Consider the following 57450-nt stretch of genomic DNA (forward strand, 5'->3'; position numbering starts at 1 on the left):
GATCGAAGCGTGGCGCAACGACTACAACCATCACCGCCCCCACACGAGCCTCGACGGGCTTACCCCGTGGGAGTATCACCAACGGTCAATAGAGGACCAAATCCTGAACAGAGCGAACTCATAAACCCGGACACTACGGGGAGCAGGTCAGACTCCCTTCAGCGGCACCACTCTTCCACCCCCTCCCGATTATCGTCCTGCACCACCGCTGGCGCTGATCCGCCCTCGGGCGCGGCGCGCCCTGTGCACCACATCACCGGCCTACGCGCAGCCGAGGCGCCTGTCGCGGCCCCGGCTGCGCAGTAACTACGGCTGCAACGGCCAAAACACGGGTGCCAGCAGAACGGTCACGGCCCCGGCGAGGATGTTCATCGGCAGCCCCAGTCGCAGGAAGTCGGTGAAGCGATAGCCGCCCGCGTTGTAGACCATCGTGTTGGTCTGGTAGCCGATCGGCGTGGCAAAGCTGGCGCTGGCGCCGAACATCACGACCACGACGAAGGCCCTTGGATCGAGGCCCAGGGCCGTGGCCACCCCGACGGCAATCGGGGTCATGATCACGGCGACCGCGTTGTTGGTCACGATCTCGGTCAGGACGGAGGTCACCGCATAGATCAGCGCCAGGGCGAGGATCGGGCTCAGCCGCGACAGCGGGCCAGAGATCGCCTCCACGATCAGGGCCATCGCCCCGCTGCGCTCCATCGCCGTGCCGAGGACCAGCATGCAGACGATCAGCAGCAGCAGGCGGCCGTCGATGGCGCCAAGGCCCTCGTCAGGCTCGACACAGCGGGCCAGCAGGACGATGGCCGCGCCGACGAGGGCGAGGGGCAGGATCGGCGCAAGGTTCAGCGCCGCGCCCAGAACCACGGCCAGCAGCACGCCAATCGCAATCGGGGCCTTGGCGCGCCGGAAGGCGCGGGCCTCCAGCGGCGCGAGGAGGATCAGGTCCTCGTCCCGGGCGAGCCGCGCGATGTCCTCTGCCGGGCCGTCCAGCAGGACGGTATCGCCCGGCATCAGGTGCAGCGTCGCATCCGTCATGTCGCGCGCGCTGCCCTTGCGGTGCACCGCGATCGGATAGACCCCGTGGCTCCGCCGCCAGCCGAGGCCGGAGAACGGGCCCTTGCGATCCTTCACCAGCGCCTCGATCACCTGGTGCCGCCGCGCGGTCCCCGGTTCGAGCCCGGGCAGGGCCAGCCCGCGCGAGCCCTCACCCCGGTAGCCCACGAGTTCCGCATCGGAGGTATGCAGCACGACCCGGTCACCGGCCTGCAACTCCTGCGCCTGAAGCGCGCGCCGCAGGGAGACGTCGCCGCGGATCAGGTCCACCAGACGGGTGGCGCTGCGGCGGAAATCGGGGATGTCGCTGACCTTGCGGCCGACCAATGGAGAGGTCGCGGGCACGAAAAGTTCGACCTGCCACGACCGTCCGCTGCGCGGGGCACGCACCTCTGCCAGCGCTGTCCGTTCGGGCAGCAGGCGGGGCGCGGCGACGGCGAGGAAAAGGCTGCCGACAAGCGCGAGGGCGAGGCCGAGCGGCGCGATCTCGAAGAGCGAGAAGGGCGCGAGGTTGAGGTCCCGGGCGACCCCGTCCACGAGGATGTTGGTCGAGGTCCCGATAAGCGTGCAGGTCCCGCCCATGATCACCACGAAGCTGAGCGGCATCAGGAAGCGCGACGCGCTGGAGCCGATCTGCCGGGCAAGGCCGAAGACGACGGGGATCAGGATCATCACCACCGGCGTGTTGTTCATGAAGGCCGAGGCGATCGCGGCGAGGGCAAAGAACAGAACGATGGTCAGTCCGGGGCGCAGCGCCATGCCACGGCTCAGCCCTTCGGCCACGGCTTCCAGAACACCGGTCCGCACGAGGGCGGCGCTGAGCACGAACATCGCCCCGATGGTGGCCGGCGCCGAGTTGCTGAGTGCCTTGAGCACATCATCCGTGGTGACGAGCCCGAGCAGCAGCGCCACCGCCACGCCGCCAAACGCGGTGACCTCGGCCGTGAACCGCTCGCTCAGGAAAAAGGCAAAGACGACAGCCACCAGAAGAAGGGCGCCCTGAGGCGCATAGGGGCCGAGATCGAGAAACATGGGGGACACCCGATGATAGGCCGCGCTGTACAGGCGCCGACGGCAGGGCGCAGGCCGCGCGCGCGGGTCATCCCTCCCGCCGCCTCTCAGTCGCGTGCACCATGGCACCGATCTGATCGCACGAGAACAGGAATCCTCGCAGGCTGGCGGCATCCCGCTGCAAGCCATGCCTTGCAGCAATGCGCGCGCCTTCCCGGGCCATTCGGGTGGCTCGGCAGGGTACAGGGGCCGCCCCGCAATGGCGGCGGGGCGGTCCCGGTCGTCAGGCCTTGCCGCGCAGCATTTCCTCGACAAGACGTTGCACGTTCAGCGCCTCCTGCGGGGTGGCGAGCCGGTGCGGCTTGCCCGCGATGGCCAGCAGCAGGTCGTCAAGTTGGGCCCGCAGGGCCACTGCGCGGCGCTCGCCGGGCTTGGCGGGGACCGGCACGAACGGCCCCCCGTCCGAAACCGCGGCCTCGGAGAAGTTCGAGACCCTGTGGCTCGCCTTCGTGCCTTTCACGGTGAATTCCTGCCGGTCCGGCTGTGCGCCGCCGACCGAGGCGAGGATCGAGACCGGCACGCCCTCGGCCGTCTCCAGCCGCGCCAGCAGGGCGGTTTCGCACATGGCCGGATCGGCGGGGTAGCTGGGATGCGCCACGACCACGGACAGCGGGCCAAGGATACGCTGGGTGAAGAAGAGGAAGTGCGAGAGCACCTCGCGGGTCATGCCGCCTTCGTCGCGGAACCGCAGCCAGTCTGCCGCGACCTGCCAGTCGCGCGGCCATGCGGCATAGGTGACGACGATGTCGACCCCGGCAAGCGCGCCCATGGCGCCGGACTGCGCCGCCGCGGAGACATCCGCCAGCGCCTCGCCCGCGGCCTGCGTGAAGTTCACCGCCGCCGGGACGCCCGCGGCGGTCAGACTGGCCACCAGCGCCTCGCTCTCGGCCAGGTCCACCCCCAGCGGCTTCTCGAGGAAGACGGCCTTACCGGCCTCCGCGGCCGCGAGGGCATAGGCCTTGCGCGGGACCGGCGGGCAGGCGAGGTAGACGAGGTCCGCCTCGGCGATGGCCTCTTCGGCCGATGCGGTGATCCGGGCGCCGGGCGCCATCTCGGCCGCGGCCGCGCAGGCCTCGGCGGAGGGGTCCCACATGGCCACGGGCGCATAGCCTTCGTGGCGCAGCATGTGTTCCAGCATCCGCCGTCCCATGATCCCGAGGCCGATAATCGCTGTCCTGACCGCCATAGTCGCTCCTGTCGCTGTCCTGTTCTGCCGCGTATGGGCACCTGCCCTCTGCATCCGCGATTTTCTCGCGGGGGCCAAGGCCTGTCGCTGCGGCGCAGGCGCCTTTGCGGACCGCAGGGGCGGGAACCCGACGGCAGCTGCCCCACACGCGGCGCTTGCCGCCTGACCGGCGCGGATTGCGCGGCGCGACGACGCTTGGAGGGCGGTCACATCGGGTCAGGCAGGTCGCATTGCGGGTTGGGCCCGGCGGTGCGGGCACAGCAGAGCGCGGCGGCCCGCGGGCCCCAGTTCGCCCCGAAGCAGGCCAGCCCGGTCGGCTGGTTCGCAAGCGGCGACGGGGTGAAGGCCACCGCATCCGCCCCGACTGACAGGGCCGAGAGCCGGTTCAGGTGGTCGATCGTACGTCGCAGCCGGTCGCCCGTCACCGGCTCGGGGGCGAGGTGGACGCTGCGCATCGGTGCGGCCTCCAGCGCGGTGATGCGCCAGCCCTCGGCTCCGGTGCGCTGGAAATAGGCCCGTCCCAGCAGGCCATAGTCCTGTCCCAGCGGGGCGCTGTCCTTCTCGGCCCCGCCGATGAAGAGGAGGTTCCCCATGGAATAGAAGATCGCCTGTCCCTTCTCGGGGGCGGCCTCCACCGCGCGGACCACGTGGGGATGATGCCCGATGACGAGGTTCACGCCCGCCTCCTCGATGCCGCGCCGGAAGAGCGCCCTCTGCCCGGCGTTCAGCTGGATCATGTTCTCGGTCCCGTAGTGGAGCGAGAGAATGCGGATATCGGCCCGCGCATCGCGCAGCCCGCGCAGGACGGCGGCGAAATCCGAAGGCACGGTGAGATATGTCATCCCAACGTCGTCCCCGGACGGGCGGAAGGCGCCGGAGCCGAAGGAGGCCGAGGCAAAGGCGACGCGGACACCGTTGAAGGTGCCGATGGCGGGGGTGAAGGCCTCCGCCCCGCGCCCGATCCCGGCAAAGAGCAGGGGCCGCAGGCGGCTGGCCTGTTCATGGCGGAAGAAAGACAGCGTGTCGCGCAGCCCCTGACGGCCGTGGTCGAAAGCATGGTTGTTGGCCAGCGAGAAGCCGTTCACCCCCAGATCCATCAGGTGGCGGAAGCTTTCGGGATGGCTGCGGAAGACGAAGGCCTTGGTCGGGCTGCTGGCCCCGTCACGATCCGACACCACCGTCTCGACGTTGATCAGGTTCAGGTCCGAGGTCCAGTACCGGCTGAGCGCCTCGGTCGCCATCTCGATCGGCAGGGCGCCGAACTTGTGGATCTGGTCGGGCAGGGGCCGCTGCCGGGACCGGGCGAAGTTCACGTCTCCGCCGAAGGAGACCACCAGTTCCTGCGCCGGGGCTGGCACGGCGGTCAGGAGGGTGAGGACGAGGGGCGCGAGGGCCCTACTGAAGACCGACATCGACCAGCATCGCCTCCGCGCTCTCGCCTATGGCATAGACATAGCCATTGCGGTTACCCACGTAGATCACGCCGTCCCAGACGGCGGGGGTGCTTTCCCAGCAGCCCGCGCCCGGCGGATGGAAGCGCCAGACCTCCTTCGGGCGGGCCGGATCGGCGAGGCTGTAGGCCACCATGTCACCCGAGCAGGTTCCCAGCAGCAGCTGCCCGCCGACCACCACGGCAGAGGACCAGCCATGCGCCGGGGCCGGGCGCCGGTCGGTCACGAGGCCGGTGGCGGCCTCGACCGTATAGAGCCCCCCGGCATGGGTCGGCACGTAGAGATGGCCCGCATGAAGCGCGGGGGTCGCCCAGACACCGCCGTCGCCGCCGAAGCTGCCCTCGAAGGTCAGGGACCAGACGAGGGGCGCGTCGGGCCGCGACGGGTCGAGCCGCGCCAGATGGCCGGAAAGGGCCTTGTCCGGGCTCGGCCGGCGTTCGTCCTCGACGGCGATGTAGACCTCCCCCTCGGGGCCGCCCACCAGCGTGGCATCGATATCGTCGCCCGCGCGCCATTCCATCACCAACGTCTCGTCGCGCGGCCTGCCCTGCGTCAGGGCGGCGATGTCATGGCCCTGCACGAGGCCCGCCGAATTCGCGAACCAGACGGTGCCGTTCAACGCCATGGTGGAATTCTCGATGCTCGCCGCGCGGTCGCCGACAGCGGCGAAGAGCGCGGGCGTGAACCCGGCGATCCGGTTCACCAGCTCCGGTGTCACGGCGATCCGGCCCTGCGCGTCTCGGTGCCGGTTCAGCCGGATCACGTGGAACCAGCCGTTTTCGCCACCCTGAAACATCCAGTCGCCGAGGATCAGCGGGCTGGCATCCCAGTCATTGTTCCAGATCCCGTCGGGGGCGTTCCCGTTCAGCCGCCACAGCTCCTCGGCCCGCTCGGGCCCGAGGCGCAGCACGCGCAGGTAATCGTCCCGCGATCCGGTGTAGAGCAGCGGCAGCCCCTCCGGGTCGAGCGAGACGGACCCCTTGACGATATCGCCGGTGCGGAAGGCCGCCCGCACCGGCATCCCCGTCGCCCCGTCTAGGAAATGCACCGCGTGGTCATAGGCGCCAAAGATCACCTCGACCCGGCCGTCGGGGCGAGGCCGGATCGCGGGCTGGCCGGTCCAGCCGGTGCCGCACCACGTCCGGGTGCCGTGCTGATCGGTCGAGGGGCCGCAGTAGGGCCCCGCCCGCCAGAGCACCCGGGGCGCGCGCGGCAGGCTGCCGGTGGCATGGCCCGCCCGGTCCGGCCGCCCGCGAAACGTCAGGATGCCCGGCGCCGGCGGGTGGCCTATGGCAAGCGACAGGGGCAGGGCGGGCCGGAACAGCGCCAGCGTCACGTCCTGCGCCTGTGCGGCGCGGCCCGAAAGCCCCACCGTCAGCCCCGCCACCAGCAGGCAGGCGAGGAGGACACCCCGCCGGACAATCGCCCAAGCCCTCACGCGGCATCCCAGAAGAAGACGAAGACCATCCGGTATCCCTCCCGCGTGAGCAGGGCGCCCGAGGCGTCGCGCAGCAACGATCCGTCGCGCACGTACCCCCGGCGGGGCGTCATCCCGGTGCCCACGGCAGAGGTGAAATAACGCGGGATCTCGCCCCAGAGCGGCGAGGCCGCCCCGCGCACCCCGTCGGGGTGGATCAGGTTCCAGATCAGGTCGGCGTTGCTCTGCCGCATCCGCACGCAGCCATGGCTGTCGACGCGGCCGAGCTTGCGGTACTGCCCGCTGGTCGTACCGTGGATCGCCACGCCCGAGGCGCGCCCGCTGGAATAATGCAGGTCGATGTAGAGCGCGTTGTACATCCCCGGCGAGCCCCAGCCGGGCCGGTGCCTGCGGTCATCCACGTTGAAGATCCCCAGCGGCGTCGGGCCGGAGCGGCTGTCGCCCGGGTACTTGCGCCCGGTGGAGACGGGCCAGCTGTAGCCCGGCCCGCCATCGGGCATCTCGCGTCCGCTCCAGTGGCTGTCATCGCTGGCCAGCAGGCTCCAGCCGTCGCCCGCCCGCGCGATCACCCACATCTTCTGGGCATGAGGCCCCGAGGTGGCGGCGTTGACATAGACGGCGTGGCTGTAGGCCGGGTGCAGCGCGGAGGGGGCGAGATAGGGCGTGCCCGTTGCGGGCGTCACCGCCTCGAGGTAGCGCAGGGCCGGGTCCGTGCCCGTTCCCGTGCCCGTCGCGGAGGCAGAGGCGTGCAGTCGCCCGGCGACGTGGGCAAGGGCGAGGGCGGCCGTGGCGCCGCGCAGGAAATTCCGTCGTGAATTGGGTCTGTCCAAAGTCATGAGCGTTCTCCCTATGTGGTCTGCTGAAATGTCCTTGATCGAAATGGTCAGTGCCCGGCCTAGCCGAGGCCGGTGGTTGCGTGCAGCCAGCTCCTCAACCGGCCGAAGACATCGCCAAGGCCAAGCGCCGCGCGCCGGTCATCGAGCCACGTCAGCAGGTCGAGCAGGCGGTCGTCCAGCGGGCCGAGGTCCGGCATCTGGTAGGCCCAGTCGAGGAACCGGTCGCCCGAGAGGACCCAGGCCGCAAGCAGCAAGAGCCAGGTCGTCACGGTGAAGTTTGTCATCTGGCGGCGCATCTCCTCCTCCCCTCAGAACTGGAAATAGATGAAGGGGGATGTCCCTTCCTGTGCGATGGCAAAGGCGAGGAACACGCCGGTGCCCAGGGTGAGGGCCTGCGCCGGGGCGGGCAGGCGGCCCAGCACCGCGATGGCGCGCCCCCGCAGGGTCAGCGGGGCCCAGTTCAGCGCAAGCCCGAGCGCCAGCAGGCCCCAGAGCGCGGGCAGGATCGGCGGGGCCTCTGCCGCCGCCTGACCGAAGAGGGCGCCGAGGTAGTCCCGTACGATGATCAGGTCCGGCGCGCGGAACGGCAGCCAGAGCAGCAGAACGATGAGACAGGTCAGGCCCCAGCCGGGCAGGGCGGGCAGGCGCAGGCCCCGCGCCTGGCACAGCCGTTCGCCCGCGAGGGCGAGGCCATGCAGCAATCCCCAGAGCAGGAAGGACCACGCGGCCCCGTGCCAGAAGCCCGAGAGCGTGAAACAGGCGATCAGCACCAGCGCCTGCTGCAACAGGCCGCCCCGGTTTCCGCCAAGCGGGATGTAGAGATAATCGCGGATGTAGGTCGACAGCGAGATGTGCCAGCGGCGCCAGAAGTCCCGCAGCGAGGTCGCCCGGTAAGGCTGATTGAAGTTGCGCCGGAAGCGGTAGCCCAGCAGAAGCGCCACGCCGATGGCAATGTCCGAATAGCCCGAGAAATCGCAGTATATCTGGATCGCATATCCCAGCAGCGCGGCCCATGCGGTCAGCGTGTCGAGCTGCAGCGGCGTGGCAAAGGCCGGATCGACCAGCAGCACGCCAAGGTAGTTGGCGATCACCAGCTTCTTCAGCAGCCCCGTCAGGATCAGCAGCACCGCCTCGCCGCGCTCGCCTGCGCTGGGCGGGTGGGGGGCGTCGATCTGGGGCAGGAAATCCCGCGCCCGCACGATCGGCCCGGCGACCAGTTGCGGAAAGAACGAGATATAGAGCGCCACGTCCGCCGCGTTGCGCCGCGCGGGCACATCCCCGCGCGCCACGTCGACGACATAGCTGATGGCCTGAAAGACGTAGAAGGAAATGCCCACCGGCAGGACCAGCCCGACCCAGACCATGTCCCGCTCCAGTCCCATGCGGGCCAGAAGCTGCGACAGGGAGAGGACGAAGAAATCCGCGTATTTGAAAACCCCCAGCGTCCCCAGCAGGGCCGTGATCGACAGGATCAGCACGGGGCGTCGCCAGCCGGGGCGCGTGACCAGCAGCCCGGCCAGCCATGCCACCGCGGTGACGCCGCCCATCAGCAGCAGGAACCGTTCGTCCCAAGCGCCGTAGAAGACATAGGAGGCGGCGATCAGCATCGCCTTGCGCAGCGCCGGGCGCCCGTCCACGGCGAGGTTGAGGATCAGCACGACGCCGTAGAACAGGATGAACGCGAGCGTCGGGAACAGCATTACTGAAGCGCTGCCAGTTCATCCGTGCGCGGCGACAGGTCGGGAAAATAGCGCACGAGGTCGTCGAGGATCCGGTCCGCCACCAGCCGGTACCCCCGCAGGTTGAAATGGCTCAGGTCGCCGGTGCGGATCGTGACATTGGTTCCGTTAACGGGGATCGCCCGGACGAAACTGCCGTCGTCACCGCCGAAATCCTCTGCCAGCGGCAGGTAGAGCGCCCCGCTGGCCTCCATCTCCTCCTTGAAGATCTGCGCGACCCGCTGCAGGTGCCGCCCGAGGTTCGCATGACCGTCCGGCGCCGGTCCGAGCCAGAGGATCACCGCGTCGTTGGCCAGGGCGGCCTCGATCACGCGCCGGGTCTCGGCCCGGTAGGCGGGCTCCCAGCTGTCGGTGCCATAGGTGCCGCGGTTGCCGGGGCGGGTGACGCTCTGCATGTCGTTCGCGCCGAAATGGGCCACGACGAGGTCGGGCTTCTCGCTGGCCGCGAGGCTCTCGAAGGTGGCGGGCCAGTCGTAGAAATCCGCGCGTGCCAGCCCGCTCGAGACCCGGCCCCGTTCGAGCACGCGCAGGTTCAGACCGCGTTCGGCGGCGCGCTGGCTCAACCCCTGCCCGAAGCCTTGAGAGAGGCTGTCGCCGATGACCATCAGACGTGCGGGCTGTTCGGCGGTGAAGACCCGCGCGGGGCGGTGCGCCATCTGGCTGCGCTGCGGCTTGGCCGGGTCGGTCAGCCGTTGGCCGAGGTCCTGCGCCGGGGCGACCGCGCAGCCCGAGACCTGAAGCACGCCCAGAAGCAGCAGCGTCGCTGCGGCCCGTCTACTGAAGGATAAGCTCATTGAGGTTCGTCTCCAGGTCGCCGGTCTTGAGGCGCTGTTCCATTTCCTGGCTGAAGACGTCCACAACCATGTCGTAGCCGCGCTCGCTGAAGTGGATGCGATCCGAGGCGCGCAGCTGGGTCAGCGTGTCGCCGAGCGTGACGCTCTGCACGTAGCCGCCGGTGCCGAACTGCGTTTCCTCGTGCATGTCGACGAAGAGCGTCTGCTTGTCCGAGGCGGCGCGTTCCTGCACCACGGCGGCCTGCAGGGCCGACACGCGGCTGTAGGGCCCTTCAAGCTTGTCATCCCCGACGATCGGCAGGCCGAGCCAGATCACGTTGTCGGAAATGCCCCGGGCGGCGGTCAGCAGCGCCCGCGCCCGGTCGCTGTAGAGCGTATCCCAATCGGGCGTGTCAAAGACGGCGCGGCCGCCATCGGTGCGGATCGCGCGGATGTCGTTGGCGCCCACCTGGATCACCACGAGGTCGGTCCGGGCGGCGCCGCCGATGCCGCCGGTCAGCCGGCCGCTCCAGGCGCTCGGATCGGACTTGGCAAGGCCGTCGCCCACCTCTGTCACGCGGTAGAGATCGAGCGTGTCGCAGCCCAGCCAGCCCCGGAACATGGCGCCCCAAACCCCGTCGGCGAGGCTGTCGCCCAGAACGGCAACGCGGGTTTCGGTCTGCGGGCAGAAGAGCGTGTCGGCGGAGGCCTGCGTGCCGCTTAGGCCGCAGGTCAGGCCAAGGGCAAGCACGCCGCCGCGCAGGAATGATGTCAGAGCGGTCATCCTGTCTTATCCCTGCTGCCGGAAGCTGTCGGCATAGGCGCGGATCGCACCCACGGTGCCGGGGCCGTTCAGCCCGTCCACCCGGCCGCTGTAGACCCCTTCGTCCTGCAGTTTCTGCTGGATCGCCCGGATCACGAGCGAGGGCCGTTCGCCCAACTGGTCGGTCAGCCGGGCCACGGCCACGCTGTCGCGCTCCTTCAGGCCGGACAGAAGCAGCTCCGCCGCCTTGTCGGGATCGGCTGAAATCGCATCGCCGCGCTCGTAGATCTCGGCCAGGAAAGGCTTGGCGCGGACATAGCCCTTGTCGGCGGCCAGTTTCAGCGAGTCATAGGCGCCCTGTTCATCGACCGGCAGCCCGATGCCGTTCAGCTTGAAGTAGCCCAGGAAGAACTCCCCGACGATATTGCCGTCCTCTGCTGCATCCGCCGCGATCAGCGCGGCCTCGGACTGGTCATGCCCGGCGACGAGGTTGCGCGAGTAGAGCAGCATCAGGATTTCCTTCGACAGCCAGTCACCCTTCGCGGCACCGCCACGGGCAAGGGCCGCGGCGGCCTCGAAATCGGGGCCCTGTCCGGCGGGCGGGTTGAAGCGCATATAGGCGCTCAGCCCGTAGGCCTCACTCACATCCGCCCCGACGCCCTCGTCATAGGCGGCCTTGGCGGCCTCCAGCATCCCATCGGCCTGGTCGATCCGGGCCGCGATCACCTTGAGGCGCGGGTTGGCAGGCAGGGCTGCCACGGCCGCGTCACAGGCCTCGCGCGCCGCGCTGCGATTGATGTCCGCCAGCTGGCGCGGGCCGCCGAACTGGGGCAGTCCGGCCGCGGCCACGCAGGGGCCGATCAGCGTTTCGGCCTCGATCAGGGCGGCAAGCTCGGCCTCGGCCTCATCGCGGCGGTCACAGGTGGCGCAGGTCTCCAGCCAGGTCTCCAGCGCGGTGCGGTCGCGGCTTTCCAGCGCGTCCAGAAGCGAGGCGGTTTCGACACGATAGGCGGCATCGGCCTCGATGGTGGTGATCAGCGTGCGCGCCTCGTCGCGGAAATCGCAGGCGACGCAGCCGGTGGCATAGCCGCGCAGCCACGTCAGGTCCCGCAACTCGGCAAAGCGCCGGAAATCGGCCGCCTCCGCCGCGCGGGCCGCGTCGCGTGCCGCGATCTCGGCGATGGCGGTTTCGGCCTCGTCCCGGAATTCGCAAAGTTGGCAGTTGCTCAGGTAGATCTGCAGCCGGTCCGGCATCGCATCCTCGCGGATGCCAGCCCAGATTTCCGCCTCCAGCTGGCGTTTCATCTCTTCCTGCCGCCGCAGCGCCAGTTCGTCGGTCAACTCGCGCTCGTTGGGGCAGAAGACGCAATCCTCAAGGAAGGCGCCGACCTTGTCGGTCTCGCCGGAGCCGAGCAGGAACTTGGCCTCGAAGCTCTCGAAATAGACCTGGCTTTCCAGATCGCGGGAGAGCGCACCCGGCACGCTGAGCGCGACGGTCTTGCCGTCCTCCGCATCCGCCCGCACCACGAGCGCATAGGTGTTGCCGCAGTCCGCGTTGCGCCGCCCCGGACGGGCGAGGGCATCGGTCAGCCAGCGGGAGGCCTCGGCGGCACTGGTCTGGCCGTCTCCGTCACCGAAGGGCTGACGATCGGCCAGACCGGCGACCAGAGCGGTGGCGGGTTCCACGGCGGGGCCACAGCCCTCAGCCCGGGCGCCGATTTCGGCGACGACCATTGCAAAGCCGCTGCTGGCCACGGTTTTCTGGAATTCGGTCACATGGGCCGCAAAGACATTCGCGGGATCCGACAGCCGGAAGAAGGCGATCTGGCGATATTCCGGCGCGACGGCCTTGATCACGCCGGAGAGCCGATTGCCGAATTCATCGAGCGCCATTTCCTCGCCGCCAATGTCGATCGCGAGGCCCGATTGCGGGGCAACAGTGCCATCGGCCGGCGCGCTGCCGGGGTCCGAGAGGGAAATGGCTCCGTCGAGCGTGACGAAGAGCTGATCCGTATTGCCGCCCAACTCGTCCGAATTGGCGACGAAGGTGGAAATCGTGTTCGACCGCAGGATCGTCGAGAGGAACGCGACCTTGGCTTGATCCTCCGTCGGCAGTCTCGGCATGATCAATTGGGAAATGCCACCGAGATCTTTACCGATTTCAACCGGTTGCGACCCGAATTGCAGAACCCGTGTCGATGGCTCGGCGTTTGCGGTCTGCGCGAGAATGGGACCGGAAAGTGTGGTGAAAGCGCAAAGACCAAGCGAGAACAAAGCACTAATAGAGCGCATCGGCATGACTTTTCTCATATTTATCTGTAACTTAAACAATATAAGCTAAATCAAGCCGATCCTGTTTCTGTCAAGCTTTACATTGCGGATTCCCTGAATCTAACGGGATTCGCGATAAATCGGCACAGAGTCCAATCTTGAAACGATGCGATCCCGCGGATTGCGTCAGCCTTCCTGACGGAGCGCTGCGCGGCCGAGCGAAGGCCTGAGTCGTTGAAGACCACGGGCCGCAGGATCCCGCCACGGGCGCCGGAGCGCGCCCGCGTGACGATCTGCCCGGGGGGGCGGGGTGTCAGGCGTCCTGCGCCGCCACCTGAACCAGCGCGGTATGGGCGCTGCTGCCCTGTGCGAGGCGCGAGGTGCCCACGTCCTTCGTCAGCACGTTGGGGTTGCCGTGCGGGTCGATATTGCCGCCGGGATCGCCGAACCATGCGCCGGTGGGCAGGGCCACGACACCGGGGCGGATGTCCTCGCTCACCTGCGCACGGGCGCGCACGGCGCCGCGGGCGTTGAAGACCCGCAGCAGCATGCCGCTTTCGATCCCGCGCGGGGCGGCATCGGCGGGGTGGATCAGCAGCGTCTCGGGCCGGGCGCCGGGCCGGTCGGCCAGTGCGGCCTCCAGCTGGCTGTGCAGCTTGTCGCCCGGTTGCGGCGAGACGAGGTGCAGCGGCGTGGCCTCGCAGGCAGTGCCCAGCCATTCGCTGGGCGGCAGCCAGACCGGATGGCCCGGGCAATCGTCGTAGCCGAAGCCGTCGATCTTTTCCGAGAAGATTTCGATCCGGCCCGAGGGCGTCTTGAGCGCTGCCCCCTCCGGATCGGCCCGGAAGCGCGACAGAACCGTCTCCTGATGCCCGGTCAGGAGGATCGGCAGGCGGACCCAGTTCTTTTCCCGCAGGCCCTCCAGCGTGGGAACGTCGATCCCGTCGGCCTGCGCGCGGTCGTGGTAATCGGCATAGAGCGCCTCGATCCATTCGGTCGAACTCAGGCCCTCGGTGAACACCGCCTCCACATCGCCTTTCATCCGCGCGGCGATCCCGGCGAAGATGTCGTAATCGTCGCGGGCCTCGGCCACGGGCGGGATCATCTGCGGCATGTGGAAGAGGTATTCATCCATCGAAGACCGCCCGATGTCCTCCCGCTCGTAGGACGTGGTGGCCGGGAAGACGATGTCGGCGCGTTTCGCCGTGGGCGTCCACCAGATCTCGTTCACGAGGATCGTCTCGGGCCGCTGCCAGGCCGCATGCAGGGCGTTCAGGTCCTGATGGTGGTGGAACGGGTTGCCGCCGGCCCAGTAGATCAGCCGGATATCGGGGTAGGGGCCGCGCCGCCCGTTGAAGTCATAGTCCTGCCCGGGGTTGCGCAGCATGTCGGCGATCCGCGCCACGGGGATCACGGTGGAGACCGCGTTGTCGCCCTGCGGCAGGGTCATCCCGCCCATCCGGCGCAGCACCTTGCCCACGCCGCCGATCGCGCCGTAGCCATAGCCGACACCGCCGCCGGGCAGGCCGATCTGGCCCAGCATCGCCGCCAGAACGGCGGACATCCAGTAGGGTTGCTCCCCATGTTCGCCGCGCTGCAGGGACCATGCCACGGTGATCAGCGTGCGGCCCGCCGCCATCCGGCGCGCCAGCGTGCGGATCGCCTCGGCATCGCAGCCACAGATCGGGGCGGCCCACTCGGGCGTCTTGGGCGTGCCGTCGCTCTCGCCCATCAGGTAGGGGCGGAACTGCGCGAAGCCGGTGCTGTAGCGCTCGAGGAAGGCATGATCCGTCAGCCCCTCGTCCTCAAGCACATAGGCCAGTGCCAGCATCAGCGCCGTGTCCGAGGCGGGCGTCAGGGGCAGCCAGTCGCAGCCCTCGGGGGCGTCCACCCGCTGCGGGCCGACGTTGAGACAATAGGTGCCCTTGGCCAGCAGTTTGGTAATCCAGCCCGCCGTGCCATGCTCCGTCACGCCGCCCATGGAGACCTGCGAGTTCTTGGGATTGATCCCCCCGAACATCACGATGGTATCGGTGTGGTCGTGGATCACCTCCCAGCTGTCCTGATTGTCGTAAATCAGGCTCAGGAAGTTCTCGCCGAAGACATGGGGCATGATCGACTGGGCGCAGCCGGTGGAATAGCTGCCGAAGGAGGCGACATAGCCGCCCATGGCGTTCAGGAAGCGGTGGACCTGGCTCTGCGCATGGTGGAACCGCCCGGCGGAGGACCAGCCGTAGGAGCCGCCAAAGATCGCCTCGTTGCCGTGGGCCTTGCGCACGCGGTCCAGTTCCTGCGCCGCGATCTCCAGCGCCTCGTCCCAGGGCAGGTCGACGAAATCATCGCTGCCGCGGCCCTCCTTGCGGCGGCCTTCAAGCCAGCCGCGCCGGATCGCGGGGCGCTGGATGCGCGTGGCATGATGCACGGCGGCGGGGATGACATAGGGCACCGCATGGGGGTTCGGGTCATCGGCGAAGGGCCTGGCGGCCACGATGCGGTCGCCCTCCACGTCCACCTCGAAGGCGCCCCAGTGGCTGGATGTCACTTTCGTCTGTCGTTGCGATCCATCGGCCATCTGTCGTCTCCTGTTGCGCGGCGCGACCCTACTGCCGGGCCCCGCCGGGGGGAAGCGGGCGCGCTGCAAAGGCCGCCCTGCGCGGGGGGCCATTCCCTTGCGCTGCCCGAAGCCTGTGCGACGACTCTTGCATGCGTTGCAAGTAATCTTGGGATATTTTCAATTTTAGAAAGGAATCCCCCGCGCTAGGCTTCGCTTACGTTTTGGGAGGAACCTTATCATGAATTTCCGCTTGCGCGCTCTTGGCGCTGCAAGTGCCATTGCACTTGCCCTGTCCTTCGGACCGGCCCACGCCGGCAAGAACGACGACACGCTTCGCGCCGCCATGGCCGAAGAGATCCTGAACCTCGATTACAACTACACCACCAAGCGCGAGTATATCATCCTCGCACAGCTGACCGATGCCACGCTCTTCACCATCGACCCGGTGTCGCAGGAGGTGCAGCCCTCCATCGCGACGGCCTATGACTTCGTCGATGACACCACGCTGGACGTGACCCTGCGCGAGGACGTCAAGTTCCACGACGGCAGCACCCTGACGGCCGAGGACGTGGCCTACAGCTACAACTGGATCAAATCCCCCGAGAGCGAGTCGAATGCCACCGGCGTCGTCTCCCGCTGGCTGGAGAACGCCGAGGTCGTGGCGCCGAACAAGGTGCGCTTCCACCTTGCCTCGGTCTATCCGCTGGTGATCCGCGACATGGCGAACCGGATCATGATCCGCAAGGCCGGGACCTATGACGCCAACGGCACGATCAACCGCGACGCCATGGCGAGCGACCTGATCGCGACGGGCCCCTACAAGGTCACCTCCTTCGAGCCGGGCACCGAACTGGTGCTGGAACGCTTCGAGGATTACTTCGGCGACAAGCCCGCGATCCAGAAGATCATCGTGCGCAACATCCCCGACGTGGGCACCCAGCAGGCCGAACTGATGTCGGGCGGCGTGGACTGGATGTTCAAGGTGCCGCTCGATCTGGCCGAGAGCCTCGGCAAGACACCGATGGCCTCGCATCTCAGCGGCGCGGACCTGCGGGTGGGCTTCATCGTGCTCGACGCCCATGGCTACACCGACCCGGAAGGCCCGCTAACCGATGTCCGTGTGCGACAGGCGATCAACCACGCGCTGAACACCGAGGAGATGGCGAAGTACCTGATCGGCGGCTCTGCCGAGGCGATCCACACCGCCTGCCACCCGGCGCAGTTCGGCTGTGACCAATCCGTCACCGCCTATCCCTACGACCCCGAGAAGGCAAAGGCCCTGCTGGCCGAGGCAGGCTTTGCCGATGGCTTCCCGCTGGAGCTCTGGGCCTATCGCGACAAGGCCGCGGCCGAAGCGGTGGCAGCGGACCTGACCGCTGTGGGCATCAAGGTAGACCTGCGCTACGTCAAGCTGGAGAGCCTGAACCAGGCCCGCGCGGCCCGTGACATCCCCGCCTATTTCGGCACCTGGGGCTCGGGCGGCACGGCGGATACGGCGGCCATCGCGCGCATCCACTTCTCCGACAGCGACCGCAACATGTCGGGCGACGCCGACCTCGAGGCGCTGGTCCTCTCGGCCGAACAGACGGCGGATCAGGAGAAGCGCAAGGAGATCTACTCCGAGGCGCTGGGCAAGATCGCGGACGAAGCCTACTGGGCGCCGCTCTTCACCTATTCGGCGAACTACCTCGTCTCGCCGGACCTCGACTTCCCGCTTGATCCGGACGGGCTGCCCCGCCTGCAGCACGCCAGCTGGAAATGACGGGGGCGGCGGGGCCCGCGCGGCCCCGCCAGACCGACCGATCCCAGCTCGCCTGACCTCGCCCGCCTGATCCCAGCCGGAGACCACAATGCTCAGATACATCGCGCTCAGGGGGCTCCTCGCCCTGCTCGTGGCCTTTACCGTGTCGCTTGCCGCCTTCTTCCTTCTCAACGTCGCCACCGACCCGGCACAGGCCATCGCCGGCGAGGATGCCACCCCCGATGTGGTGGAGGCGATCCGCGCCCGATACGGGCTCGACCAGCCGATGCCGGTGCGCTACGCCGAATGGCTCGGCGGGGTGCTTCAGGGCGATTTCGGGGAAAGCTACTACTGGCACAAGCCGGTGGCGGAACTGGTCGTCGACCGCGCCGATGAGACCCTGACACTGGCGTTTTCGGCTCTTGCAGTCACCATCCTTATCGCCATTCCGTTGGGTGCGCTCGCCGCGCTGAACCCCAACAGCTGGATTGACCGCTTCGCCCTCGGCGTGGCCGTCTCGGCGCAGGCGGTGCCGAACTTCTGGCTGGGGCTGATCATGATCATCCTCTTCGGCGTCATGGTCCCGATCTTCCCGGTTTCGGGCGATGACACATGGCGCCACTTCGTCCTGCCGGCCTTCGTGCTGGGGGCCTCTTCCGTGCCCGCCGTCATGCGGCTGACGCGCACCGGCCTGATCGAGGTCATGGGCGCCGACTACATCCGCACTGCACGGGCCAAGGGCTTCCGCGGCTGGCCGCTGCTGCAACGCCATGCGCTGCGCAACGCGCTGCTGCCGGTGATCTCGGTCCTGGCGGTGCAACTGGGCCAGAAATTCGGCGGCTCCGTCATCACCGAAAGCATCTTTGCCATCAACGGGCTGGGACGGCTGGCACTGGAATCGATCCTCGGCGCGGACATCCCGACCGTGCAGATGCTGATCTTCGTCTTTGCCATCGTCTTCGTCGCCATGAACCTGCTCGCCGACATCCTGAATGCGGCGCTTGACCCGAGGATCCGGATCGGATGACCGACACTGACATGACACTCGCCGCCGTCGACAGCGGCCCGGAGGCCGAGGCCGAGGGGCTGACCCCCGGCCAGATCTTCCGCCAGAGGCTCTTTGGCCACACCGGTTTCCTGATCGGGGCGGGCCTGCTGCTGCTGATCGCGCTGATCGCCCTGCTGGCGCCCTACATCGCGCCGCACGATCCCTTCCAGCAATCGCTGGCCAACCGGATGTTGCCCCCGGTCTGGGCCGAGGGCGGCAATCCCGACTACCTGCTGGGCACCGATCAGAACGGGCGCGATTACCTGTCGCGGCTGATCTACGGGACCCGCGTCTCGATCACCATCGGGGTTGGCGCGGCCACCATCGGCATGTTGATCGGTGTCACGCTGGGGGTGCTGGCGGGCTACTTCGGCGGCTGGGTGGACCATGCCATCAGCTTCCTGCTGACCGCGCAACTGGCGCTGCCGGGGCTGCTGCTGGCCATGGCGCTGGTCTTCATCATCGGCCCCTCGATCTGGGTCGTGATCGGGATCGTCGGCGTGCTGCACTGGACCTATTACCTCGTGGTGACGCGGGCCGCGACGCAGCGCATCCGCAGCCTCGATTTCGTCGCCGCCGCTGCCGCCTCGGGCGCCACCCCGCGCCAGATCATCTGGCACGAGATCCTGCCCAACCTCGCCTCCTCGATCATCGTGATCTTCACCTTCGAACTGGGCATCGCGATCCTTGCCGAAAGCTCGCTCAGCTTCCTGGGCGTCGGCATCCAGCCCCCCACGCCGTCCTGGGGCCTGATGATCGCCGAGGGCAAGCAGGCCATGTTCTACCGCCCGTGGCTGGTGGTCCTGCCGGGCATCTGCCTCTTCCTGCTGGTCATCGGCGCCAACCTGATGGGCGACGGGCTGCGTGACATCACCTCGCCGGAGGGCCGTTCGAAATGACCAGACTTCTCGATATCCAGGGTCTCTCCGTCTCGCTGCCGCTGCCCAACGGCACGCTGCACGCGGTGCGCGATGTCTCCCTCTCGCTCGATCAGGGCGGCACGCTGGGGATCGTCGGCGAAAGCGGCTCGGGCAAGTCGATGTCGGCACTGGCGCTGATGCGGCTGCTGCCGCGCGGGGCCGACTGCCGGGCGACGCGCCTTGCCCTCGCCGGGCAGGACCTGCGCGATCTGGACGACCGCAGCTTCACCCGGCAGATCGCCGGCCCCCGGATCGGCATGATCTTTCAGGAACCGATGACCTCGCTGAACCCGGTCTACACGATCGGCCGCCAGATGACCGAGGGCGCGGTGATGCGCGGCCTGCTGTCGGGCGCAGAGGCCCGCCGCAAAGCGATCGACCTGCTGGACCGTGTCGGCATCCCCGATCCCGAGGGGCGCATGGGGCAGTATCCGCACCAGATGTCCGGCGGCCAGAGGCAGCGCGTCATGATCGCCATGACCCTGATGCTGGACCCCGACCTGCTGATCGCGGACGAGCCGACGACGGCACTCGATGTCACGGTGCAGGCGCAGATCCTCGACCTGCTGGATGACCTGCGGCGCGAGCGGCAGATGGGCATGATCCTGATCTCCCACGACCTCGCCGTGGTGGCCGAACGCTCGGACCATGTGGCGGTGATGTACGGCGGCGAGATCATCGAACAGGGCGCCTCGCAGGCGGTGCTGCGGGCCCCCGCGCATCCCTATACACAGTCTCTGTTGCAGGCGATTCCGCAGTTGGGTGATGCGCCTGCGCGGCTTGGTGCCATCCCCGGCACCGTGCCCTCGCTGATGTCGCAGCCCTTGGGATGCGTCTTCGCGCCCCGCTGCGCCCATGCCCGGGCCGAATGCACCGCCGCCCGCCCTCCGGAGCGGCAGCACGGGCCCGATCATTACTGCCTCTGCGTCCTGACAACGCCCCCCACGGGCCGCCGCATGGCCGAACCCCTGCGCGCCCATGCCGAACCCGTGGGCGAGGCAGTGATCAGCGCCCGCGCGGTTTCGCAGGTGTTCCACAGCCGCAAGGGTCTCTTTGGCCCGAAGCGCGAGATTAAGGCTCTAAATAAGGTAGATTTGACCCTGAAGCGCGGCGAGACGCTGGCGCTGATCGGCGAAAGCGGGTCGGGCAAGTCGACGCTGGCGCGCATCCTGCTGGGTCTGGCCACGCCGACCTCGGGCGAGGTGACGATGCTGGGCCGCCCGGTGGCGGAGTTGAGCGGCGCGGAACGGGCGGGCTTCGTCCAGCCGATCTTCCAGGATCCCTATTCCAGCCTGAACCCGCGCCGCCGCCTGTCCGAGATCATCGCCCGTCCCCTCGTCCTGCGGGGCGAGAAGGAGCGCGCCGATCAGGCCGTGCGCGACGCGATGGACCTCGTGCGCCTGCCGAAACGGCTGCTTCATGCCTATCCCAGCCAGCTCTCCGGCGGGCAGCGACAGCGGGTGGCCATCGCCCGTGCCCTCGTGACCCGGCCCGAGGCGCTGATCTGTGACGAGCCGACCTCGGCGCTCGATGTCTCGGTACAGGCGCAGATCCTCAACCTGCTCGACGACCTGCGCGCCGAAATGGGGCTGACCTGCCTGATCATCACCCATGACATGGCCGTGGTGCACCAGATCGCCGACCGCGTCGCCGTCATGTACCAGGGTCGCATCGTGGAGGAGGGGGCGACCGCGCAGGTGCTCTCCCATCCCAGCGATGCCTATACGATCAACCTGCTGGCGGCGGCGCCCAGGTTCGAGACGAAACCAGAGGAAATCGAGGTGGCCGAATGAATTCTCCCGGCAAGGTCCTCACCGCGACGACATTGTTTTCACGTGAAACGCTCTGGCAATCCTGGCTGGATGTAGAGGCCGCGCTGGCCGAAACGCAGGCCGAGATGGGGATCATCCCCGCCGAGGCCGCCGTGGCAATCCGCAAGGCCGCCACGCTGGAAACCCTCGGGGTCGAGGCGCTGGAGGCCGACATCCGCCGCACGCTGGCGCCCGTGCTGTCTCTGACGCGGCTGCTGTCGCAGGCCGCCGGGCCCGCGGGCGATTACGTCCACTGGGGCGCGACCACCCAGAACGTGATGCAGACCGGGCGCATCCTGCTGATCCGGCAGGCCGATCAGGCGATCCGGCTGGGGCTTTCCGGGGTGCTCGACCGGCTGGGCACGCTGGCCGAGGCCGAGGCCGAGACGCTGACCGCCGGGCGCACCAACCGGATGCATGCGCTGCCGATCACCTTCGGCTTCAAGGTCGCCGGCTGGATCGAAGAGATCTGCCGCGCCGCCGATCGGCTGGAGGACGCGGGCGCCCGGCTCTTCGCGCTGCCCTTCGGCGGGGCCGTGGGGGCGATGCAGGCCTTCGGGCCGCAGGGGCAGGAGATCAACCGCCGCCTCGCCGCCCGGCTGGGCCTGCGGGAGCTGCTGGTGCCGGGCCGCACGGGCAATGACCTCTTCGCGGAATACGTGGTGCAGCTGTCCATGTTGGCGATGACGGTCGAGCGGGTGGCGGGGGAGCTTTACCTGCTCATGACGCAGGAGATCGGCGAGGTGGCAGAGGTGCTGGACGCTGGCACCGTCGGTTCTTCCACCATGCCGCACAAGGTGAACCCAAAGTTCGTGGTCAAGGTGCTGGCGCAGGCGGCGGAGCTGCGCGGCCTTGCCGGGCCCGCACTGGAAACCGGGCGGTCGAGTCACGAGGGCGACGCGGCGCCGAACGGGCTTCTCAGCGCGGTGCTGGACCGGGCCGTGCCGCTGGGATGGACCATGGTCGAGGATTTCCGCCAGCTGCTGGGCCGGATCGCCCTGAACCGCGCCCGGATGGCGGAGAATGCCGCTCTGTCCGGCGGGGGCATCGCGACGGAGAACCTGATGATGCGGCTGGCCCCGCTGACTGGCCGGGCGCAGGCGCACGACATCGTCCATCACGCGCTGGAACACGGCGCCGGGCGGCCGCCGCTGGAGGTGCTGACCGCCGCGCCCGAGGTGACGGCCCATCTGAGCGCGGCAGAGATCAAAGCCGCCCTCGATCCTGCAGCCTATACCGGCGACAGCGCCCGCATCGCGCGGGACGCAGCGGGGATGGCGCGGGCGCGGGCCGGGCAGCTGGCGGGCTAGATCAGGTAGACCAGATCGGCGAGCGCTGGGGTATCCGTCCGGCGCCGCTCGATCACACCCGAGAGCGCGTCGAGGAAGCCCTCGGCAAGGTCGGACTGTGGCCCCTGCGCACGGATCGAGGCATAGGTCAGCCAGTGATCCCCGGCGAGCGGGCGCATGGTGACCCCGCCAAGGGCCGTGGCAGGCACGCAGACCGGGTCGATCAGCGTCAGGCCGAGGCCATGGCGCACCATTTCCACGGTTACGAGGGTCGAACCGGTCTGGAACGCCACCTCGGTGCGCAGGCCCGCGTCGCCCATGACCTCCTCCAGCCGGTTGCGCCAGAGCTGCCCGGTGGTGAGCGAGACCAGAGGCTGCGTGGCGAGGTCCTGCACCGTCACCTCTTCCCGCGTGGCGAGGGGGTGATCCTCGGGCATGAGGATCGAATAGCGCGCGCGGATCAGCGGCATGATGTCGAGGGCGATGATCTCGTTCTGCACCGGCAGGGAGATGACGCCGAGGTTGTAACCCCGCGCCGCCACCTTGCTCTCGATGCCGAAGCGGCTCTCGGTCTGGACGTTGCAGTTGAACCCGGCGCCGCCCGCCCGCATGGCGGTGATCGCTGGCACGACGAGGGCATTGGCCAGCGGCGGCGCGGTCACGACCGACAGGTGCCGCCCACCCTGATCCCGGATGTCGCGGGCGATGGCGGGGATCTCCTCGATCCCGTCCAGAGTATTGCCGATCTGCTGGTAGAAGCGCGCGCCGTCCTCGGTCAGTTGCAGGTTGCGCCGCGAGCGGGAGAAGAGCGTGAGCTGCACCTGGCTCTCCAACTGCCCCAGCAGACGGCTGGCGGCAGAGGCAGACAGCCCGATCCGCTCGCCCGCCTCGGTGAGGGAGCCGGTGAGCACGATGTTCCGAAACAATTGCAGGGCCCGCAGGTTCATCGCCACACCTCCCTTGCGCGAATTGCAAGGATTGGCGGTGACCGGCGGCTGAAAGTCAAGAGTCCCGCCGGCACGGTGGCGGGCGGGACTCTCGTGAATCATGCCCTATCGGGCGGTTTCGACCCTATTGGCGCGGCATGTCGGCAGGTCGGGTGACCCGCTTCTGCGCGGCGATGCGGAACGGCGCGTTGGGCGCGCCATAGCCGTCATAGGCGCCGCGGCGTTCGAGGATCTCGAAGAACATGCCGCCCGCGAAGGGGCGGGAGTAGATCTGGAAATACTCCCCCTGCGCATCGGCATCGTAGAGGATGTTGGCGGCACGCATCGCCTCCAGCACCTCCGGCGCGATGTCGAAGCGCGCGGCGAGGTCGTCGTAATAGTTCGGCGAGATCGGCAGCGCCTCGAAACCATTCTCGGCCAGCTTGGCCGCGCAGGCGAAGATATCGTCCGTCTCGAAGGCGACGTGCTGGACCGAGGCGCCGAAACTGTCGGCAAGGAAGCTGCCCGCCATGGTGCGGTGTGTCTCGGCGCCGTTGAGGGTGATCCGCAGCGCGCCATTGCCGGCGGCAAGCGCCTGCGAGCGCACCAGCCCGTCCGGGTCCACCACGTCGAACATCGGCGCCTTCTTCATGTCGAAGAGCGAGGTGTAGAACAGCGACCACGACAGCATCTCGTCATAGGTCATGGTCTGGGCCACGTGGTCGACCCGGGTCAGCCCGGTGCCGGTGGTATCGGCGGCTTCGTCCACGGTGAATTCCACCTTCCAGACATCGCGCAGCGCGTCGCTGTCATCGAGGAAGTGCAGGATCGAGCCGCCAAGCCCCCGGATCGCGGGAATGTCGAGCTGCCCGGGCACCAGCGGCTGGCTGAAGGCCTCGGCCCCGAGCGCGGTGGCGCGGGCCACGGTGTCATGGGCGGAGGAGACGCCGATGCCCACGTCGCAGATCGTCGTGCCGTGGACATTGTAGGCGGTGCCCGCGAAATCGCCGGGCTCGCTGTTCACTACGATGCGGATGTCGCCCTGCTGCCAGAGCGTCAACTTCTTCGACATGTGGTGCCCGATGGCCCGGAAGCCGAGCGAGGCAAGCAGCTTGCCCAGGCTCTCGGCCTCGGCCCCGCGGCTGGCGAATTCGATGAACTCGGTCCCCGTCAGCTCCAGCCTTGCGGGCATGGGGGGCATGTCGACGGTCACGTCAGGCTCGGCCCGGCGCACGTCGTCCATCAGCGCGATGATCGAGCGGTAGCCGTCCTTGGCGATCGTCCTGGGCGAGCCGCCGCGGAACTGGTCGTTGAAGATCTCGAGGCTGATCGGCCCGGTGTAGCCCGCCGCCGTCACGGCCCGCATGAAGGCGGTCACGTCGAGGTCGCCCTCGCCCGGCATGTTGCGGAAGTGGCGCGACCAGTAGAGCAGATCCATGTCGATCTTGGGCGCATCGGCCAGCTGGACGAAGAAGATCTTGTCGCCGGGAATGCGCCGGATCGTGTCCGGGTCGATCCCGCGCGAGAGGGTGTGGAAACTGTCGAGGATCAGGCCGATGTTGGCGTGATCGGCGCGGCGCACGATCTCCCATGCGTCGCGGTGGTCGTTCACGTGACGGCCCCAGGCGAGCGCCTCGTAGCCCACGCGCAGGCCGCGTTTGGCCGCCCGTTCGCCCAGTTCGGCGAAATCGGCGGCGGCACGGTCGATCCCGCCAAGCGCCTCGGGATGGACCGAGGAGCAGACGAGGACGAGGTCGGTGCCCAGTTCCTGCATCAGGTCGAACTTGCGCTCGGCCCGGTCGAAGGCCTTGGTGCGCAGGGCGCCGGGCAGGCCTTCGAAGTCACGGAACGGCTGGAACAGCGGAATGTCGAGACCGTGATCGCGGATCATCCGGCCCACGTCGCGCGGGCTGCCCGCATCGGCGATGAAATCCTGTTCGAAGATCTCGATCCCGTCGAAGCCGGCGGCCGCGATGGCCTCCAGCTTCTGGCGCAGGTTGCCCGAGATCGAAACGGTGGCGATCGCGGTCTTCATATCATTGCTCCGTCGTCGCTGGATCCAAGAGTGCCGCACGCAGGGCCTGCGTGTCGAGGGATTTGCCATCCGAGAAGAGCGTCCAGGCGTGGACGCCCTGCCAGAAGAAGAGCTCCCACCCCGAGATGATCTGAAGGCCCGCGGCCTCTGCATCCTGCAGGAACTGCGTGTCCGTGGGGGTATAAACGGCGTCAAAGACCCACTCTGCCCCGGCCATTGCGGGGGCGGGCAGGGGGGTGCCCTCGTAGCCGACCATGCCGACGGGGGTGCAGTTGATCAGCCCCTGTGCGCCCTCTGCGGCCTCGGCCGCATCGGAATGCACGGTGATCTCGGCGCCCTTGCCGGTGGCGCGCAGCTCTTCTGCCAACGCCTCGGCCTTGGGCAGGTCCCGGTCCACGAGGCGCAGCGCCGGGGCGCCGAGGCCCAGCAGCCCGAAGGCCACCGCCCGGCCCACGCCGCCGGTGCCGATCATCAGCACTGCGCCCGGGGGCGTCTCACCCCGTGCGGCGCGATAGGCGGCCATGAAGCCCGAGAAGTCGGTGTTGTGGCCCTTGGCGCCCTCGGCGTCAAAGAGCACGGTGTTCACCGCGCCAACGGAGCGGACCAGCGGGTCCTCGACCGTGACCTTGGCAAAGGCGCGTTCCTTGTAGGGGTAGGTCACGTTGATCCCGCGGTAGCCCGCGCCGGGGCACCAGGCAAAGAGTTCGTCGAACTCCTTGCCCTGCTCACGCGGGATCAGGCGGTCATAGCGGACGACCATGTCGTTCTGCCGCCCCACCAGCTGGTGCAGGAGGGGCGAGCGGGATTTGGCGATATTGTCGCCGATCAGGCCCAGAAGAAGGTCAGGCGCTGCCTGGGTCATGGGTCAGTTACTCCCGGTGCGGCCGAAGAGCCGCGTTTTGGCAACCCGCCAGAGCGGCGTTTGCGAGACGAAGATGAAGATCACGGCGAGCAGCAGAACCGTCGAGAGCGGGCTGCTGAAGATGCCGGAGAAGAAGCGGCCGAGGTCCTCGCGCTCCGAGATGATCGCGCGGCGCCAGTTGTCGTCCAGCAGGCGCGACAGGATCACGCCGAGGATCACCGGACCCAGCGGGTAGCCGTAGTGCCGCATGAAGTAGCCGAAGACGCCGAAGCCGAGCATCCAGTAGACATCCGTGACCGAGTTGTTCACGGCGAAGGCGCCCACGATGGAGAGCAGCAGGATCAGCGGGATCAGCACCGAGCGGGGCATCTCGACGATCTTGGTGAAGATCTTGATGCCGGTCAGGCCGAAGAGCAGGATGAAGAAGTTCGCCATCACCAGCGCGCCGACGATGAACCAGAACATGTTCGGGTTGTCGACCATCAGCATGGGGCCGGGGTTCAGCCCGTGGATGAAGAGCGCGCCGATCATGATCGCGGTCACCGCGTCGCCGGGGATGCCGAGGGTCATCATCGGGATGAAGGCCCCGCCCACGGCGGCGTTGTTGGCGGTCTCGGGGGCGACGAGGCCCTCGATCGCACCGTCACCGAAGGGCCGCGAGGGGTTCTTGGTGACGCGCTTGGCATGGTCGTAGGCCATCAGCGCCGCGATGTCGCCGCCGGTGCCGGGCAGGGCGCCGATGATCACCCCGATGGTCGAGGTCTGCATCGAGAGCGGCAGGTGTTTCTTCACGGTGCCGAGCGAGGGCACGATACGGCTGATCTTCTGCTTCACGGCGGTCTTGTCGACGTGGTGCAGTTGCAGCAGCGCCTCGGAGACGCCGAACATCCCGATCATAACGGCGATGAAGGAAATCCCGCCTTCCATGATCTGCAGGTCAAAGGTGAAGCGTTCGGTGAAGGTCAGCGGGTCGCGGCCCACGGCGCCGATGGCGATGCCGAGGGCGCCGGCAAAGATGCCCTTGACCAGCGAACCGGAGGAGAGCGAGCCCACCAGCAGGATGCCGAGGATCGCCAGCAGCATGTAGTCGCGCGGCTGGAACTTCAGCGCGAAGTCCGAGACGAAGGGCGCGGCAAGGGCGAGGACGGCGATGCCGACGAAGCCGCCAATGAAGGACATGACGGTGCTGACGCCGATGGCGGTGCCCGCCTCTCCCCGCTGGGCCATGGGATAGCCGTCCATCGCCGTGGCGATGGCCGAGGGCGCGCCAGGGATGTTCAGCAGGATCGCGGTCCGCGAGCCGCCGTAGACGCCGCCCATGTAGATGCCGACCATCAGCGCAAGCGCCGGGTAGACCTCCCACGAGAAGGTGAAGGAGATCAGGATCGACACCGCCATGGTGACGGAGAGACCGGGGATCGCGCCGATATAGACACCGGCAAAGGTGCCGAGACCCACCAGAAGCAGCAGTTGCGGCTGGGTGATGACGGTCAGGAAGGCGAGGAACATATCCATCAGGCGGCCCCTCCGGAGGTGAGGTTACGGAAGAACTGGAGGATTTCCGCCTCGGGCACGATGCCTGCGGGCATGAGCACGGAGAAGACGATGCGGAAGACGATCCAGATGATCAGCAGGGTGAAGAGCGAGACGCCGATGGCAAAGCCCCAGCCCCGGTCGGAGAGCAGCTTGACCGAGGCGATCAGGAAGAGCGCCGCCGTGGGTAGGAAGCCAAGCGGGATCAGCAGTGCGCCGAAGGCGGCAAGGAAGACGACGAAGACGATCACCTTCACCGGCAGGATGTCGCGGGAGAGGGTCTCGGTCGTGACCTTGGGCCGGCGCGCGGTCTTCACGAGGATGACGAGGGCCGAGATCGCCATGGCCGCGGTGGTTGCCATCGGCACGGCGCCGGGGGCCGAGAGGGCGTCGAAGCCCGAGATGCCATAGGCGCTCCACAGCAGGTAGAGGCTGGCCAGAGCCATGATGACGGCAAAGCCCAGTTCGCCGGGGCGGCGTTCCTTGGTGTAGCCGCCGGGGGTGGCGTCGGACGTGCCGTCGTGATGATCGGCGTCGCCGCGGTAGTCGGGATCCATTCTGTCCTCCTCAGTGTCGCCCGTGGCGGCGGGGGCCGCTGCGACCTGGTCCAACGAGAAGCGCCGCCCATCGGAGAAGACGGGCGGCGCCGAAGTACGAAATCAGATGTTTCGTCTGGCCCGCTTCAGCGGATCATTCGCCGGGCTTGGCGATGCCGAACTTCTCGGGCGAGGCCTTGGTGAGGCCCGCGTCCTGAAGCAGCCACGCGGTGTTCTGCTGCCAGGTGGTGAGGAAGTCCTGCGCCTCGGCGCCCGAGATGTTCATGATGGTGTAGCCGCGGCCGTCCATCAGGCTGATGAAGTCGGCGTTCTCTGCACCGGCGGCATAGGCCTCGGTCAGCTTGGCCACCACGTCATCGGGGGTGCCGTTCTTGACGAAGACGCCAAAGAAGGGGCCCCAGGGCAGCAGGCTGGAGTAGCCGTCGTTGAATTCCGTCACCGGCTTCACGTCGGGCAGCTTGTCCGAGGCTTCCACGTCCATGATCGCCAGCGGCTTCATCTTGCCGCCGCGGATCGATTCGATGGCCGCGCCGAGAACGGCAGGCATCACGTCGATGGCGCCACCCTGAAGTGCGGTCAGCGCGGGGCCGTCGCCGTCGTAGGGCACCGAGATCACGTCGAGGTCGCCTTCGACGCTTTCCATCATCGCGGTGATGACGGAGGGCAGGCCGCCGGGGCCGGTCGCGCCGAGGCGCAGCTCACCGGGGTTTTCCGCGATGTACTTCATCATGCCCGCGTAATCGTCGAAGGGGGCATCGACGTTGGCGACCAGAACGGCCGTGCCGCGCGCCAGCAGGTTGATCGGGGTGAACTCGCTGTAGTCCTTGTCGCCCAGGCCCATCACCTTGTAGAGCAGCGGGTTTTCCGCACCCATCAGCAGGGTGTAGCCATCGGCCTTGGCGCCGGCGACGTGGTTCAGCGCGATGGCGCCCACGGCCCCGGTCATGTTCTGAAGGACGACGGTGCCGCCGAGGACGTCCTCGGCATGGGGCGTGACCGAGCGCATCACCGTGTCGGTGGAGCCACCGGCCCCCCACTGGATGATGCCCTGGATCTCTTTCGTCGGGTAGTCAGCAGCGGCCGCAGAGGTTGCGCCCAGAACCAGCGCCGACACGGCGCCTACGATAAAGTGCTTCATGGTTTCCTCCCAAAAGCTCCTCCGGCGGCTGACCAAGCGCACGATTGTTGCGCATTTCACCGCCGTTGAGACAATTTGCCTCTGTCGCTCCATAACGTCAAATATCCTGTCTGCGCAATCATGAACATGATGTTAATCATTCACGGCGCCGTGTGGCGGGCACCTGCCAGTGCTGCGCGGCCTCGGCCAGCTCCTTGCGGAACTGTTTTATGGCGTATTCCGCGAAGTTGGACAGCACGCGGCCCTTCTTGCGCACCACGTAGATCGAGATCGAGCCCTCTTCCTTCAGGGGGCGCCGTGCGATGCCGGGCATATAGACCTCCGCGACCGAGAACTCGTCGATCACCGCCACGCCGAGCCCGTGGCGCACGAGGCTGACGACCGTCTGGGCGAATCGGCCCCGGACGCTCTGCGTCATCTCGATGCCGGCCTCGCGGAAGGGTTTCGCCACGAAGGCACCATAAGGGTCGGAGGGGTCCACGCCGATCAGGGGCTCCTGCGCCAGATCGTGGAGCGAGACCACCTCCTGTGCGCAGAGAGGATGATCCTCGGGCAGGATCGCCACAAGACGGCCGACGGCGATCTCCTCATTCTCGATGCCCGGGTTGCGGACGGGGGAGGACATGATCACGAACTCCCCCCGCTCCAGCAGCAGGTAGTCGATCGTCTCCTCGATCTTGAGGATGTTCAGGTCGATGAAGAGGTCGGGGTAGCGCCCGCGCAGCGAGCGGATCGCCCGCGCCGCGATGAACTGCGCCACCGAGGGGGCAGAGGCAAAGGACAGCCGCACGTCGTGGCCCTTGTGCAGCGAGTCGAGCGCCATCTGCAGGTTCTCGACCCCGTTGTAGACCTCGCGGATCTGGTCGAAGACGGCCCCGGCCTCCACCGCCGGTACGAAAAGCCCGGCGCGGCGTTCAAAGAGGCGCAGGCCCAGCGATTCCTCTGTATGCTTGATCAAACGGCTGATTCCGGGCGCCGAAACGCCAAGGTGCTCTGCCGCACCGCTGATCGTCCCGCGCAGCATCACCGCGCGGATCACCTCGATCTGCCGAAGCGTGATCTCTCGCATGGGGTCTCCTCCTCCCATCTTAACGCCGTGTTACGACGCTGGCGAATTTGATAATTGACGTTAAGGCCGGATGGCAAGACATATCCGGTGTACAAGGTCGGGAGGTGTGTGCGGGATGAAATCGGAAACCGATATCGTCGTGCTGGGCTCGGGCGCTGCGGGGCTCTGCGCCGCGGTGACGGCGGCCCATTTGGGGGCCCGCGTGGTCCTGCTGGAAAAGGCCGATGTGCTGGGCGGCACCACCGCCTGGTCCGGTGGCTGGATCTTCGCGCCGCGCAATCCCGTGGCCGTCCGCGCCGGGATCAATGAGCCGGAAGAGGCTCCGCGCGAGTACCTGAAGGCGGTCCTTGGCAATCATTACGAGCCCGAGCGGGTGGAGGCCTTCCTGAAGGCCGCGCCCGAGATGGTCGGCTTCCTCGAAGAGAACACTGCCGTCGCCTGGGAAGGCGGGCTGAAGATCCCCGATACCTACAGCCACCAGCCCGGTGCGGGCATGGGCGGGCGCTCTGTCATCGCGGCGCCCTATGATGCGCGCGGGCTGGGCAAGGCGGTCTCGCTGCTGCGCGAACCGGTGCGGGAGACGACCTTCCACGGCATGACCATTCAGGCCGGGCCGGACCTGCGCGCCTTCATGACGATGACGCGCTCTTTCCCGGCCTTCGTCCATGCGACGAAGCGGGTGCTGCGCCACATGAGGGACCTCGCCTTTCATCGGCGGGGGATGGACCTGCGCAACGGCACGGCGCTGATCGGGCGTCTTGTGCGCTCGGCGCTGGACAAGGATGTCGAGATCCGAACCGGCGTCGCCGTGCGGGAGTTGCTGGTGGAGGAGGGCCGCGTGACTGGTGTCCTCTTGCCCGACGGGACCGAATTGCGCGCGACCCGGGGCGTGGTGCTGGCCTGTGGCGGCTTCCCGCAGGACATGGGGCGCCGCGCGGGCCTGATGCCGCGGAATGACGAACACCGCACGCTGGCGGTGGAGACGGCCACCGGCGACGGGCTGCGGCTGGCCGAGGGCGCGGGCGGTGTCGTGCGCACCGATCAGGCGCGCCCCGCGGCCTTCTGCCCGGTCTCGACCGTGCGCTGGCCTGACGGGCGCGTGGCGCAGTTCCCGCATATCATCGACCGGGGCAAGCCGGGGGTCATCGGCGTGCTGGCCGATGGCAAGCGGTTCTGCAACGAAGGTCTGGGCTACCACGACTATGTCGAGGCCCTGCTGAAGGCGGTGCCGGAGGGCACGCCCGCGCGGTCGTGGATGGTCTGCGATCACCGCTTCCTGCGGCGCTTCGGCCTTGGCGTCGTGCGGCCCCAGCCGGCGCCGTGGCGCCAGTGGGTTGGCCGCGGCTACCTTAAGACCGACACCACGATCGAGGGGCTGGCAGCGCAGTGCGGAATAGACCCGAAAGGCCTGTTAGAGACTATTTCCGACTGGAACGCGGGCGCGGTGAAGGGCGAGGATCCGGCCTTCCACCGGGGCACCACGGCCTACATGCGGCTGCAGGGCGACCCGGATCAGGCGCCGAACCCCAATGTCGCGCCGATCCTCAAGCCGCCGTTCCACGCGGTCGAGGTCGTGCCCGGCAGCTTCGGCACTTTCTCGGGGATTTCGACCGATGCGAAGGCCCGCGTCTTGCAGGCCGATGGCACGCCGGTGCCCGGGCTGTACGCCGCCGGGACCGATGCGGCCAGCGTCTTTGGCGGCTTCTATCCGGCGGGGGGCATCGCCATCGGCCCCGCCCTGACCTTCGGCTATATCGCCGGGCGCGATGCCGCCCAGAAAGAGACCTGAGATGACGAGAGCGCTGACCGTCGCCCATCTGACCGCCATCGACCTGCCCCCGCCGCAGTTCATCGAGGCCGCCGCCGAGGCGGGCTTCGACGGGGTGGGCCTGCGCCTGATCAAGGTGACCGAGGACAGCCCCGGTTATCCGCTGATGGACGACCCGGCCCTGCTGAAACAGACGCAGGCGGCGCTGGCGGCGACCGGGCTGAAGGTGCCGGATATCGAGTTCCTGAAGATCACCCCCGAGACGGATGTCGCCACGCTGGAGCCGCTTCTGGACGCAGGCGCCGCGCTGGGCGCGCAGACGCTGATCACCGCGCCCTATGATGACGACCTCGACCGCCTCGCGGATCGTCTCGCCGCGATTGCCGAGCTGGCCGCGCCGCGTGGCATTCGCCCGGTGCTGGAGTTCTTCCCATGGACGGTGGTCCCCGATCTGGCGACCTGCTGGCAGGTGGTGCAAAAAGCCGGGCCGCAGGTGGGACTGCTGGCCGACAGCCTGCACATGGACCGCTCCCGCTCCGACCTCGCGCTGCTGAAGGCGATCCCGGCCGAGCGGATGCCCTTTGCCCATCTCTGCGATGCGATGGTGCAGGGCAGCTATACGACCGAGGAGCTGCTCTTCACTGCCCGCGCCGAACGGCTGGCGCCCGGCACCGGTGAGATCGACCTGCTGGCCTTCCTCCGTGCCCTGCCGTCCGAGATCCCCTTGGGGCTGGAGGTGCCGATGGCCGCGCTCACCAAGGCCGAGGGACCCGAGGCGGTGCTGCGGCATATCGCCAAGGCCACGCGCGCCCTGCTGGCGCAGGTCTGAGCCTCAGCCCGCCGCGCCGGGGATCCGGTGCAGGTTGGTCTCGATCCACTGTGAAAGCTCGCTGATCTTCTCGGCGGCTTCCTCCCCCAGCGGGGTGAGGCTGTATTCCACATGCGGCGGCACCACGTCATAGGCCTTGCGCAGTACGAAGCCGTCGGCCTCCAGCGTTTGCAGGGTCTGCGCCAGCATCCGTTCGCTGATGCCCGCGATCCGGCGCCGCATCTCGCTGAAGCGCAGAACCTCGCCGCGCAGGGCGATCAGGATCAGCCCGCCCCAGCGGCTGGTGATATGGGTCAGGATCCGGCGCGAGGGGCAATCCGCCGCCATCACGTCCGGTGCGAAGCGGCTGTCCTGCCAGCCGAGGGTCGTGCTCTCTGACATTTTTCACACTAACATTTTTGTAGGTACTTCCGTTTCGTAAGTAGGTGGTTAGGTTCGCCCCGTCAACATCCATCCCGTAAAGAGAAACGGAGACCCCCATGACCATCGCCATCACCGGAGCTACCGGCCAACTGGGCCGCCTCGCCATTGCCGCGCTGAAAGACCGCGTGGCCGCCGAACAGATCGTCGCGCTCGTCCGTGATCCCGCCAAGGCCGCCGACCTCGGCGTTTCCGCCCGCGCCGCCGATTACCACGACACCGACCAGCTGGCCGAAGCCGTGAAGGGCATCGACACGCTGGTGCTGATCTCGTCGAGCGACTTCAACGACCGCGCCGGCCAGCACAAGAATGTCATCGCCGCCGCCAAGGCCGCGGGCGTCAAGCACCTGATCTACACCAGCATCCTCAAGGGCTTCGACAACCCGATGATCCTTGCCGGCGATCACAAGACAACCGAGACCGCCATCGCGGAGAGCGGCATCCCCGCCACGATCCTGCGCAACGGCTGGTACACCGAGAACTACACCGGGGCGCTGCCCGCCTCGGTCGAACATGGCGCGATCATCGGTGCCTCCGGTGATGGCAAGATCGCCAGCGCCGCGCGTAAGGACTACGCCGAGGCGATTGCCGTCGTCGCCACCACCGAAGGCCACGCAGGCAAGACTTATGAACTGGCGGGTGACGAGGCCTACACCATCGGCGAGATGGCCGAAGAGGTCTCGAAAGTCGTCGGCAAGACCGTGCCCTATCAGGTGCTGAGCCAGGCCGACTATGCCGCCGCGCTGACCCAGATCGGCCTGCCCGAGCCGGTGGCCCAGATCTTTGCCGACAGTGATGCCCGCGCCGGTGACAGCGCCGCGCTCTTCGATGACAGCAAGACGCTGAGCGCCCTCATCGGCCGCCCCACGACGCCCATGTCGGAAACAGTTGCCGCAACTTTTGCGTGATTGCGCACAGGGTTTGCCCCTTTTGAGGAGGGGCAAACCCGCAAATGCTTTCATGTAAATGGAATCTTTGTTGCTCCGAAATTCACATTTGGTCAGTCTAAAATTCAACTTTTAGAATTCCTTTGGGTGGGCCTGTGAGACTTTCGAAATTTACCGACTACGCATTGCGGGCGTGCCTCTACCTGGCCGCCCACCAGGGGCGTCTTGTCCCCATCGCCGAAATTGCGCGGGCGCATGAGCTGTCGCAAAGCAACCTGATGAAGGTCATGCAGCAGCTGGTCGAAGGCGGCTTCGTGCGCAGCACGCGCGGCCGGTCGGGCGGCGTGCAGCTGGCCAAACCGGCCGAGGAGATCCACGCCGGGGCCGTGGCCCGCTTCATGGAAGGCGACACGCCGCTGGTGGATTGCGCCTCGTGCATCCTGAACGGCTCTTGCGGGCTGGTGCGGGCGCTGGCCGAGGCCAAGGCCGCCTTCTACAAGGCGCTGGACAAGTATTCGCTGGCCGATGCCATCGGTGCGCACCCCCGGACCCTGCCGCTCCTCATGGCCTATTCCCAGAACGAGACCGCCCCCGGCGCTGTCGCCGCCGGCTAAGCTGCTGAAAGCAGTGGCAGCGCAGGATGCGCCGTGACGTCGGAAGGCGCCGCGCGATAGACCTGCGCGCAGGACGGGCCTAACACCGGGGCAGTCCACTGGAGTGCCCCGATGATCCTGACAGACACGGTCGAAACCCGCGCGGCGCAGACGCTGCCCCGATCCCTCTATGCCGAAGAGGACGGCCCCTGGGCCCGCACTGCCCTGACCGGGCGGGCGGAGGCCGATGTGGCCATCGTCGGCGCGGGGATCCTCGGCCTCTCCACGGCGCTGGCTCTGGCCGAGGCCGGGACCTCCGTCATCGTGCTGGAGGCGAACGAGCCCGGCTGGGGGGCGTCCGGGCGCAACGGCGGCCACGCCAACCCGGGCCTCAAGACCCATCCCGACGAGGTGCTCCGCGATTTCGGGCAGGAGACGCTGACCTGGGCCTATGGTGCGCCCACGACGCTGGCGGCCCTGATCGACCGGCTGGGGATCGACGCCGAGTTCCGGCAGGGCGGCACCTATCGCGCAGCGGTCAGCGAGGCCGGGCTGCGCGACGTGGAGGCCCTGACCGAAGCGTTGATCCGGCACGGCATCCCGGCCCGTTTCGAGGATGCCGCGGCGATGGAGGCCGCGACGGGCTGCACCCGCTATCACGGCGCGATGCTGGACCCGGTCGGGGCACAGGTGAACCCGCTGAAATACACCCGCGGCCTTGCCCGGGCGGCGCAGGCGGCAGGCGCGGTGATCTGCTGCGACAGCCCGGTGACACGCTATGCCCGCGAAGGCGCGGGCTGGACCGTGGCCACCCCGGGCGGCAGCGTCACGGCCGGGCAGTTGCTGATCGCCACCAACGGCTATTCCGGCCCGCTTGTGCCGAAGCTTGCGCAGAGCCTGATCCCGGTCTTCAGCGCCATCGCGGCCAGCAATCCGCTGCCCGAGGCGCTGCGGGGCCAGATCCTCGCAGGCGGCGGCGTCCTCTATGAGACCGGGACGGTGACGATCTACTACCGGGTCGATGCCGCCGGGCGGCTCATCTTCGGGGGACGCGGCCAGATGGAAGAGGCCGACGGCCTGCCCTCCGTCGCCGTCCTGCGCCAGCTGGCCGAGCGGACATGGCCCGGCCTTGCCGCCGTCGGCTGGTGCTACGGCTGGAACGGCCGCGTGGCGATCACGGCGGACCACTACCCGCACCTGCATGCGCTGGAGGACAGCGGCCTCGTCGCCGTCGGGTTCAACGGGCGCGGCGTGGCGCTGACCACGGCACTCGGCCCGCGGCTGGCAGAGCATCTGCGCGGCACGCCCGGCGCGCTGCCCTTCCCGGTCACGGCGATCCGCCCGATCCCGTTCCAGAAATTCTGGCCCGTCGGGGTCAACGCCGTGCTGGGGGCCGACAGCCTGCTGCGGCGGCTGCGGGGCTGAGCCCCCAGAGGCGGAAAGCTGACCTCGCGTCAGTGTGACACTTGATCCTATTCACAGCCTGCCCCAAAACAGGGGGGAGGGGCGGCTCGCGCTGTGTTCACAAACGGGTCATAAAATCCGCGTTATGGCGGTACGATTTGGGTTGTCCTACTCGCGGAAATTTGGAGCTTATTTAAAAGCTTGTGCCCGAAAGGGCCGCCAGTCCCAACGAGGAGACCCATGTCGTTATTCTTGATCGTCGCCCTGCCATTCCTTGGGGCCCTGTTACCCGGGCTGATGATCGAAGCGGGCCGCCGGGCCTGCGGTCTGACGGCATTGTTCGTGTCCCTGGCCGCTTTCGTCGGCCTGATGGTCCATGTGCCCGCCGTCATGTCCGGCGAGGTGATCACCGCCCAGATCAACTGGCTGCCGGAGTTCGGGCTGAACCTGAACCTCTTCCTCGACGGGCTGGGGCTGTTCTTTGCCATGCTGATCCTCGGGATCGGGATGCTGGTCATCGTCTATGCCCGCTACTACCTGTCGCGCGACGACAACATGGGCGAGTTCTACACCTACCTGCTGCTCTTCCAGGGCGCGATGGTGGGGATCGTCCTGTGCGACAACATCCTGCTTCTGCTGATCTTCTGGGAAATGACCTCGCTGTCGTCCTTCCTGCTGATCGGCTTCTGGAAGCATCTCGCCGAAGGCCGGCAGGGCGCCAAGATGGCGCTGACCGTCACCGGGATGGGCGGCCTTGCCATGGTTGGCGGCATGCTGATGCTGGGCCAGATCGCGGGCAGCTACGACATTCAGGTGATCCTGCAGAACCGCGAGGCGATCCAGTCGTCCGAGCTTTACCTGCCGGCGCTGTTGCTGATCCTGCTGGGCTGTTTCACCAAGTCGGCGCAGTTCCCGTTCCACTTCTGGTTGCCGCACGCCATGGCCGCGCCGACGCCGGTTTCCGCCTACCTGCATTCGGCCACCATGGTGAAGGCGGGCATCTTCCTGATGGCCCGGCTCTGGCCGGTGCTGTCCGGGACCGATGCCTGGTTCATGATCGTGACCTCCGCCGGTCTGATCACCATGGTTCTGGGCGCGCTGATCGCGATCTTCAAGAACGACCTGAAGGCGCTGCTTGCCTTCTCGACGGTGTCGCACCTTGGCCTGATCACCATGCTGCTCGGGGTGGGGACGCCCTATGCCGCCATGGCGGCGGTCTTCCACATCCTGAACCACGCCACCTTCAAGGCCGCGCTCTTCATGACGGCGGGCATCATCGACCACGAGACCCACACGCGCCACATCCCGGCGCTTGGCGGTCTGCGCAAGCTGATGCCGGTGACCTTCACCATCGCCACGCTGGCGGCGCTGTCCATGGCCGGTATCCCGTTGCTGAACGGCTTCCTCTCGAAGGAGATGATGCTGGAGACGGCGGCGCATCTGACGCTCTTCGACAGCCACCTGCTGGTGCCCGTTGCGGCGACCGTGGGGGCGCTGTTCTCGGCGGCCTATTCCTTCCGCTACATCAGCCATGTGTTCCTCGGCCCGGTCCGAGACGAGTATCCCGCCCATCCCCATGATCCGCCCCGCGGTCTCTGGGGGCCGCCGGCGCTGCTGGTGGTGCTGGTGGTGGTGATCGGTCTCGCGCCCTTCCTGGCCGAGCCGCTGGTGGTGCAGGTCACCGCCGCCGTGCTGGGCAGCGCGGGCGAGGTGCCCGAGGTCCACCTCGCGATCTGGCATGGCGTCACCCCGGCGCTGAAGATGTCGGGCATCGCGGTGGTGGGCGGCATCCTGCTGCTGCTGGCCTATGCCCCGCTGTCCAAGATCTGGGAGGCGCTGCCCCGCCCCGAGGCCAAGGCCATCTTCGATGCGATCATCGGGGGCTGCGTGGCGCTTTCGGGCCGCGTGACCCGCGGGCTGCACAACGGCTCCTTCACCATGTACGCCGCGATCTTTGCCCTGACGGTGTCCGCGCTTGGGGCGCATGCCTGGTTCACCGGGCAGACCAGCGCCGCCACCCGCGTGCAGCTGCCGCTGGAGCCGCTGCCGCTGGCGGGCTGGACCCTTCTGGTGCTGGCGACCGGCTTCCTCTGCTTCATGCACCGCGACCGGCTGCTGGCGCTCGTGCTGATGGGCGTGGTGGGCGTGATCGTCTCGCTGGGCTTCAACTACCTCTCGGCCCCCGACCTGGCGCTGACGCAGCTGTCGGTCGAGGTGGTGACGATCATCCTGCTGCTGCTGGCCCTGAACTTCCTGCCCAAGCGCACCCCGGCCGAAAGCTCGTCCGGTGGGCGGCTGCGGGACGGTCTGATCGGCGTGGTAGCGGGGCTGTGCACCTCGGGGCTGGCCTATGCGATCATGTCCCGGAACTTCGCCTTCGAGTCGATTTCGGACTACCACCTGGAGAATTCCTACAAGGGTGGTGGCGGCACCAACGTCGTCAACGTCACGCTGGTGGACTTCCGGGGCTTCGATACCTTCGGCGAGATCATCGTGCTCGGCATCGCCGCGCTGATCATCTACGCCCTGACCGAGGCCCTGCTGGGCGGTCCCGTCCGGGCCCGGCTGCTGAACCGCAGGCCTGACCGGCCCCGTGCCGGGGATGCGCACCCGCTGATGATGGTCGTGGCGACCCGCGTCATGCTGCCGGTGGTGCTGATGGTCGGGGTCTACATCTTCCTGCGCGGCCACAACGAACCGGGCGGCGGTTTCATCGCCGGCCTGATCGTCGCGATCGCGGTGGTGGTGCAATACATGGCCTCCGGCTTTGCCTGGGCGGATGCGCGCATCCGCTATCCCTATCACGGGATCATCGGGGCGGGCGTTCTGGTGGCCGGTCTGACCGGCATCGGAGCGTGGTTCTTCGGCAAGCCGTTCCTGACCTCGGCCTTCGGCTACTTCCGCATCCCGCCGATGGAGGAATTCGAACTGGCGACCGCCATGGGCTTTGACGTGGGCGTCTTCCTCGCCGTGGTCGGCGCCGTGATGCTGTCGCTGGAAAGCTATGCCCGCCTTGCGCGGCGCTCGAACGAGATCGTCAGCGATCACGCGATGGACATCGACCCGTCCCGCGATGATGCGCCGACCGAAGAACAGGAGGGCTGACGATATGGAATTGCTTGTCGCCAGCGCCGTGGGCGTGCTGACTGCCGCCGGAATTTACCTTGTCCTGCGTCTGCGGACCTTCCCGGTGATCATCGGGACCTCGCTGCTGACCTACGCGGTGAACATCTTCCTCTTCGCCAGCGGCCGGCTGGCGGTGAACCAGGCGCCGATCCTGCGGGACGGGGTCGAGACCTATACCGATCCGCTGCCGCAGGCGCTGGTGCTGACCGCCATCGTGATCTCCTTCGGGATGACCGCCGTGGTGGTGATGATCGCCCTCGGCGCCTATCTGTCCGCCGACGACGACCATGTGAACCTGCGCGAGGAAGGCCAGCCCGAGCCGGCCCGCCTCGACGAACCCGACGCGCCCCGCCCCGGTGACGGCGCAACCCGGGAGGCGCTTCAGTGACACATTGGTTGATCACCCCGATCGTCATTCCCGGCGTTCTGGCCGCACTCATCGTGCTGGCCGCGCGGTTCCACCTGCGGCTGCAGCGGGTCTTCTCGCTGGCGGGCTCCCTCGTGGGGCTGGCGATTGCCGCCGGTCTCTTCTGGCAGACCTCTGACGGCACGATCCTGCTCTATCAACTCGGCGACTGGCAGGCGCCGTTCGGCATCGTGCTGGTGGGCGACCGCCTGTCGACGCTGATGGTGCTGCTCTCGGCCCTGATCGCGCCGCTGATCCTGCTCTATGCCATCGGCACCGGCTGGGACACGCGCGGGCGGCACTTCCACGCCCTGTTCCAGTTCCAGATGATGGGGATCATGGGCGCCTTCCTGACCGGCGACGCCTTCAACCTCTTCGTCTTCTTCGAGGTCCTGCTGATCGCCTCCTATGGCCTGATGCTGCACTCCGGCGGGACCGAGAGGTATCGCGCGGGCCTGCAGTACATGCTCTACAACCTGCTGGGATCGACGCTGTTTCTCTTCGCGCTCGGCACGCTTTATGCCGAGACCGGGACGCTGAACATGGCCGACCTGGCCGCGCGTCTCGCGACGCCGGGGATCGAGCATACGGCGGGCCTGCGGGTGGCCTCGGTGCTGCTGCTGCTGGTCTTCGCCGTGAAGGCCGCCGTGCTGCCGCTGCACTTCTGGCTTCCGTCGAGCTATGCCGAGGCCCCCGGTCCGGTCGCGGCGCTCTTTGCCATCATGACCAAGATCGGTGCCTACGGGATCATCCGGTTCTACACCCTCGTCTTCCCGCCCGACCTGACGGTCACACAGGGCCTCTTCGACACATGGCTGCTGCCTGCATCGCTCGTGACGCTGGCGGTGGGGATGATCGGCGTGCTGGGCACGCGGCGGCTGGACCGCGCGGTGGCCTTCTCGGTCGTGGGCTCCATGGGCATGTTGCTGGCCTCCGTCGCCGTCTTCACCCCCGAGGGCCTCGCCGCCGCGCTCTACTACGCGGTGCATTCGACCTTCGCGACTGCGGCGCTCTTCCTGATCGTGGATCTGGTGCGCGACCGCCGCGGCGCCCATGGCCCCAAGCTGGAGGCCGCCCCCACCTTCCCCGGCGGGGCGCTGCTGGCGGGGCTCTTCTTCGTCTCGGCCATCGCCATGACCGGCCTGCCGCCGCTCTCGGGCTTCCTCGGCAAGCTGATGGTCCTTGAGGCCGCCACCGCCGATCCGTTGGTCTGGTGGGTCTGGGCCGCGGTCCTCGGCTCCTCGCTGATCGCGGTCGTGGGCTTCTCCCGGGCCGGTTCCACCGTGTTCTGGAAATCCCACGAGGTCAATGCGGCCCATGCCGCCACCGTCGACGAACCGGAGGACGAACAGGGCGCCGACGAACCCCATGATCCCCCCGCGCGGGAACCGGCGCTGCCCATGGTGGCCATCGGCGGGTTCATCGCGCTGCTCGTGGCGATGACGGTCCTCTCCGGTCCCTTGATGCGCTACATCGAGGACACCACGGCGCAGCTCTTCGATCCCGCGCCCTACATCTCCACCGTGCTGGAGACCCCGGGCAAGACGATCGAGTATCATGGCGACAGCCATGGGCAGGACGATGCCCACGAGGGCGCCCATGTCTCTGCCGAGGACGCCGCGACCAAGACGCAGAAGGAGAGCCACTGATGCCCCGCCAGCTTGCCCGCCGCATCCTGCCCCATCCGCTTCTGACCCTGCTGCTGGTGGCGGCATGGTGCCTGCTGCAGAACCATCTCAGCCTCGGCACCGTCGTCTTCGGCCTGATCCTCGGCCTGCTGATCCCCGGGTTCATCGCCCCCTACTGGCCCGACCGGCCGCAGATGAAGAAGCCGCATCTGCTGCCCGGCTACGTGCTGATGGTGATCTGGGACATCATCGTGGCCAATTGCAACGTGGCCTATATCGTGCTGTTCCGCAGCAACGCCTCGATCCAGTCGAACTGGGTGCTCGTCCCCCTCGACGTGAAGACGCCCGAGGCGATCTCGATGCTCGCCGGGACGATCACGCTGACGCCGGGCACCGTCTCGGCGGACCTCTCGGACGAGGGCCACGCGCTGCTGGTCCATGCCCTCGACGCCCCCGATCCCGATGCCGTGCGCGATCACATCAAGAGCCGATACGAACGCCGCCTGAAGGAGATTTTCGAATGACCGATCTCATCGACCTCGCCCTTCTCTTCACCTTCGGCTGCATCGGCCTGTCGCTGCTGCTGACGATGCTGCGCCTGATCGCGGGACCCACGCTGGGCGACCGCGTTCTCGCGCTCGACACGCTGTCGATCAACGCGGTGTCGCTGATCGTGCTGATCGGCATCGCGGGCCGCACGCAGCTGCTCTTCGAGGCGGCGCTGATCATCGCGATGCTGGGCTTCGTCTCGACCGTGGCCTACTGCCGCTTCGCCCTGCGGGGGGACATCATCGAATGACCATGGACCTGTTCCTCGAAGGGCTCGTGGCCCTGCTGATCGTCATCGGCGGCATCTTCACGCTGGTCGGCTCCGTCGGCCTGCTGAAGCTGAGCCGCCCGATGCCGCGTCTCCATGCGCCCACCAAGGCCTCGACGCTGGGCGTCGGCGCGATCCTGATGGCCTCCATGGTGTTGGCGTTCTGGCGCGGCGAAGGCTCGCTGCACGAGCTGCTGATCACCTGCTTCATGTTCGTGACGGCCCCGATCTCGGCGCTGTTCATTGCCAAGGTGCACCTGCACCGGGGGGAAATGGCGGTGGCCCCGCCGCATCCGCCCAAGGATGATGTCTGGGCGACGCTGGACACGCCGGAAGAGGACCTCGACCTGCGCAAGCCCGGCGAGACGCCCGTCACCCCGGCCGAATGACCGCGCTGATCCTGCGCCCTGCCACCGGGGCCGAGGGACCCCTGCTGGCGGACCTGCGGGTGCGGGCGATGCGCCCTTCGCTCGAGGCGGTCGGTCGCTTTGATCCCCTGCGCGCCCGCAGCCGTTTCCTCGACGGGTTCGACCCCGCCGTGACACGGGTGATCCTTGTCGATGGCGCGATCGCGGGCTTCCTCGTGCTGCGCCCACGGGCGGATCATCTCTACCTCGATCACCTCTACCTCGACCCGGAGCTTCAGGGGGCGGGGCTGGGCCGCGCCGCCGTGGCGCAGGCCAAGGCAGAGGCGAAGGCGGCCGGCCTGCCCCTGCGCCTGATGGCCCTGCGCGACAGCCCGGCCAATGGCTTCTACCTCGCGCAGGGGTTCCGCAAGACCGGGGAGGAGCCGATGGACATCCTCTATGAATGGACGCCCGGCACCGCCTGAGGGCCGGGACCACCGTACCGGGAGGCCATGAAAAAAGGGCCGGCGCAGAGGCCGGCCCTTTGTCCTGATCCGATACCGATCAGCTGTTCGGCAGGATGACGATGTCCACGCGGCGGTTCTGTGCCCGGCCTTCCGGCGTCAGGTTCGACGCGCGCGGCTGGTCCTCGCCACGGCCGAAGGCGACCACGCGGCTCGAGGACACGCCCGAGGACACGAGGATGTCCGCGACCGAGTTCGCACGGCGGGCCGAGAGCTGCTGGTTGTAGCTCGCCTCGCCGGTGTTGTCGGTGTGGCCGATCACCTGCACGGTGGTGTCCGGGTACTTGTTCAGGCTGCGCGCCACGGTGCGCAGGTCGGTCGTCAGGTCCGGGCGCAGGGTCGCGCTGTCGGTGGCAAAGAGGATGTCCTGCGGCATCGTCACGATGAGACGGTCGCCGGTGTTGGTGATCATCACGTCATCGCCCAGCTGGCCGCGCAGCTCTGCTTCCTGCTTGTCGAGGACCGAGCCATAGATGGCGCCCGCTGCACCGCCGGCCACCGCGCCGATGGCGGCACCCTTGGCCTTGTCGTCCGACACGATGGCCCCGAGGGCCGCCCCCAGCAGGGCACCGGTGCCTGCGCCGGTGCGCGTGTTGCGGTAACCGTCGTCCTGGTTCATCTCGGCGCAGCCTGCGACGAAGAGCATGGATGCGCCGGTGAGCGCGAGGAGGGGTTTAGTCACGATCTGCATGGGGACCTCTTTTTGGTTAGTCATGCGAAAACTGCTCAGCCACAGCTATAGCAGAGCCATTGAAAGGCTAACGCACGAGGCCGTGAGTGTCGGCGAGTTCCCGCCGATGTGATCGGCCGCCTCCGGCGCTTTTCAGACTAACCCATTGTCAGGCCTCCCGTCTGGCCGCTTCCCATGCCAGCATCGCGCGTTTCCGCTCCAGACCCCAATGATAGCCCGCGAGGGCCCCGCTCTTGCGCAGCGCCCGGTGACAGGGGATCAGGAAGGAGACCGGGTTGCGCCCCACGGCGCTGCCCACGGCGCGCACGGCCCGGGGTGATCCGATGACCCGGGCGATCTCGGAATAGGTGGTGACCTGTCCCGAGGGCACCTGCAACAGCGCCTCCCAGACCTTGATCTGGAATGGCGCGCCGATCAGGTGCAGCCGCGCCTCGCCACTCTGCCCGAAGGCCGCGGCGACCCAGCCCTCCAGCGCGGCGGGGGCCTCGACATAGGCAGCCTCGGGCCAGCGCCCCGTCAGGTCGGCCATGGCCGCGTCGAAACCGCCGGCCCCCTCCTCGACGAAGCCCAGCCCGCAAAGCCCGCGGTCCGTCCCCATGGCCAGCACCTCGCCGAACGGACTGTCGAAAAGCCCCCAGCGGATCGTCAGCCCGGCGCCCCGGCGGGCATAGTCGCCCGGCGCCATGGCCTCCCACCGCAGGAAGAGGTCATGCAACCGCCCGGTGCCCGAGAGCCCCGTGGCCAGCGCCGCCTCCAGCGTGGTGAACCGTGCCTCCAGCAGGGCCTTGGCCTGCCCGAGGGCAAGGTATTGCTGGTACCGCTTGGGCGAGACCCCGACCCAGGCCGAGAAGAGGCGCTGGAAATGCGCCGCCGACATGCCCATGCGGCCCGCGAGCGCCTCCAGCGACAGCGGCTCTTCCGCCGCGTCGATCTCGGCAATGGCGCGCTGCATCACGCCGTAGGCATAGCGCCCTTCCACACCGTCTACCGATCCGTCCATGTCGCACCTCGCAGTCCTTGCGCTTTCACCCCCGATCCTACGCCTGCCCCCGGCCTCCATCGACCCGTTTCCTGCGCATTTTCGTTTCACAAATATCCTCGGGGGGCGGCGCGGCACGCGCCGGGGGGCAGACAGCCCCCCTCCCTCCGCCGAAGCCAGCGGTGCAGGTCGAAAAGCCATTGGGGACCCCGCCCAGATATGGAATAACGCCGGTAACCCATTTCAGCACGGAGCGTATCATGCCCGCCATCGACCCCAAGCACCTGCCGTCCGACCTCGCCCCGGTGATCGAGGCGCTCTGCGCCACCGGTATCGACCTTGCCGCCGTCATCGCGCGCGGCCCGCTCGGCCAGAGCCTCGGCGCGGGCGTTGGCGAGAACTCGGACGGGGACCAGCAGAAGGCGCTGGACGTGCTGGCGGACGAAATGTTCGAGGCGGCCCTGAAACCGGCCGGCGTGAAGTACTACGCCTCGGAAGAGCAGGAGACGGTGCTCACGCTCGACGAAGGCGGCCGCTACGCCCTGGCCATCGACCCGCTCGACGGCTCCTCCAACATCGACGTGAACGTCTCCATCGGCACGATCTTCTCGATCTTCGAGGCCGCCGAGGGCGCGAACGAGAGCTTCCTGCGCCCGGCGTCGGAACAGATTGCCGCGGGCTACATCGTCTACGGCCCCCAGACCGGCCTGATGATCACCTTCGGCGCGGGCACGCTGATGTTCGTCCTCGACCCGGCGACGGGCGAATTCACCCTCGTCTCCGACAAGATGACCATCCCGGCGTCGGCCAAGGAATTCTCGATCAACGCCTCCAACCGCCGCCACTGGTTCGCGCCGGTGAAGACCTACATCGAGACCTGCGAAGCCGGTGAGACCGGCCCGCGCGGCAAGAACTTCAACATGCGCTGGGTCGGTTCGCTGGTGGCGGAAACCCACCGCATCCTGTCGCGCGGCGGCGTGTTCCTCTACCCCGGCGACGCGCGCCCGAAATACGACATGGGCCGCCTGCGGATGGTCTACGAGGTCGCGCCCATGGCCTTCCTGATCGAACAGGCCGGCGGCAAGGCCACCGATGGCGCAGCGCCGATCCTCTCGCTTCAGGCCGGTGAACTGCACGAGCGCCGCCCGCTGGTCTTCGGATCGGCCGAGGAAGTCGACGAGATCGCCCGCCTGCACGGTTGATCCGACGCACAGGTCCGAGATTGGCCCTTCGCATATGGCGGAGGGCCTCTTATATGAGGCGCAACGCTAGCCTCATATGGTCACGGAGGGTTCAGATGACCTTTTCCCGCACGCTCAAGATCGCCCCGTCGATCCTGTCCGCCGACTTTGCCAACTTCGGTCAGGAGATCGAGGCCGTCGAGGCGCAGGGCGCCGACTGGATCCATGTCGATGTGATGGACGGGCACTTCGTCCCCAACCTCACCTTCGGCCCGCCGCTGGTGAAGGCGATCCGGCCGCACATCAAGACCGTCATGGACGTGCACCTGATGATCGCGCCGGTCGATCCCTATATCGACGCCTTCGTCGATGCAGGTGCCGACGTGATCACCGCCCATGTGGAGGCCGGCCCCCACATCCACCGCACGCTGCAGGCGATCCGGGCCGCGGGCTGCAAGGCCGGTGTCGCGCTGAACCCGGGCACGCCCGCCGAGACGGTGGATTACCTCCTCGACATGGTGGACCTGATCTGCGTGATGACGGTGAACCCCGGCTTCGGCGGGCAGAAGTTCATCGAAAGCCAGGTCGAGAAGGTGCGCCGCCTGCGCGCCATGATCGGTGACCGTCCGATCCATATCGAGATTGACGGCGGCATCACGCCCCAGACCGCCCCGCTGATGCGGGCCGCGGGGGCCGATGTGCTGGTGGCGGGCTCTGCCGTCTTCAAGGGCGGCAGCGTTGCCAACCCTGCGCCCTACGGCGAGAACATCCGCGCGATCCGCACCGCCTGCGATACGCTGGTCTGAGCTTGCGCCGAGAGGATTTGAAAGGCCGCCTTACTGGGCGGCCTTTTGCATGGGCTCGTCACTGACCGGGAAGACCACGCTGACGCGGGTGCCCGTCGGGCCGGTCTCGAGCACCGGGTCACCGCCCAGTTGCTGCGCCGAGGCGCGCAGCACCTTCAGCCCCAGACCGTGGCCATCGTCGGCCCCGTCGGGCATCCCCACCCCATTGTCGGAACAAAGCAGCTGCGCCATGCCGTCACCGAGGGAGCGCAGCTCGAAGCTGACCACGCCGGGGCGGTCGTCCGGGAAGGCGTGCTTGATGGCGTTGGTGCCGAACTCGTTAAGAATTGTCCCGATCGAGGCCGCCTTGCGGGATCCCGCCCATAGCGGATCGCAGCTGGCGCGAATCGTCACCGTCTCGGGGGCGGAGCGGCCCAGCAGGATACAGACATTCTCGGCAAAGCGGGCCACGTCGATGCGCGCGCCGGCCTCCGTGAGGTAGAGCTGTTCGTGCAGCGCCGCCACCGTCTCGATCCGGATGCGGGCTGTATCGAGCGCCTCACGCACGGCCTCTTCGAGGGAATGACGCGACTGCATCCGCATGATCGCCGTCACCGACTGGAGCGAGTTCTTGACCCGGTGATCGACCTCGCGCCGCAGCACGTCCGCCGTGTTGAGCGCCCGCCGCAGGTTGAGCTGCGCCATCACCTGATCGGCCATCACCCGCATGGTGCGCCGTTGCAGATCGGTCAGGACGCGGGGCTGGCGGTCGAGGATGCAGAGCGTGCCAATGGGCAGGCCCTCGTCGCTCTTCAACACGGCGCCCGCGTAGAAGCGCATGGAATCTTCCTTGATACACAGGGGGTTGTCCGCCGTGCGCAGGTCGGACAGCGTATCGTGGATTTCAAGGAAATCACCGTCGAGGATGGCATGGGCGCAGATCGAGCGTTCCATGTCTGTCTCGCTGGCGTTCATGCCGACGCGGGCCTTGAACCACTGGCGGTGCTCTTCCACGAGAGAGATCAGCACGACGGGGCAGTCACAGATCTCGGCCACGAGGGTGACGACCTCGTCGAAGGCGCCTTCGGGCGGCGTGTCGAGGATCCCGTAGGACTGCAACACACGCAGGCGTGCGGCTTGTTGCGGATGCGGTTGCGCTTTCATCCCGGGACTTTCGAGCGGAGAGGGGCCATTGGCCATGGTGGGGAACCGGGGCGCCGGACCGGCGAGCGGCGGGCCAATAAGAGCACTGACAAGAATACAGAGTGTATAGCTATCAGTTAACACCTCCCCTGACCACAGTTGCAAGCGCCGGTGGCTGACCCGGCGCGCAAAAGGGTTAACCGGGGCCCGTCAGCCGGGCCAGCAATTCGGCGGCATTGCGCACCTTGAACTTGCGCAGCAGGCGCGCGCGCACGTCCTCCACCGTGCGGGGTGACAGGCCGAGGTCGCGGGCGATCTGCTTCGATGTGCTGCCCCGGCTGAGGCCCGAGATCACGTCGCGTTCGCGCGGCGTCAGCTCCGGCCCCGGGCGGGCATCGCCAAGGGGCGCATAGGTCATCACGATGCGCGACAGCGGATCGCCGGGGGCCAGTGTCCGGGCGCGGAAACGGCACCAGAAGCGGCTGCCGTCGGTGCGGCGCAGGATCCGCTGATCGGTGTAGGACCCCCCGCCGCGCAGCGCCGCAAGCCCCACGTCGCGCAGCCGGGCGAATTCGGCGTCATCCTCGTAGAGCACCCGGAAGCTGCGCCCCAGAAGCGCCGTCCGGTCCACGCCGATCATCGTGGCGAAGGTCAGGTTGCAGGCCCGGATGATCCGGTGCTGGGCCAGAACGATGCCCACCGGCGCCATGTCGAAGGCGGTCTCGGCGAAATCTTCAGGGGTCATCTGGCCTCTGCTCTGCTTTGCGTGATCTGTACCGTGAAACTACGGTATTGATACCGTAGCTTGCGCTCAGCATCCTGCGCCAGACCGAAAACACCGTCCGAGGGCGGCCGGGCGCAACGAAGCGCCCATGACGAAGCCGGAGGCGGCAGAAGGAGGATGCCGCTTCCCCGGGCAGCAGCGCCGCGCAGGCTCGCGCAGGCGACCGGTGCAGGAGACTGGCGGGAGAGGTTCGGGCGGACGGCCCTTCAGGGGTGCTGGATCTGTGCCGCGAACCGGGGAAAGATGTCGGCATCGACGACAGGATGGAATCTGCGCGGGCGGGAGAAAAGGACCCTCTTCCCCACGCGCGCGGCGACAACGCGTGACGGCCCGTCGACAAGGGTCGCATGGAGATAACTGGGAGTAACCCGATGATGTTCAAACCTTTCCGCACCGGTCTGGTGAGCGCGCTGGCCTTGGCCGGTGCCGTGACCGCGGCGCAGGCCGATGGCAGCCTGACCGTCGCGATGCAGCTGGAACCGCCGCACCTCGACCCGACGAGCGCGGCCGCCGCCGCCATCGACAGCGTGCTCTACTCCAACGTCTACGAGGGGCTGACCCGCTTTGCCTCCGATGGCTCCATCGTGCCGGGCCTCGCGCGGTCGTGGGACATCTCGGAGGACGGGCTGACCTATACCTTCCACCTCGCCGAGGGGGTGACCTTCCATGACGGTTCCGCCTTCGATGCGGAGGACGTGAAGTTCAGCCTCGACCGCGCCCGTGCCGATGACAGCACCAACGCGCAGAAGGGCCTCTTTGCCGCCATCGACACGGTCGAGGTCACCGATCCGCTGACCGTGGTGGTGACGCTCTCCAAGCCGACCGGCAACTTCCTCTTCAACATGGCCTGGGGCGATGCGGTGATCGTGGCGCCGGAAAGCGCCGATACGCTGCAGACCACGCCCAACGGCACCGGCGCCTTCAAGTTCGCGGACTGGGTGCAGGGCGACCGGATCGAACTGGTGAAGAACCCTGAGTATTGGGGCACCCCGGCAGAGCTGGACGAGGCGACCTTCAAGTTCATCTCGGACCCGACCGCCGCCTTTGCCGCCGTCATGGCCGAGGACGTGGATGTCTTCTATTCCTTCCCCGCGCCCGAGAACCTGCCGCAGTTCGACATGGACCCGCGGTTCAAGGTCCTCGCCGGCTCGACCGAGGGCGAGACGATCCTCGCCATGAACAACAAGCTGGCACCGCTGGATGACGTCCGCGTCCGCGAGGCCGTGGCCCATGCCATCAACCGGCAGGAAATCATCGACGGCGCCATGTTCGGCTATGGCACCCCGATCGGCAGCTTCTTCCCGCCGCACAACCCCGATTACGTCGATCTGACCGGCCTCTCCGACTACGATCCCGAGAAGTCCAAGGCGCTGCTGGAAGAGGCAGGCGTCGCCCTGCCGCTCCGTCTCAAGATGACCCTGCCGCCGCCGTCCTATGCCCGGCGCGGGGGCGAGATCATCGCGGCGCAGCTGCGGCAGGTCGGCATCGAGGCCCAGATCGAGAACGTCGAATGGGCGCAGTGGCTGGAAACCACCTTCCGCGGCAAGGACTACGGCCTGACCATCGTCAGCCACGTCGAGCCGATGGACATCGGCAGCCTCGCCAACCCCGAGTATTACACCCAGTACGACAACCCCGACTTCCGGGCCGTGATCGAGGAGCTGTCCGTCACCGCTGATCAGGCTGCGCGGTCCGAGCTTTTCAAGCAGGCGCAGACCACGCTGGCCGAGGATTACGTCGCGGGCTTCCTGTTCCAGATGGCCCTGCTGACCGTCGCCAAGGCCGAGGTCGAGGGGCTCTGGGTAAACATGCCCACCCCGGCGGTGGACCTGACGTCCGTGCATTGGGCCAAGTGATGGCTGCGGCCCCCCGGGGCCACGACACGGCTGCGGGCCATCCGGGCCGCGCCTGACCTCTGACCGATCCGCCGCGCGGGCCCCCTGCCGCGGCGGATCCCCCTGATCCCCGGAGGCGCCCCGCCTCTCAAGTCCCCGCCTCTCAAGAAGACCTGTCCGACCTGAATGTTGCGCTACACCCTCTCCCGCCTCCTCTCGCTGGGCGTCAGCCTCGCGGTGGCCTCGGTGGTGATCTTTCTTGCCATCGAAGTGCTGCCCGGTGATCCGGCGGCCTATATGCTGGGCCTCAACGCCCAGCCCGACACGCTGGCCGCCCTGCGCGACGAGCTGGGCCTGAACGGCACGCTCTGGGAGCGCTATGCCGACTGGGTCGGCGGGATGCTGCGGGGCGATTTCGGCACCTCCTACACCTACCGTTCGTCCGTCTCCGAGATGATCGGAGAGCGGCTCTGGGTCTCGCTGCCGCTGGCGCTCTACGCGCTGACGCTCTCCACGGTGATCGCCTTCCCGGCGGGCATCTGGGCGGCGGCCCGGCGGGGCAAGGCGGCGGATGTGACCGTCATGGGCGTGACCCAGCTGGGCGTGGCGATCCCGAACTTCTGGTTCGCCATGCTGATGGTGCTGGTCTTCGCCATCAACCTGCGCTGGTTCTCCGCCGGGGGCTTCCCGGGCTGGGACAAGGGGGTCTGGCTCTCGCTCAAGGCGCTGACCCTGCCGGCAGTGGCACTGGCGCTGCCGCAGGCCTCGATCCTCGCGCGGGTCATGCGCTCGGCCCTGCTCGACACGCTGAGCGAGGATTTCATCCGCACCGCCCGCGCCAAGGGTCTCACCAAGGGACAGGCCCTGCGCCGCCACGCGCTGCGCAATGCGCTGATCCCCGTGCTGACGATCATCGGGATGCAGTTCTCCTTCCTGATGGCGGGCGGCATCATCATCGAGAACGTCTTCTTCCTGCCCGGCCTCGGGCGGATGATCTTCCAGGCGATCTCGGCCCGGGACCTGATCGTGGTGGAAAGCGTCGTCATGCTGCTGGTCTTCGCCGTCGTCCTCGTGAACTTCATGGTCGAGTTGGCCTATGCCCTCGTCGACCCCCGGCTGAGGGCCCGCGCATGAGCACCGCCGTCACGGAACGCAGCCTCGGCGCGCAGATGCTGCGCAACCGCAACCTGCTGATCGGCGGCGCGCTGACCTTCGTCTTTGCCGCCGCCGCGCTGATCTCCTTCGTCTGGGTGCCCTATGCCGTGGACGGCGTGGACATCGCCAACAAGATCAAGCCGCCCTCGGCCGCGCATCCCTTGGGCACCGATCACTTTGGCCGGGACATCCTGTCGATGATCATGGTCGGCGCGCGCACCTCCATCGCCGTGGCCATCGTTGCGGTGGGGATCGGGATGCTCTTCGGCGTGCCGCTCGGCCTCTGGGCGGCGGCGCGCAAGGGCACCCTGCTGGACGAGGTGATCATGCGCGGCAATGACCTCGTCTTCGCCTTCCCCTCGCTGCTGATCGCGATCATGATTACCGCGATCTTCGGCCCCTCCGCCGTCAATGCGATCATCGCCATCGGGATCTTCAATATCCCCGTTTTCGCCCGCCTGACGCGCTCGGGCGCGCTGGCCCTGTGGCAGCGGGATTTCATCCTTGCGGCGCGGGTCGCGGGCAAGGGATCGGCACGGATCTCGTTCGAGCATATCCTGCCCAACGTGGCGAACCTGCTGATCGTGCAGGGCACGATCCAGTTCTCGCTGGGCATCCTCGCAGAGGCGGGCCTGTCCTACGTGGGTCTTGGGGCACAGCCGCCGATCCCGTCATGGGGCCGGATGCTGGCCGAGAGCCAGACGATGATTTCCTTCGCCCCGCACATGGCGCTCTTCCCGGGTCTCGCGATCCTGCTGACAGTACTGGGCCTGAACCTGATGGGTGACGGTCTGCGCGATATATTCGACCCTAAACTGCGGCGGGGACGCTGATGAGCCTGCTGGAGATCTCCAACCTCGACCTCGACATTCACGGCGCGCCGATCCTGCGCGACGTGTCGCTATCCGTAGCACCCGGCCAGATCGTTGGCGTGATCGGGGAAAGCGGCTCGGGCAAGTCGATGACCGCCTTCACCGTGCTGCAACTGCTGCCCGAAGGGGCGCAGGCGCGCGGACAGGTCACGCTCAACGGCCACGACATGCTGAGCCTGAGCGAGGCACAGCTCTGCCGCCTGCGGGGCAACGAGGTGGGCATGGTGTTCCAGGAGCCGATGACGGCGCTGAACCCCATCCGCACCATCGGCGAGCAGGTCGCCGAGACGATCCTGATCCACGAGCAGGTGTCGAAGTCCGAGGCGATGGCCCGGGCACGCGAGGCCCTGAACCGGGTCGAACTGCCCGCCGACCGCTTCCCGCTCAGCCGCTACCCCTACGAGCTGTCGGGCGGGCAGCGGCAGCGGGTGGTGATCGCCATGGCCATCGCCCTGCGGCCCAAGCTGCTGATCGCGGATGAGCCGACGACGGCGCTGGACGTGACGACGCAGGCGCAGATCCTTGCCCTGCTGACGCGGCTGGTGCGCGAGGATGGCATGGGGATGCTGATGATCACCCATGACCTCGCCGTGATGGCGGACATGGCCGATGATATCGTCATCATGCAAAAGGGCCGCGTGGTGGAAACCGGGCCCGCCGCGACGCTGTTCGAGACGATGCAGCATCCCTATTCCAAGGCGCTGCTGGCCGCCTCGACCCATGCGCCCGACCGCGAGGACGGCACGACGGAGCAGCCTCTGCTGACCGTGCGCAACGTGGTCCGCGCCTATGCGCTGCCGCGCAAGACGCTCTTTGGCGCGCCGGGGCAGGTGCAGGCGGTCAAGGGGGTCTCCTTCGATCTGAAACGGGGCGAGAGCCTGGGCCTCGTGGGCGAGTCCGGCTGCGGGAAATCGACCCTGACACGGGCCATTCTGGGTCTGGAGCAGGTGCAGGGCGGCGAGATCCTGTTCGACGGTCAGCCGGTCTTTACCGGGCATGCCGCCAACCGCGCGGTGCGCCGCCGGATGCAGGTCGTGTTTCAGGACCCCTATGGCAGTTTCAACCCGCGCCACAAGGTTGCGCGCCTCGTGACCGAACCCTTCCACCTGCTCGACGCGCCCCCCACCGGGGCGGCGCGCGATGCGGCGATTGCGGAGGCGCTGACCTCCGTCGGGCTGGCGCCCGAGGATCAGCACAAGTACATCCACGAATTTTCCGGCGGGCAGCGCCAGCGGATCGCCATCGCACGGGCGCTGATCATCAAGCCCGACCTGATCATTCTCGACGAGGCGGTTTCGGCTCTGGATGTGCAGGTGCGGGCGCAGATCCTCGACCTGCTGGCGGACCTCTCCAAGCGGTTCGGCCTGACCTATCTCTTCATCTCCCACGACCTCAGCGTCGTACGGGCCATCACCGACCGGGTGCTGGTCATGAAATCCGGTGAATTCGTCGAACGCGGCCCCACGGCGCAGGTCTTCGACGCCCCGCAACACGCCTATACGAAAGCCTTGATCGCCGCGGCCCCCCGGCTGCCGGAAGAGGCCTGATCACTTCAAGGAAGACCCCATGAAAGAGCTTTGGTTCGACACCGCGAAATGCCTGATCGGTGGTGAGTGGACGGCCCCCGCCGGTGGCGGCACGCTGCCGCTTTACGATCCCTCCACCGGGGCGGAGATCGGCGCGATTGCCCGCGGCACCGCGCAGGACATCGACGCCGCCGTGGCAGCGGCCGAGGCCGCCTATCGCGGGGCATGGGGCCAGACGCCCGCCTTCGAGCGCGGTCGCCTGCTGATGAAGCTGGGCCAGATGGTGCTGGAGAAGGCCGACGTGCTGGCCGCCATCGAGGCCGCGGACGTGGGCAAACCCCTGAAGCAGGCCCGCGCCGATGCGGTTGCGCTGGCGCGCTACCTCGAATTCTACGGTGGGGCGGCGGACAAGCTGCATGGCCAGACGATCCCCTTCCTCGACGGCTACACTGTCTACACCCTGCGCGAACCGCACGGGGTGACCGGGCATATCGTGCCTTGGAACTACCCGATGCAGATCATCGGGCGCTCCATCGGGGCGGCGCTGGCCACCGGCAATGCCTGCGTCCTGAAACCGGCCGAGGATGCCTGCCTGACGGCGCTGGCCTTCGCCGATCTGGCCTTGCAGGCCGGGTTGCCGGCGGGGGCGCTGAACGTGGTGCCGGGACTGGGCGCCGAGGCAGGCGCGGCGCTGACCGGCCATCCGGGCATCCACCACATCTCCTTCACCGGCTCGGTCGGCACCGGCATCGCGGTGCAGAAGGCCGCCGCCGACAATGTCATCCCGGTGACGCTGGAACTGGGCGGCAAGTCCCCGCAGGTGGTCTTTGCCGATGCGGACCTCGACGCGGCGCTGCCCTTCCTCGTGAACGCCGGCATCCAGAACTGCGGGCAGACCTGCTCTGCCTCCTCGCGCATCCTCGTGGAACGGTCGCGCTATGACGAGGTCGTGGCGCGGATGGCCGAACGCTATGACGCGCTGCGCGTGGGCCGGGCGGTGGATGACCTCGACGTGGGGCCGCTGATCTCGGCCCGGCAGAAGGGCATCGTTGCGGGCTTCATGGACCACGGCACGGATCTGGAGGTCGCCGGTCAGGCGACACTGGGCGATCTGCCCGATGGCGGCTACTACGTCGCGCCGACGCTCTTTGCGGGCGCCACCGGGGCGCACAAGCTGGCGCAGGAGGAGATCTTCGGCCCCGTGCAGGTCGTCATCCCCTTCGAGGGCGAGGAGGAGGCCGTGGCGATTGCCAATGGCACCGACTATGGCCTCGTCGCCTCGGTCTGGACGGACAGCGGGGCGCGGCAGATGCGGCTGGCCAAGGCGATCCGCGCGGGGCAGGTTTTCATCAACAACTACGGCGCTGCGGGGGGCGTGGAACTGCCCTTCGGCGGCACCGGCAAATCGGGCCACGGCCGCGAGAAGGGGTTCGAGGCGCTCTATGCCTTCACCACGCTCAAGACCGTTGCGGCCTATCACGGCTGAGGAGGAGTGATCATGAGACTTGAGGGCAAGACGGCCATCGTCACCGGCGCGGGTTCGGGTTTTGGGGCGGGCATCGCCAAGCGGTTCGCCGAGGAGGGCGCCAAGGTGCTGGTCGCCGACCTGAACGGCGATGCGGCCGAGGCCGTGGCCAAGGAGATCGGCGGCATCTACTGCGAGGCGGACGTCTCGGACGCGGAGGCCGTGGCGATCATGGTGGGCATGGCGGAGCGCAACTGCGGCCCGGTCGATATCCTCGTGAACAACGCGGGCACGACTCATCTGCCGAAACCGATGGAAGAGGTGACGGAGCAGGACTTCGACCGCGTGTTCAACGTGAACTGCCGGTCGGTCTACCTGCTGGCCAAGGTGCTGGTGCCCAAGATGAAGGCACGCGGCACGGGGTCGATCGTCAACATCGCCTCGACCGGCGGGGTCAGCCCTCGGCCCAACCTGACGTGGTACAATTCCACCAAGGGCTGGATGAACACCGCGACCCGCGCCATGGCGGTAGAGCTGGCGCCCTTCGGCATCCGGGTGAACGCGGTGAACCCCGTGGCAGGCGAAACGCCCCTGCTGAAGAGCTTCATGGGGCAGGACACGCCGGAAGTGCGGGCCAAGTTCCTCTCGACCATACCGATCGGGCGGTTCTCGACCCCGCAGGACATCGCCAACGCGGCGCTCTACCTTGCCTCGGACGAGGCCTCGATGGTGACGGGCGTCTGCATGGAGGTGGACGGCGGGCGCTGCATCTGACCCCGTTTCAGACGCATACATCCGAGTATCCGATCAACCGCCGGGCGATTGCCCGGCGGTTTCCGTTTCGGGGCGGATGACGTCGGGAAAGATTCTTTCGCAGTCGAAAAATGCCGTGTTGACAGGGCTATCAGCGCCCATCACCATTCAGGGCAGACGGAAGAGCGCCGCGGGAGGGCGGCTGTTTCACGTTCGGGAGGACATCCATGAAGACTACCATAGCGGTCGGCGCCCTGATGGCGCTCGGCCTGGCGACGGCCGGCCATTCCGAGATTACCATCGCGCATATCTACGGCAAGACAGGCCCGCTGGAGGCCTATGCCACGCAGTCCCACAACGGGCTGATGATGGGGCTGGAATATGCCACGGACGGGACGATGGAGATCGACGGCGAAAAGATCGTCGTGATCGAGAAAGACACCCAGATGAAGCCGGAGAACGGCAAGGCCCTGCTGGAAGAGGCCTTCGGCGACGATGACGCCGACATCGCGGTGGGCCCGGTGTCGTCCGGCGTGGCGCTGGCCATGCTGCCGGTGGCCGAGGAATACGAGAAGATCCTCGTGGTGGAGCCTGCGGTGGCGGATTCCATCACTGGCAGCGACTGGAACCGCTACATCTTCCGCACCGGGCGCAACTCCTCGCAGGACGCCGTGGCAAATGCCATCGCACTGGCGGGCGAGGGCGTGAAGATCGCCACGCTGGCGCAGGACTATGCCTTTGGCCGCGACGGGATCTCGGCCTTCAAGGAGGCGCTGGAAGGCACCGGCACCGAGATCGTGCACGAGGAATACGTGCCCACCGACACCACCGATTTCACGGCAGCGGCGGAGCGGATCTTCAACGCGATGAAGGACCTCGACGGGGAGAAGAAGCTCTTCGTGATCTGGGCGGGGGCGAACAACCCGATGTCCAAGGTCAACGCGATGGACCCGTCGCGCTTTGGCATCGAGATCGCGACCGGGGGCAACATCCTCGCCGCGCTTTCGGCCTACAAGGAATTCCCCGGCATGGAGGGGGCGACCTACTACTACTACGACAGCCCCAAGAACCCGGTGAATGACTGGCTGGTGAAGGAACACGAGGCGCGCTTCGGCTCGCCGCCCGACTTCTTCACCGCCGGTGGCATGGCGGCCGGTCTCGCCGTGGTGGAGGCGATCCGCAAGGCGGGCTCGACCGATACCGAAGACCTGATCGCGGCCATGGAAGGCATGGAGTGGGAGACGCCCAAGGGCAAGATGATGTTCCGCCCGGAAGACCACCAGGCGCTGCAGTCCATGTATCACTTCAAGATCAAGGTCGAGGACGGCGTTGACTGGGCCATCCCCGAGCTTGTGCGCGAGTTGACGATCGACGACCTGCCGATCCCCGTTCGCAACTAGTGGTGTAACGAGTGCTGCGGGCGCCGGTGCTGCTTCCGGCGCCCGTTTTCTGTGTTTTCTCCTTGCGG

General features: G+C 67.7%; 50 protein-coding genes. 27 read left to right on the forward strand and 23 right to left on the reverse strand.

All coding sequences use genetic code 11. From position 1 onward, the window contains the following. Positions 1-124, forward strand: a 124-nt coding sequence (locus LCM32_RS12430) for an integrase core domain-containing protein (RefSeq protein ID WP_224821722.1), incomplete at its 5' end; no start/stop codon positions are given. Positions 125-306: 182 nt separating this feature from the next. On the opposite strand, the gene LCM32_RS12435 is transcribed toward LCM32_RS12430, so the two are convergent. The 11 genes from LCM32_RS12435 to LCM32_RS12485 form a co-directional block, all read right to left on the reverse strand. Then, positions 307-2085 (reverse strand): SLC13 family permease, encoded by a 1779-nt coding sequence (locus LCM32_RS12435; RefSeq protein WP_224821400.1) that lies wholly within the window; start codon positions 2083-2085, stop codon positions 307-309. Between the two features lie 262 nt (positions 2086-2347). Next, a complete protein-coding gene (locus LCM32_RS12440) occupies positions 2348-3310 on the reverse strand; it encodes a Gfo/Idh/MocA family protein (protein ID WP_224821401.1) in 963 nt (320 codons plus the stop codon). A 206-nt stretch (positions 3311-3516) separates the two neighbouring features. Beyond that, positions 3517-4722, reverse strand: a complete 1206-nt coding sequence (locus tag LCM32_RS12445; RefSeq protein ID WP_224821402.1) for a CapA family protein — start codon at positions 4720-4722, stop codon at positions 3517-3519. Next, positions 4706-6148 carry a PQQ-binding-like beta-propeller repeat protein gene (locus LCM32_RS12450; RefSeq protein WP_224821403.1) on the reverse strand — a complete coding sequence of 481 codons (1443 nt, stop codon included), beginning with the start codon at positions 6146-6148 and terminating at the stop codon, positions 4706-4708. The genes LCM32_RS12445 and LCM32_RS12450 overlap by 17 nt, the downstream gene beginning before the upstream one ends. 47 nt (positions 6149-6195) lie before the next feature. Beyond that, on the reverse strand, positions 6196-7035 hold the full coding sequence (locus tag LCM32_RS12455) for a L,D-transpeptidase (protein ID WP_224821404.1): 840 nt from the start codon (positions 7033-7035) through the stop codon (positions 6196-6198). Between the two features lie 59 nt (positions 7036-7094). Beyond that, a complete protein-coding gene (locus LCM32_RS12460) occupies positions 7095-7319 on the reverse strand; it encodes a hypothetical protein (protein WP_224821405.1) in 225 nt (74 codons plus the stop codon). Between the two features lie 24 nt (positions 7320-7343). After that, the gene (locus LCM32_RS12465; protein ID WP_224821406.1) at positions 7344-8735 is read right to left on the reverse strand and encodes an MBOAT family O-acyltransferase; all 1392 of its coding nucleotides are present in this window, start codon (positions 8733-8735) and stop codon (positions 7344-7346) included. Continuing rightward, complete coding sequence (locus tag LCM32_RS12470) at positions 8735-9568, reverse strand: DUF459 domain-containing protein (protein ID WP_224821407.1); 834 nt, start codon at positions 9566-9568, stop codon at positions 8735-8737. The genes LCM32_RS12465 and LCM32_RS12470 overlap by 1 nt, the downstream gene beginning before the upstream one ends. Next, entirely contained in the window at positions 9549-10331 is a 783-nt protein-coding gene (locus LCM32_RS12475; RefSeq protein WP_224821408.1) for a GDSL-type esterase/lipase family protein, read from the reverse strand. Before LCM32_RS12475 ends, LCM32_RS12470 begins: the two co-directional genes overlap by 20 nt. 6 nt (positions 10332-10337) lie before the next feature. After that, on the reverse strand, positions 10338-12440 hold the full coding sequence (locus LCM32_RS12480) for a peptidoglycan-binding domain-containing protein (RefSeq protein WP_224821409.1): 2103 nt from the start codon (positions 12438-12440) through the stop codon (positions 10338-10340). Positions 12441-12894: 454 nt separating this feature from the next. Continuing rightward, positions 12895-15153: a molybdopterin-dependent oxidoreductase gene (locus tag LCM32_RS12485; protein WP_224821410.1), complete on the reverse strand. Its 2259-nt coding sequence runs from the start codon at positions 15151-15153 to the stop codon at positions 12895-12897. A gap of 220 nt (positions 15154-15373) precedes the next feature. Here LCM32_RS12485 and LCM32_RS12490 point away from each other — a divergent pair, with 220 nt between their 5' ends. The 5 genes from LCM32_RS12490 (at position 15374) to LCM32_RS12510 (ending at position 21965) form a co-directional block, all read left to right on the forward strand. Beyond that, the gene (locus tag LCM32_RS12490; protein ID WP_224821411.1) at positions 15374-16897 is read left to right on the forward strand and encodes an ABC transporter substrate-binding protein; all 1524 of its coding nucleotides are present in this window, start codon (positions 15374-15376) and stop codon (positions 16895-16897) included. A gap of 88 nt (positions 16898-16985) precedes the next feature. After that, a complete protein-coding gene (locus tag LCM32_RS12495; protein ID WP_222490748.1) occupies positions 16986-17903 on the forward strand; it encodes an ABC transporter permease in 918 nt (305 codons plus the stop codon). Continuing rightward, the gene (locus LCM32_RS12500; RefSeq protein ID WP_224821412.1) at positions 17900-18823 is read left to right on the forward strand and encodes an ABC transporter permease; all 924 of its coding nucleotides are present in this window, start codon (positions 17900-17902) and stop codon (positions 18821-18823) included. The genes LCM32_RS12495 and LCM32_RS12500 overlap by 4 nt, the downstream gene beginning before the upstream one ends. Beyond that, positions 18820-20637 (forward strand): ABC transporter ATP-binding protein, encoded by a 1818-nt coding sequence (locus tag LCM32_RS12505; RefSeq protein ID WP_224821413.1) that lies wholly within the window; start codon positions 18820-18822, stop codon positions 20635-20637. Before LCM32_RS12500 ends, LCM32_RS12505 begins: the two co-directional genes overlap by 4 nt. A 32-nt stretch (positions 20638-20669) precedes the next feature. Beyond that, complete coding sequence (locus LCM32_RS12510; RefSeq protein ID WP_224821414.1) at positions 20670-21965, forward strand: lyase family protein; 1296 nt, start codon at positions 20670-20672, stop codon at positions 21963-21965. On the opposite strand, the gene LCM32_RS12515 is transcribed toward LCM32_RS12510, so the two are convergent. From LCM32_RS12515 to LCM32_RS12545, 7 genes are all read right to left on the reverse strand, one after another. Further along, complete coding sequence (locus tag LCM32_RS12515; protein WP_224821415.1) at positions 21962-22891, reverse strand: LysR family transcriptional regulator; 930 nt, start codon at positions 22889-22891, stop codon at positions 21962-21964. The genes LCM32_RS12510 and LCM32_RS12515 overlap by 4 nt on opposite strands. A 124-nt stretch (positions 22892-23015) precedes the next feature. Next, complete coding sequence (locus tag LCM32_RS12520) at positions 23016-24905, reverse strand: bifunctional sugar phosphate isomerase/epimerase/4-hydroxyphenylpyruvate dioxygenase family protein (protein WP_224821416.1); 1890 nt, start codon at positions 24903-24905, stop codon at positions 23016-23018. Between the two features lies 1 nt (position 24906). Beyond that, positions 24907-25767 (reverse strand): shikimate dehydrogenase family protein, encoded by an 861-nt coding sequence (locus LCM32_RS12525; RefSeq protein WP_224821417.1) that lies wholly within the window; start codon positions 25765-25767, stop codon positions 24907-24909. 3 nt (positions 25768-25770) lie between these two features. After that, on the reverse strand, positions 25771-27282 hold the full coding sequence (locus tag LCM32_RS12530) for a tripartite tricarboxylate transporter permease (RefSeq protein ID WP_224821418.1): 1512 nt from the start codon (positions 27280-27282) through the stop codon (positions 25771-25773). Continuing rightward, the gene (locus LCM32_RS12535; RefSeq protein ID WP_224821419.1) at positions 27282-27857 is read right to left on the reverse strand and encodes a tripartite tricarboxylate transporter TctB family protein; all 576 of its coding nucleotides are present in this window, start codon (positions 27855-27857) and stop codon (positions 27282-27284) included. Before LCM32_RS12535 ends, LCM32_RS12530 begins: the two co-directional genes overlap by 1 nt. A gap of 133 nt (positions 27858-27990) precedes the next feature. Beyond that, positions 27991-28995, reverse strand: coding sequence for a Bug family tripartite tricarboxylate transporter substrate binding protein (locus tag LCM32_RS12540; RefSeq protein WP_224821420.1), 1005 nt, complete (start codon positions 28993-28995; stop codon positions 27991-27993). Positions 28996-29131: 136 nt separating this feature from the next. Beyond that, positions 29132-30064, reverse strand: a complete 933-nt coding sequence (locus LCM32_RS12545) for a LysR family transcriptional regulator (protein WP_224821421.1) — start codon at positions 30062-30064, stop codon at positions 29132-29134. 115 nt (positions 30065-30179) lie between these two features. Here LCM32_RS12545 and LCM32_RS12550 point away from each other — a divergent pair, with 115 nt between their 5' ends. Both LCM32_RS12550 and LCM32_RS12555 read left to right on the forward strand, forming a co-directional pair. Next, the gene (locus LCM32_RS12550) at positions 30180-31853 is read left to right on the forward strand and encodes an FAD-dependent oxidoreductase (protein WP_224821422.1); all 1674 of its coding nucleotides are present in this window, start codon (positions 30180-30182) and stop codon (positions 31851-31853) included. Between the two features lies 1 nt (position 31854). Further along, on the forward strand, positions 31855-32661 hold the full coding sequence (locus tag LCM32_RS12555; RefSeq protein ID WP_224821423.1) for a sugar phosphate isomerase/epimerase family protein: 807 nt from the start codon (positions 31855-31857) through the stop codon (positions 32659-32661). A gap of 3 nt (positions 32662-32664) precedes the next feature. Here LCM32_RS12555 and LCM32_RS12560 read toward each other — a convergent pair whose 3' ends face one another. Continuing rightward, positions 32665-33042: a winged helix-turn-helix transcriptional regulator gene (locus LCM32_RS12560; protein ID WP_224821424.1), complete on the reverse strand. Its 378-nt coding sequence runs from the start codon at positions 33040-33042 to the stop codon at positions 32665-32667. A gap of 98 nt (positions 33043-33140) precedes the next feature. Here LCM32_RS12560 and LCM32_RS12565 point away from each other — a divergent pair, with 98 nt between their 5' ends. From LCM32_RS12565 to LCM32_RS12610, 10 genes are all read left to right on the forward strand, one after another. Next, positions 33141-33989 carry an SDR family oxidoreductase gene (locus LCM32_RS12565; RefSeq protein ID WP_224821425.1) on the forward strand — a complete coding sequence of 283 codons (849 nt, stop codon included), beginning with the start codon at positions 33141-33143 and terminating at the stop codon, positions 33987-33989. Positions 33990-34123: 134 nt separating this feature from the next. Further along, positions 34124-34582, forward strand: coding sequence for an RrF2 family transcriptional regulator (locus tag LCM32_RS12570; RefSeq protein ID WP_224821426.1), 459 nt, complete (start codon positions 34124-34126; stop codon positions 34580-34582). A gap of 111 nt (positions 34583-34693) precedes the next feature. Continuing rightward, positions 34694-35986 (forward strand): NAD(P)/FAD-dependent oxidoreductase, encoded by a 1293-nt coding sequence (locus LCM32_RS12575; protein ID WP_224821427.1) that lies wholly within the window; start codon positions 34694-34696, stop codon positions 35984-35986. Between the two features lie 219 nt (positions 35987-36205). Further along, a complete protein-coding gene (locus LCM32_RS12580; protein ID WP_224821428.1) occupies positions 36206-39070 on the forward strand; it encodes a monovalent cation/H+ antiporter subunit A in 2865 nt (954 codons plus the stop codon). Positions 39071-39074: 4 nt separating this feature from the next. Beyond that, on the forward strand, positions 39075-39479 hold the full coding sequence (locus tag LCM32_RS12585) for a Na+/H+ antiporter subunit C (protein WP_224821429.1): 405 nt from the start codon (positions 39075-39077) through the stop codon (positions 39477-39479). After that, positions 39476-41146 (forward strand): monovalent cation/H+ antiporter subunit D, encoded by a 1671-nt coding sequence (locus tag LCM32_RS12590; protein WP_224821430.1) that lies wholly within the window; start codon positions 39476-39478, stop codon positions 41144-41146. The genes LCM32_RS12585 and LCM32_RS12590 overlap by 4 nt, the downstream gene beginning before the upstream one ends. After that, positions 41146-41649: a Na+/H+ antiporter subunit E gene (locus LCM32_RS12595; protein WP_224821431.1), complete on the forward strand. Its 504-nt coding sequence runs from the start codon at positions 41146-41148 to the stop codon at positions 41647-41649. Before LCM32_RS12590 ends, LCM32_RS12595 begins: the two co-directional genes overlap by 1 nt. Beyond that, complete coding sequence (locus tag LCM32_RS12600) at positions 41646-41924, forward strand: K+/H+ antiporter subunit F (RefSeq protein WP_224821432.1); 279 nt, start codon at positions 41646-41648, stop codon at positions 41922-41924. Before LCM32_RS12595 ends, LCM32_RS12600 begins: the two co-directional genes overlap by 4 nt. Then, complete coding sequence (locus tag LCM32_RS12605) at positions 41921-42331, forward strand: Na+/H+ antiporter subunit G (RefSeq protein ID WP_224821433.1); 411 nt, start codon at positions 41921-41923, stop codon at positions 42329-42331. The genes LCM32_RS12600 and LCM32_RS12605 overlap by 4 nt, the downstream gene beginning before the upstream one ends. Further along, positions 42328-42774, forward strand: coding sequence for a GNAT family N-acetyltransferase (locus LCM32_RS12610; RefSeq protein ID WP_224821434.1), 447 nt, complete (start codon positions 42328-42330; stop codon positions 42772-42774). Before LCM32_RS12605 ends, LCM32_RS12610 begins: the two co-directional genes overlap by 4 nt. A gap of 79 nt (positions 42775-42853) precedes the next feature. Here LCM32_RS12610 and LCM32_RS12615 read toward each other — a convergent pair whose 3' ends face one another. Beyond that, positions 42854-43504 (reverse strand): OmpA family protein, encoded by a 651-nt coding sequence (locus tag LCM32_RS12615; protein ID WP_224821435.1) that lies wholly within the window; start codon positions 43502-43504, stop codon positions 42854-42856. A gap of 148 nt (positions 43505-43652) precedes the next feature. Further along, on the reverse strand, positions 43653-44504 hold the full coding sequence (locus tag LCM32_RS12620; RefSeq protein ID WP_224821436.1) for a methylated-DNA--[protein]-cysteine S-methyltransferase: 852 nt from the start codon (positions 44502-44504) through the stop codon (positions 43653-43655). Positions 44505-44743: 239 nt separating this feature from the next. On the opposite strand from LCM32_RS12620, the gene LCM32_RS12625 reads away from it, so the two are divergent. Then, positions 44744-45685 carry a class 1 fructose-bisphosphatase gene (locus LCM32_RS12625; RefSeq protein ID WP_224821437.1) on the forward strand — a complete coding sequence of 314 codons (942 nt, stop codon included), beginning with the start codon at positions 44744-44746 and terminating at the stop codon, positions 45683-45685. Between the two features lie 95 nt (positions 45686-45780). Then, a complete protein-coding gene (gene rpe, locus LCM32_RS12630; protein ID WP_224821438.1) occupies positions 45781-46470 on the forward strand; it encodes a ribulose-phosphate 3-epimerase in 690 nt (229 codons plus the stop codon). A gap of 30 nt (positions 46471-46500) precedes the next feature. On the opposite strand, the gene LCM32_RS12635 is transcribed toward rpe, so the two are convergent. Next, the gene (locus LCM32_RS12635; RefSeq protein WP_224821439.1) at positions 46501-47613 is read right to left on the reverse strand and encodes a sensor histidine kinase; all 1113 of its coding nucleotides are present in this window, start codon (positions 47611-47613) and stop codon (positions 46501-46503) included. Between the two features lie 175 nt (positions 47614-47788). Continuing rightward, on the reverse strand, positions 47789-48337 hold the full coding sequence (locus tag LCM32_RS12640; RefSeq protein ID WP_224821440.1) for a PAS and helix-turn-helix domain-containing protein: 549 nt from the start codon (positions 48335-48337) through the stop codon (positions 47789-47791). A 410-nt stretch (positions 48338-48747) separates the two neighbouring features. On the opposite strand from LCM32_RS12640, the gene LCM32_RS12645 reads away from it, so the two are divergent. The 7 genes from LCM32_RS12645 to LCM32_RS12675 all read left to right on the forward strand — a co-directional run bounded on the left by LCM32_RS12645 (position 48748) and on the right by LCM32_RS12675 (position 57382). Beyond that, on the forward strand, positions 48748-50232 hold the full coding sequence (locus LCM32_RS12645; protein WP_224821441.1) for an ABC transporter substrate-binding protein: 1485 nt from the start codon (positions 48748-48750) through the stop codon (positions 50230-50232). Between the two features lie 165 nt (positions 50233-50397). Then, positions 50398-51345 (forward strand): ABC transporter permease, encoded by a 948-nt coding sequence (locus LCM32_RS12650; protein ID WP_224821442.1) that lies wholly within the window; start codon positions 50398-50400, stop codon positions 51343-51345. Further along, positions 51342-52199, forward strand: coding sequence for an ABC transporter permease (locus LCM32_RS12655; RefSeq protein ID WP_224821443.1), 858 nt, complete (start codon positions 51342-51344; stop codon positions 52197-52199). Before LCM32_RS12650 ends, LCM32_RS12655 begins: the two co-directional genes overlap by 4 nt. Next, complete coding sequence (locus LCM32_RS12660; RefSeq protein ID WP_224821444.1) at positions 52199-53785, forward strand: ABC transporter ATP-binding protein; 1587 nt, start codon at positions 52199-52201, stop codon at positions 53783-53785. Before LCM32_RS12655 ends, LCM32_RS12660 begins: the two co-directional genes overlap by 1 nt. Positions 53786-53804: 19 nt before the next feature. Continuing rightward, positions 53805-55250: an aldehyde dehydrogenase family protein gene (locus LCM32_RS12665; RefSeq protein ID WP_224821445.1), complete on the forward strand. Its 1446-nt coding sequence runs from the start codon at positions 53805-53807 to the stop codon at positions 55248-55250. 12 nt (positions 55251-55262) lie between these two features. Next, the gene (locus LCM32_RS12670; protein ID WP_224821446.1) at positions 55263-56003 is read left to right on the forward strand and encodes an SDR family oxidoreductase; all 741 of its coding nucleotides are present in this window, start codon (positions 55263-55265) and stop codon (positions 56001-56003) included. 206 nt (positions 56004-56209) lie between these two features. Further along, on the forward strand, positions 56210-57382 hold the full coding sequence (locus LCM32_RS12675) for a substrate-binding domain-containing protein (protein WP_224821447.1): 1173 nt from the start codon (positions 56210-56212) through the stop codon (positions 57380-57382). Positions 57383-57450: the final 68 nt, after the last annotated feature.

The sequence above is a fragment of the Pseudooceanicola nanhaiensis genome, assembly GCF_020171315.1.
In the GTDB taxonomy this organism is placed as follows: domain Bacteria; phylum Pseudomonadota; class Alphaproteobacteria; order Rhodobacterales; family Rhodobacteraceae; genus Pseudooceanicola; species Pseudooceanicola nanhaiensis_A.

Coding starts and splice junctions, on each gene's coding strand:
- LCM32_RS12490 (WP_224821411.1), top strand. CDS start 15,374: ATGAATTTCCGCTTGCGCGCTCTTGGCGCTGCAAGTGCCATTGCACTT.
- LCM32_RS12500 (WP_224821412.1), top strand. CDS start 17,900: ATGACCGACACTGACATGACACTCGCCGCCGTCGACAGCGGCCCGGAG.
- LCM32_RS12525 (WP_224821417.1), bottom strand. CDS start 25,767: ATGACCCAGGCAGCGCCTGACCTTCTTCTGGGCCTGATCGGCGACAAT.
- LCM32_RS12515 (WP_224821415.1), bottom strand. CDS start 22,891: ATGAACCTGCGGGCCCTGCAATTGTTTCGGAACATCGTGCTCACCGGC.
- LCM32_RS12435 (WP_224821400.1), bottom strand. CDS start 2,085: ATGTTTCTCGATCTCGGCCCCTATGCGCCTCAGGGCGCCCTTCTTCTG.
- LCM32_RS12520 (WP_224821416.1), bottom strand. CDS start 24,905: ATGAAGACCGCGATCGCCACCGTTTCGATCTCGGGCAACCTGCGCCAG.
- LCM32_RS12585 (WP_224821429.1), top strand. CDS start 39,075: ATGGAATTGCTTGTCGCCAGCGCCGTGGGCGTGCTGACTGCCGCCGGA.
- LCM32_RS12635 (WP_224821439.1), bottom strand. CDS start 47,613: ATGAAAGCGCAACCGCATCCGCAACAAGCCGCACGCCTGCGTGTGTTG.
- LCM32_RS12505 (WP_224821413.1), top strand. CDS start 18,820: ATGACCAGACTTCTCGATATCCAGGGTCTCTCCGTCTCGCTGCCGCTG.
- LCM32_RS12660 (WP_224821444.1), top strand. CDS start 52,199: ATGAGCCTGCTGGAGATCTCCAACCTCGACCTCGACATTCACGGCGCG.
- LCM32_RS12625 (WP_224821437.1), top strand. CDS start 44,744: ATGCCCGCCATCGACCCCAAGCACCTGCCGTCCGACCTCGCCCCGGTG.
- LCM32_RS12645 (WP_224821441.1), top strand. CDS start 48,748: ATGATGTTCAAACCTTTCCGCACCGGTCTGGTGAGCGCGCTGGCCTTG.
- LCM32_RS12650 (WP_224821442.1), top strand. CDS start 50,398: ATGTTGCGCTACACCCTCTCCCGCCTCCTCTCGCTGGGCGTCAGCCTC.
- LCM32_RS12470 (WP_224821407.1), bottom strand. CDS start 9,568: ATGAGCTTATCCTTCAGTAGACGGGCCGCAGCGACGCTGCTGCTTCTG.
- LCM32_RS12610 (WP_224821434.1), top strand. CDS start 42,328: ATGACCGCGCTGATCCTGCGCCCTGCCACCGGGGCCGAGGGACCCCTG.
- LCM32_RS12640 (WP_224821440.1), bottom strand. CDS start 48,337: ATGACCCCTGAAGATTTCGCCGAGACCGCCTTCGACATGGCGCCGGTG.
- LCM32_RS12575 (WP_224821427.1), top strand. CDS start 34,694: ATGATCCTGACAGACACGGTCGAAACCCGCGCGGCGCAGACGCTGCCC.
- LCM32_RS12445 (WP_224821402.1), bottom strand. CDS start 4,722: ATGTCGGTCTTCAGTAGGGCCCTCGCGCCCCTCGTCCTCACCCTCCTG.
- LCM32_RS12605 (WP_224821433.1), top strand. CDS start 41,921: ATGACCATGGACCTGTTCCTCGAAGGGCTCGTGGCCCTGCTGATCGTC.
- LCM32_RS12600 (WP_224821432.1), top strand. CDS start 41,646: ATGACCGATCTCATCGACCTCGCCCTTCTCTTCACCTTCGGCTGCATC.
- LCM32_RS12560 (WP_224821424.1), bottom strand. CDS start 33,042: ATGTCAGAGAGCACGACCCTCGGCTGGCAGGACAGCCGCTTCGCACCG.
- LCM32_RS12460 (WP_224821405.1), bottom strand. CDS start 7,319: ATGACAAACTTCACCGTGACGACCTGGCTCTTGCTGCTTGCGGCCTGG.
- LCM32_RS12455 (WP_224821404.1), bottom strand. CDS start 7,035: ATGACTTTGGACAGACCCAATTCACGACGGAATTTCCTGCGCGGCGCC.
- LCM32_RS12665 (WP_224821445.1), top strand. CDS start 53,805: ATGAAAGAGCTTTGGTTCGACACCGCGAAATGCCTGATCGGTGGTGAG.
- LCM32_RS12620 (WP_224821436.1), bottom strand. CDS start 44,504: ATGGACGGATCGGTAGACGGTGTGGAAGGGCGCTATGCCTACGGCGTG.
- LCM32_RS12530 (WP_224821418.1), bottom strand. CDS start 27,282: ATGGATATGTTCCTCGCCTTCCTGACCGTCATCACCCAGCCGCAACTG.
- rpe (WP_224821438.1), top strand. CDS start 45,781: ATGACCTTTTCCCGCACGCTCAAGATCGCCCCGTCGATCCTGTCCGCC.
- LCM32_RS12675 (WP_224821447.1), top strand. CDS start 56,210: ATGAAGACTACCATAGCGGTCGGCGCCCTGATGGCGCTCGGCCTGGCG.
- LCM32_RS12495 (WP_222490748.1), top strand. CDS start 16,986: ATGCTCAGATACATCGCGCTCAGGGGGCTCCTCGCCCTGCTCGTGGCC.
- LCM32_RS12555 (WP_224821423.1), top strand. CDS start 31,855: ATGACGAGAGCGCTGACCGTCGCCCATCTGACCGCCATCGACCTGCCC.
- LCM32_RS12655 (WP_224821443.1), top strand. CDS start 51,342: ATGAGCACCGCCGTCACGGAACGCAGCCTCGGCGCGCAGATGCTGCGC.
- LCM32_RS12485 (WP_224821410.1), bottom strand. CDS start 15,153: ATGGCCGATGGATCGCAACGACAGACGAAAGTGACATCCAGCCACTGG.
- LCM32_RS12545 (WP_224821421.1), bottom strand. CDS start 30,064: ATGCGAGAGATCACGCTTCGGCAGATCGAGGTGATCCGCGCGGTGATG.
- LCM32_RS12670 (WP_224821446.1), top strand. CDS start 55,263: ATGAGACTTGAGGGCAAGACGGCCATCGTCACCGGCGCGGGTTCGGGT.
- LCM32_RS12550 (WP_224821422.1), top strand. CDS start 30,180: ATGAAATCGGAAACCGATATCGTCGTGCTGGGCTCGGGCGCTGCGGGG.
- LCM32_RS12535 (WP_224821419.1), bottom strand. CDS start 27,857: ATGGATCCCGACTACCGCGGCGACGCCGATCATCACGACGGCACGTCC.
- LCM32_RS12465 (WP_224821406.1), bottom strand. CDS start 8,735: ATGCTGTTCCCGACGCTCGCGTTCATCCTGTTCTACGGCGTCGTGCTG.
- LCM32_RS12475 (WP_224821408.1), bottom strand. CDS start 10,331: ATGACCGCTCTGACATCATTCCTGCGCGGCGGCGTGCTTGCCCTTGGC.
- LCM32_RS12565 (WP_224821425.1), top strand. CDS start 33,141: ATGACCATCGCCATCACCGGAGCTACCGGCCAACTGGGCCGCCTCGCC.
- LCM32_RS12580 (WP_224821428.1), top strand. CDS start 36,206: ATGTCGTTATTCTTGATCGTCGCCCTGCCATTCCTTGGGGCCCTGTTA.
- LCM32_RS12540 (WP_224821420.1), bottom strand. CDS start 28,995: ATGAAGCACTTTATCGTAGGCGCCGTGTCGGCGCTGGTTCTGGGCGCA.
- LCM32_RS12440 (WP_224821401.1), bottom strand. CDS start 3,310: ATGGCGGTCAGGACAGCGATTATCGGCCTCGGGATCATGGGACGGCGG.
- LCM32_RS12615 (WP_224821435.1), bottom strand. CDS start 43,504: ATGCAGATCGTGACTAAACCCCTCCTCGCGCTCACCGGCGCATCCATG.
- LCM32_RS12595 (WP_224821431.1), top strand. CDS start 41,146: ATGCCCCGCCAGCTTGCCCGCCGCATCCTGCCCCATCCGCTTCTGACC.